General features: G+C 70.5%; 66 protein-coding genes, 1 pseudogene and 1 riboswitch (2 of these 68 running past the window's edge). Of the genes and pseudogenes, 28 read left to right on the top strand and 39 right to left on the bottom strand.

Going from position 1 to position 53,782, the window contains the following annotated elements:
* The 3 genes in view from recO to OWR29_RS27585 are tightly spaced (each overlapping or abutting the next) and all read left to right on the top strand, a layout consistent with a single transcriptional unit that may run on beyond the window.
* A protein-coding gene (gene recO, locus OWR29_RS27575; protein ID WP_267566176.1) for a DNA repair protein RecO crosses the window boundary here: on the top strand, positions 1-499 show its 3' portion. The gene continues 278 nt to the left of window position 1, outside the view; 499 of the gene's 777 nt are visible here — the last part of the coding sequence; the start codon falls outside the window, past its left edge; it ends in the stop codon at positions 497-499.
* Positions 496-1,278 carry an isoprenyl transferase gene (locus tag OWR29_RS27580; protein ID WP_267566177.1) on the top strand — a complete coding sequence of 261 codons (783 nt, stop codon included), beginning with the start codon at positions 496-498 and terminating at the stop codon, positions 1,276-1,278. Before recO ends, OWR29_RS27580 begins: the two co-directional genes overlap by 4 nt.
* Positions 1,275-1,793 carry a phosphoglycerate mutase family protein gene (locus OWR29_RS27585; protein WP_267566178.1) on the top strand — a complete coding sequence of 173 codons (519 nt, stop codon included), beginning with the start codon at positions 1,275-1,277 and terminating at the stop codon, positions 1,791-1,793. The genes OWR29_RS27580 and OWR29_RS27585 overlap by 4 nt, the downstream gene beginning before the upstream one ends.
* A 684-nt stretch (positions 1,794-2,477) precedes the next feature.
* Here OWR29_RS27585 and OWR29_RS27600 read toward each other — a convergent pair.
* Both OWR29_RS27600 and OWR29_RS27605 read right to left on the bottom strand, forming a co-directional pair.
* Positions 2,478-3,218 (bottom strand): HAD family hydrolase, encoded by a 741-nt coding sequence (locus tag OWR29_RS27600; RefSeq protein WP_267566179.1) that lies wholly within the window; start codon positions 3,216-3,218, stop codon positions 2,478-2,480.
* Positions 3,215-3,514: an MTH1187 family thiamine-binding protein gene (locus OWR29_RS27605; RefSeq protein ID WP_267566484.1), complete on the bottom strand. Its 300-nt coding sequence runs from the start codon at positions 3,512-3,514 to the stop codon at positions 3,215-3,217. The genes OWR29_RS27600 and OWR29_RS27605 overlap by 4 nt, the downstream gene beginning before the upstream one ends.
* A 265-nt stretch (positions 3,515-3,779) precedes the next feature.
* Here OWR29_RS27605 and OWR29_RS27610 point away from each other — a divergent pair, with 265 nt between their 5' ends.
* Entirely contained in the window at positions 3,780-4,001 is a 222-nt protein-coding gene (locus OWR29_RS27610) for a DUF2191 domain-containing protein (protein ID WP_267566180.1), read from the top strand.
* Complete coding sequence (locus OWR29_RS27615) at positions 3,998-4,423, top strand: PIN domain nuclease (protein WP_267566181.1); 426 nt, start codon at positions 3,998-4,000, stop codon at positions 4,421-4,423. The genes OWR29_RS27610 and OWR29_RS27615 overlap by 4 nt, the downstream gene beginning before the upstream one ends.
* 12 nt (positions 4,424-4,435) lie before the next feature.
* Here the strand turns inward: OWR29_RS27615 and OWR29_RS27620 are convergent, their stop codons facing one another.
* Positions 4,436-5,104 carry an NADPH-dependent F420 reductase gene (locus OWR29_RS27620; protein ID WP_267566182.1) on the bottom strand — a complete coding sequence of 223 codons (669 nt, stop codon included), beginning with the start codon at positions 5,102-5,104 and terminating at the stop codon, positions 4,436-4,438.
* Between the two features lie 124 nt (positions 5,105-5,228).
* Here OWR29_RS27620 and OWR29_RS27625 point away from each other — a divergent pair, with 124 nt between their 5' ends.
* Positions 5,229-6,116, top strand: coding sequence for an aldo/keto reductase (locus tag OWR29_RS27625; RefSeq protein WP_267566183.1), 888 nt, complete (start codon positions 5,229-5,231; stop codon positions 6,114-6,116).
* Here OWR29_RS27625 and OWR29_RS27630 read toward each other — a convergent pair.
* From OWR29_RS27630 to OWR29_RS27640, 3 genes are read right to left on the bottom strand one after another with little or no spacing between them, the layout of a single operon-like run.
* Positions 6,096-7,025 carry a methylenetetrahydrofolate reductase gene (locus OWR29_RS27630; protein ID WP_267566184.1) on the bottom strand — a complete coding sequence of 310 codons (930 nt, stop codon included), beginning with the start codon at positions 7,023-7,025 and terminating at the stop codon, positions 6,096-6,098. The genes OWR29_RS27625 and OWR29_RS27630 overlap by 21 nt on opposite strands.
* A gap of 21 nt (positions 7,026-7,046) precedes the next feature.
* On the bottom strand, positions 7,047-7,532 hold the full coding sequence (locus tag OWR29_RS27635; RefSeq protein ID WP_267566185.1) for a hypothetical protein: 486 nt from the start codon (positions 7,530-7,532) through the stop codon (positions 7,047-7,049).
* Positions 7,529-9,283, bottom strand: a complete 1,755-nt coding sequence (locus tag OWR29_RS27640; RefSeq protein ID WP_267566186.1) for a CehA/McbA family metallohydrolase domain-containing protein — start codon at positions 9,281-9,283, stop codon at positions 7,529-7,531. The genes OWR29_RS27635 and OWR29_RS27640 overlap by 4 nt, the downstream gene beginning before the upstream one ends.
* Before the next feature lie 115 nt (positions 9,284-9,398).
* On the opposite strand from OWR29_RS27640, the pseudogene OWR29_RS27645 reads away from it, so the two are divergent.
* Together OWR29_RS27645 and OWR29_RS27650 are read left to right on the top strand one after the other, a co-directional pair.
* Positions 9,399-10,046 (top strand): annotated as a pseudogene (locus tag OWR29_RS27645) (ABC transporter ATP-binding protein); the annotation flags it as partial.
* Between the two features lie 56 nt (positions 10,047-10,102).
* On the top strand, positions 10,103-10,810 hold the full coding sequence (locus tag OWR29_RS27650) for an ABC transporter permease (RefSeq protein WP_267566188.1): 708 nt from the start codon (positions 10,103-10,105) through the stop codon (positions 10,808-10,810).
* Here the strand turns inward: OWR29_RS27650 and OWR29_RS27655 are convergent.
* The 5 genes from OWR29_RS27655 to OWR29_RS27675 are packed head-to-tail and all read right to left on the bottom strand — an operon-like array spanning position 10,807 to position 15,728.
* Entirely contained in the window at positions 10,807-11,451 is a 645-nt protein-coding gene (locus tag OWR29_RS27655; RefSeq protein ID WP_267566189.1) for a response regulator transcription factor, read from the bottom strand. The genes OWR29_RS27650 and OWR29_RS27655 overlap by 4 nt on opposite strands.
* A complete protein-coding gene (locus tag OWR29_RS27660; RefSeq protein WP_267566190.1) occupies positions 11,448-12,857 on the bottom strand; it encodes a sensor histidine kinase in 1,410 nt (469 codons plus the stop codon). The genes OWR29_RS27655 and OWR29_RS27660 overlap by 4 nt, the downstream gene beginning before the upstream one ends.
* 46 nt (positions 12,858-12,903) lie before the next feature.
* Positions 12,904-13,704, bottom strand: coding sequence for an energy-coupling factor transporter transmembrane component T family protein (locus OWR29_RS27665; protein WP_267566191.1), 801 nt, complete (start codon positions 13,702-13,704; stop codon positions 12,904-12,906).
* The gene (locus tag OWR29_RS27670; RefSeq protein ID WP_267566192.1) at positions 13,701-15,137 is read right to left on the bottom strand and encodes an ABC transporter ATP-binding protein; all 1,437 of its coding nucleotides are present in this window, start codon (positions 15,135-15,137) and stop codon (positions 13,701-13,703) included. Before OWR29_RS27670 ends, OWR29_RS27665 begins: the two co-directional genes overlap by 4 nt.
* Before the next feature lie 18 nt (positions 15,138-15,155).
* The gene (locus OWR29_RS27675) at positions 15,156-15,728 is read right to left on the bottom strand and encodes an ECF transporter S component (RefSeq protein ID WP_267566193.1); all 573 of its coding nucleotides are present in this window, start codon (positions 15,726-15,728) and stop codon (positions 15,156-15,158) included.
* A 70-nt stretch (positions 15,729-15,798) separates the two neighbouring features.
* Positions 15,799-15,901: riboswitch (TPP riboswitch) on the bottom strand.
* A 67-nt stretch (positions 15,902-15,968) separates the two neighbouring features.
* Here OWR29_RS27675 and OWR29_RS27680 point away from each other — a divergent pair.
* The gene (locus OWR29_RS27680; RefSeq protein WP_267566194.1) at positions 15,969-16,790 is read left to right on the top strand and encodes an alpha/beta fold hydrolase; all 822 of its coding nucleotides are present in this window, start codon (positions 15,969-15,971) and stop codon (positions 16,788-16,790) included.
* A gap of 31 nt (positions 16,791-16,821) precedes the next feature.
* The gene (locus tag OWR29_RS27685; RefSeq protein WP_267566195.1) at positions 16,822-17,373 is read left to right on the top strand and encodes a DUF6328 family protein; all 552 of its coding nucleotides are present in this window, start codon (positions 16,822-16,824) and stop codon (positions 17,371-17,373) included.
* Here OWR29_RS27685 and OWR29_RS27690 read toward each other — a convergent pair.
* Genes OWR29_RS27690 through OWR29_RS27720 form a run of 7 tightly spaced genes read right to left on the bottom strand, consistent with a single transcriptional unit; the run spans position 17,339 to position 21,672 of the window.
* The gene (locus OWR29_RS27690) at positions 17,339-17,947 is read right to left on the bottom strand and encodes a hypothetical protein (RefSeq protein WP_267566196.1); all 609 of its coding nucleotides are present in this window, start codon (positions 17,945-17,947) and stop codon (positions 17,339-17,341) included. The two genes, OWR29_RS27685 and OWR29_RS27690, sit on opposite strands and share 35 nt — an antisense overlap.
* A 27-nt stretch (positions 17,948-17,974) precedes the next feature.
* On the bottom strand, positions 17,975-18,382 hold the full coding sequence (locus OWR29_RS27695; protein ID WP_438872662.1) for a Fur family transcriptional regulator: 408 nt from the start codon (positions 18,380-18,382) through the stop codon (positions 17,975-17,977).
* Positions 18,379-18,684 carry an ArsR/SmtB family transcription factor gene (locus tag OWR29_RS27700; protein ID WP_267566197.1) on the bottom strand — a complete coding sequence of 102 codons (306 nt, stop codon included), beginning with the start codon at positions 18,682-18,684 and terminating at the stop codon, positions 18,379-18,381. Before OWR29_RS27700 ends, OWR29_RS27695 begins: the two co-directional genes overlap by 4 nt.
* Positions 18,681-19,553: a metal ABC transporter permease gene (locus OWR29_RS27705; RefSeq protein ID WP_267566486.1), complete on the bottom strand. Its 873-nt coding sequence runs from the start codon at positions 19,551-19,553 to the stop codon at positions 18,681-18,683. Before OWR29_RS27705 ends, OWR29_RS27700 begins: the two co-directional genes overlap by 4 nt.
* Before the next feature lie 43 nt (positions 19,554-19,596).
* Positions 19,597-20,376, bottom strand: coding sequence for a metal ABC transporter ATP-binding protein (locus tag OWR29_RS27710; protein WP_267566198.1), 780 nt, complete (start codon positions 20,374-20,376; stop codon positions 19,597-19,599).
* Positions 20,376-21,281, bottom strand: coding sequence for a metal ABC transporter substrate-binding protein (locus tag OWR29_RS27715; RefSeq protein WP_267566199.1), 906 nt, complete (start codon positions 21,279-21,281; stop codon positions 20,376-20,378). Before OWR29_RS27715 ends, OWR29_RS27710 begins: the two co-directional genes overlap by 1 nt.
* A gap of 49 nt (positions 21,282-21,330) precedes the next feature.
* Positions 21,331-21,672, bottom strand: coding sequence for a DUF6703 family protein (locus tag OWR29_RS27720; RefSeq protein ID WP_324291276.1), 342 nt, complete (start codon positions 21,670-21,672; stop codon positions 21,331-21,333).
* Here OWR29_RS27720 and OWR29_RS27725 point away from each other — a divergent pair.
* Genes OWR29_RS27725 through OWR29_RS27735 form a run of 3 tightly spaced genes read left to right on the top strand, consistent with a single transcriptional unit; the run spans position 21,607 to position 23,900 of the window.
* A complete protein-coding gene (locus OWR29_RS27725; protein ID WP_267566201.1) occupies positions 21,607-21,948 on the top strand; it encodes an antibiotic biosynthesis monooxygenase family protein in 342 nt (113 codons plus the stop codon). The genes OWR29_RS27720 and OWR29_RS27725 overlap by 66 nt on opposite strands.
* A gap of 17 nt (positions 21,949-21,965) precedes the next feature.
* Positions 21,966-22,460, top strand: a complete 495-nt coding sequence (locus tag OWR29_RS27730) for a hypothetical protein (protein ID WP_267566202.1) — start codon at positions 21,966-21,968, stop codon at positions 22,458-22,460.
* Between the two features lie 60 nt (positions 22,461-22,520).
* Positions 22,521-23,900 carry a glycine--tRNA ligase gene (locus OWR29_RS27735; RefSeq protein ID WP_267566203.1) on the top strand — a complete coding sequence of 460 codons (1,380 nt, stop codon included), beginning with the start codon at positions 22,521-22,523 and terminating at the stop codon, positions 23,898-23,900.
* 6 nt (positions 23,901-23,906) lie between these two features.
* On the opposite strand, the gene OWR29_RS27740 is transcribed toward OWR29_RS27735, so the two are convergent.
* A complete protein-coding gene (locus OWR29_RS27740) occupies positions 23,907-24,389 on the bottom strand; it encodes an XdhC family protein (protein WP_267566204.1) in 483 nt (160 codons plus the stop codon).
* Positions 24,390-24,594: 205 nt separating this feature from the next.
* On the opposite strand from OWR29_RS27740, the gene OWR29_RS27745 reads away from it, so the two are divergent.
* Entirely contained in the window at positions 24,595-25,248 is a 654-nt protein-coding gene (locus tag OWR29_RS27745) for an Abi family protein (protein ID WP_267566205.1), read from the top strand.
* Here the strand turns inward: OWR29_RS27745 and OWR29_RS27750 are convergent.
* On the bottom strand, positions 25,245-25,718 hold the full coding sequence (locus tag OWR29_RS27750; protein WP_267566206.1) for a hypothetical protein: 474 nt from the start codon (positions 25,716-25,718) through the stop codon (positions 25,245-25,247). The two genes, OWR29_RS27745 and OWR29_RS27750, sit on opposite strands and share 4 nt — an antisense overlap.
* A gap of 55 nt (positions 25,719-25,773) precedes the next feature.
* Here OWR29_RS27750 and dusB point away from each other — a divergent pair, with 55 nt between their 5' ends.
* On the top strand, positions 25,774-26,892 hold the full coding sequence (dusB, locus tag OWR29_RS27755; protein WP_267566487.1) for a tRNA dihydrouridine synthase DusB: 1,119 nt from the start codon (positions 25,774-25,776) through the stop codon (positions 26,890-26,892).
* 139 nt (positions 26,893-27,031) lie between these two features.
* On the opposite strand, the gene OWR29_RS27760 is transcribed toward dusB, so the two are convergent.
* The 7 genes from OWR29_RS27760 to OWR29_RS27790 form a co-directional block, all read right to left on the bottom strand.
* Positions 27,032-28,249, bottom strand: coding sequence for an MFS transporter (locus OWR29_RS27760; protein ID WP_267566207.1), 1,218 nt, complete (start codon positions 28,247-28,249; stop codon positions 27,032-27,034).
* 57 nt (positions 28,250-28,306) lie between these two features.
* Positions 28,307-29,383, bottom strand: coding sequence for a DUF2786 domain-containing protein (locus OWR29_RS27765; protein ID WP_267566208.1), 1,077 nt, complete (start codon positions 29,381-29,383; stop codon positions 28,307-28,309).
* Positions 29,384-29,453: 70 nt separating this feature from the next.
* Positions 29,454-29,825: a hypothetical protein gene (locus OWR29_RS27770; protein WP_221376489.1), complete on the bottom strand. Its 372-nt coding sequence runs from the start codon at positions 29,823-29,825 to the stop codon at positions 29,454-29,456.
* Between the two features lie 73 nt (positions 29,826-29,898).
* Positions 29,899-30,369: a roadblock/LC7 domain-containing protein gene (locus OWR29_RS27775; RefSeq protein WP_267566209.1), complete on the bottom strand. Its 471-nt coding sequence runs from the start codon at positions 30,367-30,369 to the stop codon at positions 29,899-29,901.
* A gap of 36 nt (positions 30,370-30,405) precedes the next feature.
* Positions 30,406-31,437, bottom strand: coding sequence for a DUF4388 domain-containing protein (locus OWR29_RS27780; protein WP_267566210.1), 1,032 nt, complete (start codon positions 31,435-31,437; stop codon positions 30,406-30,408).
* Positions 31,438-31,448: 11 nt separating this feature from the next.
* Positions 31,449-31,829: a roadblock/LC7 domain-containing protein gene (locus OWR29_RS27785; RefSeq protein WP_267566211.1), complete on the bottom strand. Its 381-nt coding sequence runs from the start codon at positions 31,827-31,829 to the stop codon at positions 31,449-31,451.
* Positions 31,830-31,920: 91 nt separating this feature from the next.
* Positions 31,921-32,451 (bottom strand): DUF4388 domain-containing protein, encoded by a 531-nt coding sequence (locus OWR29_RS27790; protein ID WP_267566212.1) that lies wholly within the window; start codon positions 32,449-32,451, stop codon positions 31,921-31,923.
* Positions 32,452-32,734: 283 nt separating this feature from the next.
* Between OWR29_RS27790 and OWR29_RS27795 the strand changes: the two genes are divergently transcribed.
* The 13 genes from OWR29_RS27795 (at position 32,735) to OWR29_RS27855 (ending at position 46,991) form a co-directional block, all read left to right on the top strand.
* Positions 32,735-33,091: a VOC family protein gene (locus OWR29_RS27795; protein ID WP_267566213.1), complete on the top strand. Its 357-nt coding sequence runs from the start codon at positions 32,735-32,737 to the stop codon at positions 33,089-33,091.
* Between the two features lie 29 nt (positions 33,092-33,120).
* Positions 33,121-34,335 carry a deoxyguanosinetriphosphate triphosphohydrolase gene (locus OWR29_RS27800; RefSeq protein ID WP_267566214.1) on the top strand — a complete coding sequence of 405 codons (1,215 nt, stop codon included), beginning with the start codon at positions 33,121-33,123 and terminating at the stop codon, positions 34,333-34,335.
* An 11-nt stretch (positions 34,336-34,346) separates the two neighbouring features.
* Complete coding sequence (gene dnaG, locus OWR29_RS27805) at positions 34,347-36,209, top strand: DNA primase (RefSeq protein ID WP_267566215.1); 1,863 nt, start codon at positions 34,347-34,349, stop codon at positions 36,207-36,209.
* Entirely contained in the window at positions 36,206-36,736 is a 531-nt protein-coding gene (locus OWR29_RS27810; protein WP_267566216.1) for a hypothetical protein, read from the top strand. Before dnaG ends, OWR29_RS27810 begins: the two co-directional genes overlap by 4 nt.
* 43 nt (positions 36,737-36,779) lie before the next feature.
* Complete coding sequence (locus OWR29_RS27815) at positions 36,780-37,703, top strand: ABC transporter ATP-binding protein (RefSeq protein WP_267566217.1); 924 nt, start codon at positions 36,780-36,782, stop codon at positions 37,701-37,703.
* Entirely contained in the window at positions 37,703-38,461 is a 759-nt protein-coding gene (locus OWR29_RS27820) for an ABC transporter permease (RefSeq protein WP_267566218.1), read from the top strand. Before OWR29_RS27815 ends, OWR29_RS27820 begins: the two co-directional genes overlap by 1 nt.
* Before the next feature lie 2 nt (positions 38,462-38,463).
* Complete coding sequence (locus OWR29_RS27825) at positions 38,464-39,273, top strand: ABC transporter permease (protein WP_267566219.1); 810 nt, start codon at positions 38,464-38,466, stop codon at positions 39,271-39,273.
* A 203-nt stretch (positions 39,274-39,476) separates the two neighbouring features.
* Positions 39,477-40,580 carry a YihY/virulence factor BrkB family protein gene (locus tag OWR29_RS27830; protein ID WP_267566220.1) on the top strand — a complete coding sequence of 368 codons (1,104 nt, stop codon included), beginning with the start codon at positions 39,477-39,479 and terminating at the stop codon, positions 40,578-40,580.
* Positions 40,581-40,824: 244 nt separating this feature from the next.
* A complete protein-coding gene (locus OWR29_RS27835; protein WP_267566221.1) occupies positions 40,825-42,066 on the top strand; it encodes an ROK family transcriptional regulator in 1,242 nt (413 codons plus the stop codon).
* Complete coding sequence (locus OWR29_RS27840; RefSeq protein WP_438872663.1) at positions 42,063-43,670, top strand: sugar ABC transporter ATP-binding protein; 1,608 nt, start codon at positions 42,063-42,065, stop codon at positions 43,668-43,670. The genes OWR29_RS27835 and OWR29_RS27840 overlap by 4 nt, the downstream gene beginning before the upstream one ends.
* Positions 43,667-44,683, top strand: coding sequence for an ABC transporter permease (locus OWR29_RS27845; protein WP_267566222.1), 1,017 nt, complete (start codon positions 43,667-43,669; stop codon positions 44,681-44,683). Before OWR29_RS27840 ends, OWR29_RS27845 begins: the two co-directional genes overlap by 4 nt.
* 48 nt (positions 44,684-44,731) lie before the next feature.
* A complete protein-coding gene (locus OWR29_RS27850) occupies positions 44,732-45,778 on the top strand; it encodes a substrate-binding domain-containing protein (RefSeq protein ID WP_267566223.1) in 1,047 nt (348 codons plus the stop codon).
* Between the two features lie 25 nt (positions 45,779-45,803).
* On the top strand, positions 45,804-46,991 hold the full coding sequence (locus tag OWR29_RS27855; RefSeq protein ID WP_267566224.1) for a Gfo/Idh/MocA family protein: 1,188 nt from the start codon (positions 45,804-45,806) through the stop codon (positions 46,989-46,991).
* A 51-nt stretch (positions 46,992-47,042) separates the two neighbouring features.
* On the opposite strand, the gene OWR29_RS27860 is transcribed toward OWR29_RS27855, so the two are convergent.
* The 12 genes from OWR29_RS27860 to OWR29_RS27915 all read right to left on the bottom strand — a co-directional run.
* Positions 47,043-47,699, bottom strand: a complete 657-nt coding sequence (locus OWR29_RS27860; protein ID WP_267566225.1) for a 4Fe-4S single cluster domain-containing protein — start codon at positions 47,697-47,699, stop codon at positions 47,043-47,045.
* Positions 47,692-48,543, bottom strand: a complete 852-nt coding sequence (locus OWR29_RS27865) for a ComEA family DNA-binding protein (RefSeq protein ID WP_267566226.1) — start codon at positions 48,541-48,543, stop codon at positions 47,692-47,694. Before OWR29_RS27865 ends, OWR29_RS27860 begins: the two co-directional genes overlap by 8 nt.
* Positions 48,524-48,739 carry a DUF2997 domain-containing protein gene (locus OWR29_RS27870; RefSeq protein WP_267566227.1) on the bottom strand — a complete coding sequence of 72 codons (216 nt, stop codon included), beginning with the start codon at positions 48,737-48,739 and terminating at the stop codon, positions 48,524-48,526. Before OWR29_RS27870 ends, OWR29_RS27865 begins: the two co-directional genes overlap by 20 nt.
* Complete coding sequence (locus OWR29_RS27875; protein ID WP_267566228.1) at positions 48,736-49,185, bottom strand: hypothetical protein; 450 nt, start codon at positions 49,183-49,185, stop codon at positions 48,736-48,738. The genes OWR29_RS27870 and OWR29_RS27875 overlap by 4 nt, the downstream gene beginning before the upstream one ends.
* Entirely contained in the window at positions 49,179-50,765 is a 1,587-nt protein-coding gene (locus tag OWR29_RS27880) for a Ycf46 family AAA ATPase (RefSeq protein ID WP_267566229.1), read from the bottom strand. Before OWR29_RS27880 ends, OWR29_RS27875 begins: the two co-directional genes overlap by 7 nt.
* Before the next feature lie 22 nt (positions 50,766-50,787).
* Positions 50,788-51,099, bottom strand: coding sequence for a hypothetical protein (locus OWR29_RS27885; RefSeq protein WP_267566230.1), 312 nt, complete (start codon positions 51,097-51,099; stop codon positions 50,788-50,790).
* 66 nt (positions 51,100-51,165) lie between these two features.
* A complete protein-coding gene (locus OWR29_RS27890; RefSeq protein WP_267566231.1) occupies positions 51,166-51,858 on the bottom strand; it encodes a WXG100 family type VII secretion target in 693 nt (230 codons plus the stop codon).
* Entirely contained in the window at positions 51,858-52,169 is a 312-nt protein-coding gene (locus OWR29_RS27895) for a type VII secretion target (protein ID WP_267566232.1), read from the bottom strand. The genes OWR29_RS27890 and OWR29_RS27895 overlap by 1 nt, the downstream gene beginning before the upstream one ends.
* Positions 52,162-52,548: a YbaB/EbfC family nucleoid-associated protein gene (locus OWR29_RS27900; protein WP_267566233.1), complete on the bottom strand. Its 387-nt coding sequence runs from the start codon at positions 52,546-52,548 to the stop codon at positions 52,162-52,164. Before OWR29_RS27900 ends, OWR29_RS27895 begins: the two co-directional genes overlap by 8 nt.
* Positions 52,549-52,574: 26 nt before the next feature.
* A complete protein-coding gene (locus OWR29_RS27905) occupies positions 52,575-52,958 on the bottom strand; it encodes a hypothetical protein (RefSeq protein WP_267566234.1) in 384 nt (127 codons plus the stop codon).
* 4 nt (positions 52,959-52,962) lie between these two features.
* Positions 52,963-53,319, bottom strand: a complete 357-nt coding sequence (locus tag OWR29_RS27910) for a hypothetical protein (protein WP_267566235.1) — start codon at positions 53,317-53,319, stop codon at positions 52,963-52,965.
* Between the two features lie 4 nt (positions 53,320-53,323).
* On the bottom strand, positions 53,324-53,782 hold the 3' portion of the coding sequence (locus OWR29_RS27915) for a hypothetical protein (RefSeq protein WP_267566236.1). Its footprint extends 282 nt past the window's final position; only the last 459 of its 741 coding nucleotides appear in the window; its start codon lies beyond the right edge, outside the window; it ends in the stop codon at positions 53,324-53,326.

The following is a 53,782-nucleotide window of genomic DNA, read 5'->3' on the forward strand; positions in this document are numbered from 1 at the left end:
GGACTTCCTGGGCGACTACCCGCGCTACACGGCGGCCAGCGCGATCGCCGAGACGGCCGAGCGGCTGACCCCGGTCGAGCGGGAGCCCTCGCTGCGCCTGTTCCAGCTCACCCTGGGCGCGCTCAAGGCCCTGGCCAAGGGCGAGCACGCGGGCAGCCTGGTGCTCGACGCCTACCTGCTGCGCGGCATGGCCGTGGCCGGTTGGGCGCCCGCCATCACCGAGTGCGCGGTCTGCGGCACCCCCGGGCAGCACGGCGCCTTCTCGGTGCCGGCCGGCGGCGCGGTCTGCCCCGACTGCCGTCCGCCCGGCGCGGCCCACCCCAGCCCGGCCACGATCGGCCTGATGAGCGCGCTCACCGTGGGCGATTGGGCGGTGGCCGACGCCTCCGAGGCCCCGGTGCGCCGCGAGTGCAGCGGGCTGGTCGCCGCCCACCTGCAATGGCACATGGAGCGGGCGCTGCGCTCGCTGCCGCTGGTCGATCGACGGGAGAACCCATGACGCCGCGTCCACCCACCCCGCACATCAGCGGGGTGAAGCCGCCCGAGCTGCCCAAGGCCGCGCTGCCCAAGCATGTGGCGCTGGTCATGGACGGCAACGGCCGCTGGGCCAAGGAACGCGGCCTGTCCCGCACCAAGGGTCACGAACAGGGCGAGTACTCGCTGTTCGACACCATCGAAGGCGCCATCGAGCTCGGCATTCCCTATCTTTCGGCGTACGCGTTCTCGACCGAGAACTGGAAGCGGTCGCCCGAAGAGGTGCGCTTCCTCATGGGCTTCAACCGCGACGTCATCCGCCGCCGCCGCGACCAGCTGGTCGACCTGGGCGTCCGGGTGGTGTGGTCGGGCCGCCGGGGCCGGCTCTGGAAGAGCGTGATCAGCGAGCTCGAGACGGCCGAGCAGATGTCGCAGAAGAACAAGAAGCTCACCCTGCAGTTCTGCGTCAACTACGGCGGCCAGGCCGAGATCGCCGACGCCACGGCCGCCATCGCCCGCGACGTGGCGGCGGGCAAGCTCGACCCCGGCAAGGTCAACGAGAAGACGATCGCGAAGTACCTCTACCACCCCGAGGTGCCCGAGGTCGATCTCTTCCTGCGGCCCTCGGGCGAGCAGCGTACGTCGAACTTCCTGCTCTGGCAGTCGGCCTACGCCGAACTGGTCTTCCTCGACACCCTCTGGCCCGACTTCGACCGCCGCCACCTGTGGTACGCCTGCGAGCTCTACGCCAGCCGAGACCGCCGCTTCGGCGGCGCCGTCCCCAACCCGGTCAGCCCGACGTGAGCCGCCTCTGGCTGGCGCGGCACGCCGAGGCGCGGCCCGACGAGATGGGGCTGACGGAAGCCGGCCGGCGGCAGGCCGCGCTGCTCGGCGAGCGCCTGGCCGGCGCCGGCATCAAGCGCATCAGCCACAGCCCGCTCCCGCGCGCGGTCGAGACCGCCTCGATCGTGTCCGCCGCCCTGCCCGGGGTCCCGGTCGTGGCGGCCGGCGAACTGACCGACTCCGACCCCACCGACGACCCCGCTGCCGCCGAGGCGATGGTGGCGCGCTTCGCCGACCCACCGGCCGACGAGCTGTGCATCACCCACATGTTCCAGATCGGCTGGTTCGTGCGCGCCGTGCTCGACGCGCCGGCCGCCCGGTGGGCCGCGCTCAACTCGGCCAACACCGGCGTGACCGTGCTGCGCTGGAGCTCGAACCCGGGCGTCCCGGTGTCACCCCTGGTCTTCAACGACCTGACCCACCTGCCGGCCGAGTTGCGCTGGACGGGTTTCCCGCCCGAACTGCAAGTGCCCTGACGGCTTCGCTTCGCTGGCTCGGGGCGTCGGCACCACGGAAGCGTGCCGATGTGGGTGTGGAGCAGCGGACCGGCTACGAGTGGCGCCATCTCGAGGCGAGGACGTCGCGCCGGGCCTACGAGCGGGCCCGGCAACGCGAGCAAAGTGCGACTAGGTTCTGTCCCGCGGATCATGTCCGTCGGGGACGGCGCGTAGCCAGTCGAGCATTTCGACCAGGTCGACGGTGGCTTGGTAATTGACGCCAAGTCGGTCGAATCTGGTAGCCAGTCCGCGTCAGTGTTTGCGCCGGTTGAAGCCGCGTTCGACCTGGTTACGATGGCGGTAGGCGGCAGAGTCGAAGGCGGTTGGACGGCCGCCGAGAGCCGCGGCGTTTCCGGTTGGCAATCTGATCGTTGGGCTCCGGGATCGTCGCGCGGATCCGCTTACCACGTAGGGCTTGGCGGTTCGCCCGTGACGAGTACGCCTTGTCACCGGTGACTGATCCGCGGGACAGAACCTAGGCGGTGCGGCGTTCTCGGCCGGGGTTGCTCCGGGAATGCCGGTCTACTTCTGTGACCCCCCGCAGCCCGTGCCAACGCGGCAGCAATGGCCCAGCACACACCCGAAGACTGGCCACTGTCGCAGCCGAACTCAGCGGACGCCCGCGCATGACGCTCGGCCTGGGGCCTCCAGCCGAGCGTCTGGCTAAGCCACTGAACTCCGACGGTGTTGCAGCCCCTCTCGGGAACCGCCGGGCGGTGGGGTCTGAGCGTCGGAGAGCAGGATGTCGACGGTAGCGTCCACGTCGGATAGGTCGGGCAGCACGGCGTGGGCGCCGGCCAGGGCCAGGTCGGCCATTTTGACCTTGCCGGTGGCCACGGCCACGGCGAAGGCGCCGTTGGCCAGGGCGGCGGTCACGTCGTGGCCGGTGTCGCCGATGACGACCGGGCGGAAAGGTTCGCTGTATTTGGCCTCGGCCCGTTCCAGGCTGCGCCGCACCAGGGTGGCGCGCACGCTGTCGTCGGTGCCGTAGCCGCCGACCTCGGCGTCGAACGCGTCGGTCAGCTCGAATGCGGCCAGCTTGGCCGCCGCCACGTCGGGGTGGTTGCCGGTCACCAGTGTCTGCACGACCTCGGGGTCGTCGCCGAGGCGGGCCAGCACTTCGCGTACGCCGGGCATGAGGGCGCCCTGCTCGGCGAACAGATGCTTGACGCGGTGGATCTGGGCCACGTACAGGGGAAAGAACTTCTCAGGCGAACCGTCGGTGACCCCGTGCGTGGCGAAGACCTCGGCGCAGATGTCCATGTCGGTGCGGCCGCCGAAGTTCGGGGTCTCGCGCCAGGCGACGCCGGTCAGTTCGGTGAAGGCGGCTTTCCAGGCCATCGTCGTGACCCCGCCGCCTCGCAGCAGGGTGTAGTCGATGTCCCACATGATCAGGCGTCTCATTCGCTGAGGGCCCGTTCGATGTGCTCGACCTTGGCGTCGAGGGCACCGGTGACGCCGGGACGCACGTCGGCCTTGAGCGAGACGCTGACCCGGGGCGCGTGCGCGGCCACCGCGTCGACGGCCTGCTTCACGACGGCCATCACCTCGTCCCACTCACCCTCGATGGTGGTGAACATGGCGTCCGTGCGATTGGGCAGCCCGGAGGCACGCACCACGCGCACCGCCTCGGCCACGAGATCACCGACGGAGTCACCGACGCCCAGCGGCGTCACAGAGAAAGCAACCAGCACGATCACATAGTCGCAGTTCCGACCCGCTTCCCGGCAAGCCCCGGCGGCCAGTCTCATCGAGAACACGAGGAGGGATGAGAGCGCTCTCACGCGACCTTTGTGCAGCTCACGGTGCATCGGGACGCGGCCTGATGTGAGGCGAACAGGATCGCGCTCCCGCGAGGAATTCGAGATGTACCTATGTTGCATCCTCATGGTCGAGTGACTAGCCTTGTCCCATATCAACTAGGCGCATGAAGCACCCGGGCTACCGTGAAGGGAAGTGGAGCGGATGGAGACCTTGGTGGAAAAGATCCAAGTGGAGGTGGACGCCGCAGTGCTGGCCGAAGCCGCGAAGGAGTTGGGCACCGAGACCAACGAAGAGACCGTCAGCACGGCAATTCGCGAGGCTGTCGCAAGGGCTCGCCGCATGAAGGCCCTCGACGAACTGGTAGAGGAAGCCCAGAGCGGTGCGCTCGACGAGATGCTCGACAAGAGGAACTACCGCCGATGAACGACGTCAAGTATCTGGCCGACACCAGCGCGGTGGTTCGCATCCTCCGTAGCCAAGAACTGCTCGCCCACTACGTCGACTCTATCGGCGACGGCGCTGTTGCGGTCTGTGCTATTACCGAGCTTGAGCACTACTTCGGAGTGCGGTCCAAGGCTGACCACAAGCAGCAAGTGGCCAGGCTGCGCGAGACGTTCAGCTGGGTGGTGATGCCACAGCACGTCTTCGAGCAGGCGGCCGAGGTGCAGGTGGCGATGATCGAGAGAGGAACGCATCGGTCGGCGGGACCTATCGACTTGCTGACGGCGGCGACCGCTCAGCGGCACGGTCTCGGGCTGCTGCACTACGACGCTGACTTCGAACAGGTCGCCGCCGTCACCGGTCAGCCAACCCAGTGGGTGGCGAAGCCGGGATCGATCGATTAGGGCACTGCCAGGTCAGCGCTTGGCTTCGGACAGGGCCTGGCGAATCTGGTCGGCGCTGGCGGGAGTGCCGGCCTCAACTCCGTACTCGCCGTAGGGCGGGCCGTAGACCGGCGTGCCCGGCTCCTGGCGCCAGCTGTCGGCCAGGGTTCCGGCGTCGACCGCGTCGTAGCCGATCTTGTCGAGGAATTCCGTTGCGGTCTGCTTGGCGGCCGCGTCGTCGCCTGCGATGGGCAGGGCCGAGCGGTCGGCCGCACCGGCCGGGCGGGACAGGTTGGCCAGGTGCCCCGAGTAGAGGTTGTTGAAGACCTTGACCACCTTCGCCGAGCCCAGCGCCTCTTGCTCGAGCTGCGCGCTGGTCTTCTCGCCCTTGTCCAGTGCCTCGAAGTTGCCGTCGCGCTGCGGGTAGTAGTTGTTGGTGTCGAGCACCACCTTGCCCGCCAGTTCGGCCACCGGCAGCTGCGGGAAGGCCTTGAACGGCACGCTCACCACCACGATGTCGCCGGCCGCCGCTGCCTCGGCCGCGGTCGCCGCCTTCGCGTGCGCACCGAGGTCATCAACAAATTCCCTCAGGGTTTCGGGACCGCGGGAATTGCTCACCACCACGTCGTAGCCGGCCGCGACCGCGAGCCGCGCCACCGTGCCGCCGATGTTCCCGCTACCGATGAATCCGATCGTCGTCATGACGGCGACAACCTCGGTTGCCCGCGCATCATTCCGTGATTAACAAGCTAGCAAAGGTGTGTATAAACCGGTATCGAGCGGACGGCCGAGTGCCCGCCTTCCCAAAACGTCCTAGCGTTCCGGCGTGACTACCGCACACGCCGCCGGCACCTGGAAGCTCGGCGATCAGGTCATCAACCGCATGGGCTTCGGCTCGATGCGGCTCACCTCGAATCCCGATCGCGACGTCGCCATCCGCGTCCTGCGCCGCGCCGTCGAGCTCGGCGTCGACCACATCGACACCGCCGCCTTCTACGTGACCCCCGGCGGCATCATCGACAGCGGCAGCGGCCCGCGACGGTATGCCACCGAATTGATTCGAGAGGCCCTTTTCCCGTACGACAATGTGGTTGTCGCCACGAAGGTCGGCCCGGGCCTGACGCCGACCGGCGACTGGGAAACCGCCACCACACCGGCCGAGCTGCGCACTCAGGTGGAGGAGAATCTGCGCCGGCTGGGCATGGACCGCCTCGACCTGGTCAACCTGCGCCTGACCAGCCGCACCGCGCCAGTCGCCCCCCGCTTCGAGGCCCTGGCTGCCCTGCAGCAGGAGGGCCTGATCCGCCACCTGGGCATCTCGAACGCCACCCTGGCCCAGATCGACGAGGCCGCCGCGGTCGCCCCGCTCGTCTGCGTCCAGAACAGTTTCGCCGTCGACCTGCGCCGGGACGAGGCGATGCCCCGCATCCTGGAGGAGCGGGGCATCGCGTTCGTCCCATTCTTCGCCATCGCCGGCCCCGGACGTGAGGACGGCCCAACCGCCAACACCCATCACGCCGTACGCGAAATAGCCGCAACCCACCACGTCAGCGAGCACCAGGTCCGTCTGGCCTGGACGCTCCACCAGGGCAGCAACGTGCTAGCCATCCCCGGCACCGGCGACGAGCAGCATCTGCTGGACAACATCGCCGCCGGCGCCATTCGCCTGAGCGGTGAGGATCTGGCCTGGCTGTCAGGAACGGAGCAGGGCTGACACCTCGCGGGCCAGTTCGGTCGACGCCTCGATCTCGGCCTTGCGGATGGAGACGCTTTCGATGTTGAAGCCGTAGGGCATGCCGAGGCGTTCGCAGAAGGCTTTCAGGTCTTCGGCGATGCCCAGGGCCTCGCGGCGGGAGGTGGCCAGCGGATCGGGCGACTCGAGCAGCTCGGTGGCCAGCCACGGCGGGACCTGCACGCCCAGCCAGCCCAGGAACTCGAGCGTCTTGGCCGAGCCGCACAGCGACAGCGTGAAGATGAGCGGGCGCGGGGTGATGCCGGCCTCGCGGCACGCGTAGAAGTAGTCGGAGACCAGGTTCTTCGTCTCGTTGAGGTCGTACACGACCTGGGAGATGAAGAACGTACAGCCGCGCTCCTGCTTGGTCAGCATGCGCAGGTGCTCGTCGCCGTGGCGGGCGTGGCGCTCGCCGATCACCACGGCCCCGAGCGGCAGCAGCGGGCGCACGTCGGCGTGCAGTTGCTGAGCCCGGCGCAGCGAGGTCTGCACGGGTTTGCCGCCGGAGGACGCGCCGACGAAGACGCCCAGGGTGCGCGAGGTGTCGGCCGTGGCGAGCCAGCCGCGCAGGTCGTCCTCGGTGTATTTGCCGACGCAGCGGTAGATCACCGTGGGCCGGTCCCAGTCGCCGAGGTGGTCGGCGTGATACGCGGCCGGGTCGAGCGTCGGCAGGTACGGGAACGGGCGTTCCTCGGCGACGCGGTCGGACTCGTCGTCGATGTCGTAGAGGATCAGACCGTCGAGGTCCAGGCCGGACAGCCGGCGCACGGTGACCTCGGCGATCTCTTTGACCCGCTCGGGGGCGGTGGCGCGGCGCGGCGGGGTGATGCTGAACAGCATCACCCCGCCCTGCGACCCGGCGAGCTTGGACTGCAGCGAGTTACGAGACACGGGCCCAGCGTAGAGAAGGGGCTAGGCGTGGTCGGCGCAGCAGGGGGTCGGATCCCGCGTTTCGAACGGCACCAGGGTCCCGCCCACAGCGGGCATGGTCACCAGAACGAGTTCGCCGTCCCGGAACTGGGGCCGGACGAAGTCGCGCGTGTCGAGCTTCAACGCCGGGTCGGCCACGCCGGAGCCCAGCACCTCCACCCGGTCGATCGCGCTGCGGTCGAGCACTTCCTGCACCGTGAGCGTGCCCGTCAGTTCGGACGAGCCGCCGAAGACGACGGCCCGGCCGAACTTCCCGCTCGCCGCCTCGTCGGCGGCGGCCTGCAACTCGGCCGGCGTCTCGCCGAACCCGCCGACCAGGCTGATGGCCACGTGCGGGAACGGCGAGCCGACCAGGTGCGTGCAGGCCAGTGACGGCACCGGGTCGAGCGACAGGATCCAGTGATCCGCGGCGCTCACCTCCCGGTGCCCCAGCGAGACCCCGACGGGGGTCGAGCGGTACAGGGTCACTTGGGCAGAACCCAGATCGGGTTGGTGTAGAACCACAGGTCGCCCCACGGGTCGGCGTCGCCGACGACGTCCAGCTTGGGGCCGTACGGGTCGACGCCGGGGCCCATCAGGCCGGGCTGCGTGCGGTTGCCGTCGGTGCCGCGCACCCGCACGTAGAACGGCTTGTCGAGGCGGCCGAACGAGTAGCTGATCGACACCTTGCCGGTCTTCTTGCTGATCTCGAAGGACTTGACCACCTTGGTGTCGGGGGCCTTGAACGAGTCCTTGTCGGCGACCGGGCCGGTGACCGTGCCGACGATGACGTCGACCCGCTTGAGCACCGGGATGAACTGCGCCCAGTTGGGCACGTCCTGCAGGTCGATGTCGAGGGTGATCTCGGTGGTGGTGCCGCGCTTGACGTGCACGACGCCGCCGAGCGGGGTGCCCGAGAAGCCGCGACGGTCGCCGGCCACCCGGACGCGGGCGTCCAGGCTCTTGATCAGGCGGCCGTGGTCGACCCAGACGCGGCCGGCGCGCAGGCCGTCCATGACCTGCTTGTAGCCCCACGAGGAGGCGCCGACCGTGGTGCGGCCGTAGAAGCCGGGCCAGAAGTCGCCCGCCGTGGTCAGCGTCTTGCCCGTGTAGACCGGGTCGTTGTAGCGGCCGTTGACCTCGAAGTTGCTGTCCGGGCCCCGGTCCGACTGGTCCAGGTAGTTGACGTGCGAGTCCGAGTTGACCGTGATCCACCAGGCCTTGCCCTCGGACAGCAGGCTGTCCCAGAGACCGCCGACGGTGGCGGTCATCCAGTCGAAGCCGCCCCAGGTGCGGTAGCTCTCGAGCGGGTAGCCCTGGTACGAGGCGGCCGACGGGTTGTTGTCGTAGTAACCGCGGGCGCCGCCGCGGCCGTTCGGGGCGGGGATGCCCGCGGCCTGGTGGCCGGGCGCGCCCTCGAAGCCGACGGCGACGGTCGGGTCGGCGTCGCGCCAGTTGCGGATCTCGTGCGGCGAGTCGATGCCGCGACGGGCCGGGTGGTTGGCGAAGAACAGGGCGCCGTCCACCTTGCGCGCCTTCACCTGCGAGGCGAGGAACTTGATGCCGGCGATCGCGGCCGCCTCGTTCTGCTCGTTGGTGTTGGTGGCGGGCAGCAGCGAGCCGTCGTAGTTCTGCTCGAACTTCTTGAGGACCTCGACCTCGTTCTTGCTCGGGGTCACGAACACGGTCGCGTGCTCGGCGCCCGGGATGTTCCACTCCAGGCCCTGGAAGGTGAGCAGGTCGCGCAGCTCGTCGCGGGTCTTGCGGATGTCCGGGTTGACCAGGTCGACGCCGATCTTGGCGTGGGTGGCGCTGCCGTGGTCGGTGATGACGACCCAGTCGAGGCCGAACGCGCGGCCGTGCTTGGCCTGGTCGATCACCCGGTACTGGGCGTCCGAGCTGTACTGGGTGTGGATGTGGTGGTCACCGGAGAGCCACTTGAAGCCGCCCTTGTCGGTGCCACCGCCGGCCGGGCCGTGGCTGTGCGGCAGACCCGCGGCCTGGGCGGCCGACGGCGTGGCCAGCACGGAGGCGGCCGCGCCGGCGCCGAGCAGGCCGGCGCCGCGCAGGAAGCCGCGGCGGGAGACGTCGGACGGCGAGAGCTCGCTGTCCGGGATGCTCATGTCGAGGGCGGCGGGAACGTCAGCGCCGGCGGTCTCGTGCTCGTGGTCGTGGTGATGGTCGTGGCCGTGACCCATATCGGTGATCTCCTGCAGTTCGATGCATGCGGACTCCAGCACACATTCGCGGCGGTAGATCAACGGCCCGTGTATCGAACATGACTTTCGTCAGTACGCGCGACTGCCGTTAGGGTCGGGCGGCGTCGGCACCTGCGGTTCTACCGTCCGGCACATGCTGATAACCCTGGAGCAACTGACGAAGAGATTCGGCGCCACCGTGGCGGTCGACGGGCTCGATCTGCGGGTGCGGCCGGGCCGGGTCACCGGGTTCCTCGGGCCCAACGGCGCCGGCAAGTCGACCACGCTGCGCATGATCCTCGGGCTGGACCGGCCGACGTCGGGGCGGGCGCTTCTCGACGGACGCCCCTATTTCTCGTACGCGTGGCCGTTGCGCACGATCGGGGCGGTGCTCGAGGCGAAGGCCGCGCACCCCGGGCGTACGGGAAGGAACCACCTGCTCGCGATGGCCCGCAGCAACGCGATCCCGGCCGCCCGGGTCGACGAGGTGTTGCAGCTGACCGGCCTGACCGAGGCGGCGCGCAAGCGGACCGGCGCCTACTCGCTCGGCATGGGACAGCGGCTGGGGATCGCGGGCGCGTTGCTCGGCGACCCGGAGGTGCTGATCCTGGACGAGCCGGTGAACGGGCTCGACCCGGACGGGGTGCGCTGGATCCGGGGACTCCTGCGCGATCTGGCCGCCGAGGGCCGTACGGTGCTCGTCTCCAGCCACCTGCTGAGCGAGATGCAGATGACCGCCGACCACCTGATCGTCATCGGGAACGGGCGGCTGCTGGCCGACGCGCCGCTCGAGGAGATCCTGGCCGGGCACGCCTCGCTGGAGGACGCCTACTACACGCTGACCGAGGGGAGCGCGCTGCGATGACGATGCTGCGAGCCACGATCGGCGCCGAATGGATCAAGCTCTGGACCACCCGGACGGTGTGGTGGGCGCTCACCGCCGCGCTCCTGCTCATGGCCGCGGGCGCCGGGCAGTACGCGCTCTACGCCAGGAACGGCGACATCGACGCGACGTCGGCCGCCGAGGTCGCCGCGCTCGGCCTGAGCTTCGCCCAGCTGGCCTTCGTCGCCCTGGCCGCGACAGTGATGACCGGCGAGTACTCGGCCGGCACGATCCGGGCCACGTTCACCTGGACCCCGTCGCGGCCCCGGCTGCTGCTGGCCAAGAGCGTGGTGGTCGCGGCGGTCACGCTTGTGGCCGGCACGGTCGTCGGCTTCGTGGGCACGCTCGTCGCGGCCGCGATCCTGGACGACGGTTCGCTGGGCGCCACTGCTCCGAAGATGGGGTTGTATCTCGCGCTGCTCGGCGTGTTCGCGGTCGGTCTGGGCGCGGCGTTGCGCGGCCCGGTGGTCACTCTTGTCGTGCTGCTGATGCTGATCGTCGTGGTGCCGCCGCTGCTGCAGATTCCGGATGTGGGTGCCCTCAACGCGGTCGCGGACGCGATGCCCGGGGTGGCCGGCGAGCGGTTCCTGACCGGGAACTCGTACGCGGGACTGCTGATCGTGACGGCGTGGGCGGTCGCCGCGTTCGTCATCGGCGCGCGCGAGTTGAACCGCCGCGACGCCTAGAGCAGCCCGGCCTCGTAGGCGACGATCGCCGCCTGCACCCGGTTGCGGACGCCCAGCCGGCTCAGCAGGCTGCTCACGTACGCCTTCACGGTGCCCTCGACGAGGAACAGCCGCCGCCCGATCTCCGCATTGGACAGGCCCTCACCGATCAGCGACAGCACCTCGCGCTCGCGGTCGGTGAGGGCGTCCACCTTGGACCGTGCGGCGGCCCCGGCGCCCAGCCGCGCCCCGGCCAGTTCGGTGATGACCCGGTGGGCCACCCGCGGCGAGAGATAGGCCGCCCCCGCCGCCACGGCCCGGATGGCCGCGGTCAGCTCCCGCGGGTCGCTCGACTTGAGCAAAAAGCCGGCCGCCCCGGCCGCGATGGCCCGCACGATGTACTCGTCCTCGCCGAAGGTGGTCAGCACGAGCACCCCGGTCTCCGGCGTCAGCCGGCGGATCTCGGCTGCGGCCGACAATCCGTCGCGGCGCGGCATCCGGATGTCGAGCAGCACGACCGCGGGCCGGTGCCGCCGTACCATCTCGACCGCTTCGATCCCGTCCGCGGCCTCGCCGACCACCTCGATGCCGCCGTCGTTGTCGAGGATGGCCCGGATGCCGGCCCTGATCATGGCCTCGTCGTCGGCGATCAGCACCTTCACCGCAGCCGCTCCTTGCTGGTCAGGCGGCCGCCCGAGAAGCACAGCTGGTAGGTGGGGCCGGCCATCGGGAAGTTGCCGTCGGTGTAGAGCTCGCAGCCCTGGGGCTTGTCGCCGGGCGTCTGCCGGGCGGGCAGGACGTCGATCAGGTCGGCCCGTGACGCGTTGCCGGGGATGCTGTCGAACGTGGCCTCGTCCAGCACCGAGCCGGCCACGGCGAACGGGTAGTAGCCGACCGCGGTGACGACGGCCAGCACGAGTGGGGTGAGGATCGCGGCGGCCAGGCTGCGGCGGGTGCGGCGGCGCGCGTCGTGCAGTTCCGTCGTGACCGACGGTTCGGCCGGCGCGGCGTGGTCGATGGTGGCGGCCGTCCGGAAACTCCCGTCGGGCGTGCGCTCGGCGGTCAGGGTCCCGCCCGCCAGTCGTACGCGTTCCGTCAACCCGATCAAGCCGAGCCCCGTGGTCTCGCGCACCCGGGTTCGATTGCCCGGCGCACTCGTCACCTCGACCGCCCGGCCGCTGAGCGCGACTCGCACGCCGGCGCCCGGCGCATGCACGCTGGCGTTGGTCAGAGCCTCCCGCACGACGTGATAGGCCACGGCCGGCGGCTCGCCCTCCCGTTCCAGGGCGATCGTCATGCCGGCCTCGCGCGACCGGGCCACCAAAGCCTCGATCGATTCGCCGGCGGGCTCGACCGGCGCCGGCTCGTCCTCGTCGCGCAGCACCCCGATGATGTCGCGCAGCCGGTCGGTGGCGGCGGCGGCCGATTCCCGGATCCGCCCGGCGGCCGCGCCCTGCTTCTCGCCGAGTCCCGGCGTGGTCTCGAGCGCGCCCGCGTTCAGCGCGATCAGGCTCAGCTCGTGCCCGAGCGAGTCGTGCATCTCCTGCGCGATGCGGGCCCGCTCCCGCAGCCGCGCCTCCCGCTCCACCATGCGGCGCTCGTACTCGAGCCGGGCCGCCCGCTCCCACCCGGCCGAGATCAGCCGAGCCTGCTGGGCCCGGTACCGCCCGGCCAGCCACGGAAACACGCCGAGCACCACCAGCGCCATGACCAGGAAGAACCACTCGCCCAAGCTGGTGCCGAGCACAACGAAGTTGAGCGCGGTGCCCCCGACCGCGATCACGACGAAGGCCGCCGCAACCGCGCGAATGCGCTCGGTACGCAGCCCGACCAGATAGCTCATCACCGGCAACGCGAACACAAAGTTCCCGTCCGCGAGCGTCCCCAGCAGCACGACCAGCCAGCCCACCACCGGCCACCGCCGCATGGTCGCCACCAGAACTCCGGCCACCGCAAGAGCCCCCAGAACCCCCGCCGCGCGGCCGCTCATCAGGTGATTGGCCAGCACCGGAGCGATGAGCACCAGCCCGAGCAGCCCGTCGGTGACCCACTCCCGCCGTCCCCGCATCCGGCCAGGCTAACGACGGCTCGTTGCCCGCCACTACTGCCTAAAGTCAGATGATGGGGCGGAACAGGCCGAGGGCGATCGTCGTCGCCAGCGTCAGGGCGGACAGGAGCACCGCGCCGATCACCAGCATCGCGTCGGCCTGACGGAAGACCTGCTTGCGGGCGTACGTGCGAGGGGCGCCCGAGTCGAAGCCGCGCGCATCCATGGCTACGGCCAAGCGGCCGCCGCGGCGCAGGGCGCCGACCAGCAGGGCGAACGCGGTCGAGACGAACAGGCGGACGGCGGCGAACGGGTTGCGGCCGGCGTCTATGCCCCGGGCCCGGCGGGCCAGCGTCAGCATCTGCCATTCGGCGCCCAGCAGGGGCAGCAGGCGGAAGGCGGCCAGCGCGCCGATCGCGAAGCGGGCCGGGGCCTTGGCGTTCTGCACCAGGGCGTCGGCCAGGTCGGTGGGGTCGGTGGTGGCGAAGACCAGCACGCCGGGCACGGCCACGGCGAACAGGCGCAGGATCAGGCCGAGCGCGGCCGTCAGCACGCCGGTCGTCACGTCGAACGGGCCCAGCTCGAGCAGCAGCGTGCCGCCGCGGTCGGCGGCGAACAGCACCATCGTGACCAGCAGGCCGAACGCTCCGATCAGCAGCGGCCAGGCGCGGCGGGCCAAAGTGGAGTAACGCACGCCGAAGAGGGGGACGACGGCCAGTTCGATCAGCAGCGCGATGGCCGGCGTCAGCGGGTCGAGCGTGGCGATCAGGGGCAGCGAGAAGAGCAGCGCGGCCGCCAGCTTGGCGACCGGGTTGCGGCGGGCCAGCGGCGCCGACGGGTCGGCGATGGGTTGCAGGGCGAGGGTCATGGATGCCCGCCGGGGCGCCGGTGGGGGAGGGGGTCGCGCAGGCGGGCGGTGCCCAACGGGTGGGTGCGGTCGGCGACGGTCTGCACGAAGTCGTCGTCGTGGGTGACGGCGACGATGCCGTGGCCGTCGTCGCGCAGCGTGGCCAGCAGTGTCACCAGCTCGATCCAGGTGCGCCGGTCCTGCCCGAAGGTCGGTTCGTCCAGCACCAGCAGGCGGGGTGCGGTGGCCAGCGCGGTGGCCACGCTCAGCCGGCGGGCCTCGCCACCCGAGAGCGTGTACGGGTTGGCGGCCCCCAGTTTGCTCAGACGCAGCCGCTCGAGCAGGTCGTCGACGATCCGGGTCACCTCGGCCGGCGAGCGGCCCAGCCGGCGCGGGCCGACCGCCAGCTCGTCGGCGACCCGGGCCGTGACGAACTGGTGTTCCGGGTTCTGGAAGACCGAGCCGATCCGGCCGGTCAGGGTGGCCGCCCGCCACCGGTGCGGCGGTTTGTCGTCGCCGAAGCCGCACACCCGGCCGCCGGTCGGGGCGAGCAGGCCGCCCAGCACCAGGGCCAGTGTGGACTTGCCGGCGCCGTTGGGCCCGGTCACGGCCAGCACCTCGCCCGCGCCCACCGACAACGACACCGGAGCGAGGCGCTGCTTAACTTCCACTTCCGAGGCCCGTACGAGTTCGGGACCGGCCGTCGCGGCCGACTTCAGTGGCGGGATCGTGAAGCCGGGCACCCAGACGCCCTCGTCGGCCAGCTTGTCCCCGTACGCCGCGAACACCATCTCGGGTGTGCCGTCGGCCCGCACCCCGCCGCCCGGCTCGAGCACCACCACCCGGTCGACCAGCGGCAGCGCCTCGGCCACCCGGTGCTCGACCAGGATCATCGTCTGGTCCCGCAGCGCGCCCACCGACTCGCGCACCAGGTCGGCGCCGGCCGGGTCGAGGTTGGCGGTCGGCTCGTCGAGCAGCAGCAGACCGGGCCGCAACGCCAGCACCCCGGCCAGGGCCAGCCGCTGCGCCTCGCCGCCGGAGAGCGCGGCCGTCGAGCGGGTGATCGGGTACGGGAAGCCGACCCGGTCGAGGGCGTCGCTGACCCAGGGCCAGATCTGGGCCGGCGGCACCCCGCGGTTCTCCAGGCCGAACGCCACGTCGTCGCCGCTGCGGGCCATCACCAGCTGGGTCTGCGGATCCTGGAAGACGATGCCGGCGTTCTCGCGGGCCTTACGCGGATCCAGGCCGTCGATCTCGATCGTGCCGGCCGCCTCGCCCGAGTCCTCGGCGAGCAGACCGGCCAGCGCCGCGAGCAGGGTGCTCTTGCCGGCCCCGGAGGGACCGAGCAACAGCACCCGCTCGCCGTGCGCGATGTGCAGGTCGACGTCGCGGACGGCCCAGGCCCGCCGGCCGGCGTGGCGCCAGCCGAATCCGCGAAGAACGACCTCACTCATAACTGGAATGGAACCAAATCAGACGAGCGCTCGCGACCGGCCGGCCGGGAATCGGTCGAGAACGCCGGTCTGAGCCAGCGCGCGGGTCAGCAGCACGCTGCCGAGCCCGGCGATGACCAGGGCCGAGACCCCGGTGATGAGGATGTAGGGGATCCGCATGGTGGCCCAGGACGTGCCGCCGTACCAGACGAAAGCGTCGTAGACCGCGGCCACCACACCCGCCGTGGCCCCCGCGAGCAGCGCCACCGGCAGGCGGTAGACCTTGTACGCGAACGCCGCGAAGATCAGCTCGGCGCCCAGCGCCTCCAGCGGGCCCTGCACGACGATCGTCCAGCCCCAGCTCACGCCGATCGCCACCGAGACGAGCGAGGCGAGCGAGAGGGTGTAGAAGGCGGCGCCGGGCTTGCGGATGATGAGCGCGCCGAGGACGGCCGGCACCAGCCAGACGCCGTAGAGCACGGCCCGGCCGGGCAGGGGGATGGCGTCGGCGGGGCCGTTCCAGAGCAGGCCCCAGGCCCAGAAGATCACGCCGAAGGCCACGGCGATGATCGAGGCGATCACGATGTCGATCGTGCGCCAGCGGTTGTTCATGATGAAACCTCCCAGTTTGTACCGGGAGGAGACGCACGCCGATGCCGGGCGTGGCCCGGACACGGCGCGGCTGGAGAAAAGACCGAACTTCCTGCGCTGGCATTACCCAGATCAGGTGCGAGGGTCTGCGGTCGCCCGCACTCTCAGCGCTGTGCGCTCCCCTGTCGGAACTGCTGACTTGCTTGTGTTTCGATGAACGTAACACCGGATCGAGTCGCCGAACAGCGAGGGAGTGATCACATGGAGATCAAGGCGCGCGGGCTGACCTTCGATGTGTACGAGGGCGGGCCGGCCGACGGCGACCCGGTGCTGCTGCTGCACGGCTTCCCCCAGGATCACCGCGAGTTCGATCTGCTCGCGCCCAAGCTGCACGCGGCGGGCCTGCGGACGTACGCGTTGGACCAGCGCGGCACCTCGCCCGGCGCCCGCCCGGCCGAGGTCGGCGCCTACCACCTGAGCGAGCCGACCGCCGACGCCGTGGCCGTGCTGGACGCGCTCGGCGTCGAATCGGCCCACGTGATCGGCCACGACTGGGGCGCGATCGTCGGCTGGTGGCTCGCCTCGACCCATCCGGGGCGGGTGCGCAGCCTGACCGCCGTCTCGGTGCCGCACCCCAAGGCGCTGGGCCTGGCCCTGCGCACCCGAGCGGCTCAGCGCGCCCGGATGGCGTACTTCAAGGTCTTCCAGTCGCCGCGGGCCGAGCGCCTGCTGCTGGCCCGGGACGGCGCCGTGCTGCGCGGCATGTTCAAGCCGATCGGCGCTCGCGGCGAAAAGTACGTCGAGGCGATGCGCGACGACCCGGGCCGGCTCACCGGCGGCCTGAACTGGTACCGGGCGACGACCGGCGGCTCGCCCGGCAGCCCCGGCGTCATCAACGTGCCCACCACGTACGTCTGGAGCGACAAGGACGGCGTGGTGACCCTGACGGCCGCATTGCGCACCGCCGACTGGGTCGAGGCCGACTATCAGCTGGTCGCCATGCGCGGGATCAGCCACTGGGTGCCCGAGCAGGCGGCGACCGCGCTGGCCGAGGCGGCAATCCGGCGTATTCGCGGAGTTTGATTTTCGTTCACCTTGGGGAATCGGGAGCGTCATGGCGGACGAGCACAAGCGCGGCAGACGCGAGACCGAGAAGGAACGTTGGGACCGTAACTTCGCCGATCTTCTGCAAGAGCTACGCGTCGCGCAGACCGGCATCCAGATTCTCTTCGCGTTCCTGTTGACTCTGCCCTTCAGCAACCGGTTCCCCGAGGTCACGCAGTTCCAGAAGGACGTGTACGTCGTCGCGTTGCTCGCCGCGGCCGGGGCCACCGCCATGATCATCGCCCCCGTCGCTTTCCATCGGGCGCTGTTCCGTCAGGGCCGCAAGCCGGAACTGGTCCGCTACGCCCACGCGATGGCCACCGGCGGCCTGTTCTTCCTGCTGGTCTCCATGGTCAGCAGCGTCCTGCTGGTCACCGACTTCATCCTCGACCGGCCCATCGCCTTCGTCTTCAGCGGGCTCACCGCCGTCTTCTTCCTGACCTTCTGGGCCGGCATCCCGTTCCTGCGGCGCAACTGGATCACCGACGACGCCGAGGAGGAGGACGAGGAGGTCAGCCAGACCGACGTCAGGGCCGGCGAGACCGCAGACCGAGTCTCCTGAGTTCGAGCTCGGCCAGCGCGTCGACCGCCGCGGCGTCGCCGTTGCGCCAGCTCTGGGCGATGTCGGGGCCGAGCTTGGCCAGCCGGTTGAGCGGCTGGCCGGCCAAAGCGCGCAGAGCCAGCAGGTCGCGGCCGGCCGGCTGGTCCCGTACGGCCGAAGCGACAGCGGCCCGGCGCATCCAGCGCAGCCGCAGTGGCAGCCAGCCGAACAGCACCAGGGCCAGCGGAAGGGCCACCGCGATGAGTGCGACCACCCAGGCCATCGTGTCGACGGCGGCCTGGGTCTGCCGGCCCGCCTCGGCCAGCGACCGGGCGGCCGACGCGGCCCCCTCGAACGGCTTGACCAGCTGGTCACCGACGAGCGGAACCCCGCCCACCTTGCCGCCGGCGTCGGTCAGGTTGTCGGCGATGCCGCCGCCCGCGCTCTCGAGCCGGGCCCCCGGCACGGCCAGTTTCTCGACCATGTCGTTGACCCACAGGCCGGCCCGCACCCACGCGTAGACCCAGAGGATCACGAGGATGTCGGTGATGAGCTGGCGTACGGCGGTGGGGATCCGGTCGGCATAGAGCTTCACGGGGGAAAGCGTCCCATGAGGACGGGCTCAGCGGTTACCGGCACAATCGGGGCACGTTCCGAAGATCTCCAACGTGTGCGAGACGTCGACGTACCCGTGCCGGCTCGCCACCTTGTCGGCCCACGTCTCGACGGCCGGGCCCTCGACCTCGACCGTGCTGCCGCAGTCCCGGCAAACCAGGTGATGGTGGTGGCCCTGGCTGCACCGGCGGTACAGGTGCTCGCCGCCGGGCGGGCGCATCACGTCGATCTCGCCCGCGTCGGCCAGGCCCTGCAACGTGCGGTAGACCGTGGTCAGGCCCACCCGCTCGCCGCGTTCGCGCAGCCGGGCGTGCAGTTCCTGGGCACTGTAGAAACCCTCGGCCTCGGCCAGCACGGCACTCACCGCGGTGCGCTGCTTGGTGGTGCGCTGCGCGACATTCTGCTCGGCGCTCACGATCGGACCTCCCTCGCGTGGCTGACAGCGTCGGCGACGATGTGCGCGACGTGATCGTCCACCAGCGAGTATGCGATCTCGCGGCCACGTCGTGCACCCCGCACCACTCCGGCGCCCCGCAGCACCCGCAGATGCTGCGAGACGAGCGGCTGCGGCGCGCCCAGTTTCTCGACCAGTTCGTGGACGCAGCGTTCGCCCGCGCCCAGTTCGGCCACGATGGCGACCCGGATCGGCGCGGACAGGGCGCGCAGCAGCTCACCGGCCGACTCGTACGCCTCGTACCCGCTCGGCGTGTTCGTCATCGGACCTCCTGCAGGACGACGTCGGGCGGTTCCACCTCGTGCGGCGGGTGGGCGCGGCGCCGCACGATCCGCCAGCCGGCCGCGCCGACCGTGATGGCGACGAAGACGGCCAGGGCCAGGATCACCGTGGTCGCGCCGGGCGGGGTGTCGGCCTCGGCCGATACGACGACGCCGACGCCCGCGGCCACCAGACCGATCGCCATCGCGGCGGCCATCGTGGTGCGGAAACCGCGGGTGACCTGCTGCGCCGCGGCGACCGGGATGACCATCAGGGCCGAGACGAGCAACAATCCCACCGTACGCATGGCGATCGTCACGGTCACGGCAGTGGTCACGGCCATGAGGATGTTGAGCGCCCGCACCGGCAGGCCGCTCACCCGCGCGTACTCCTCGTCGTTGCACACCGCGAACAGGGCCGGCCGGAAGGCGACCATGGCGACGATCACCGCCGCCCCCAGCACCGCGATCACGGCGATGTCCTCGGGCGACGTCGTGATCAGCGAGCCGAAGAGGTACTGCACCAGGCTGTTGCTGCTGGCGTCGTCGGAGAGCGCGACCAGCACCACGCCGCCCGCGATGCCGCCGTAAAAGAGCAGGGCCAGCGCCAGGTCGCCCGAGGTGCGGCCGCGCTCGCGGATCAGCTCGACGCCGACCGCGCCGATCGCCGCCACGATGACCGCGCTGATCACGGGGGACTGATTGAGCAGCAGGCCCACGCCGACGCCGGTGAGCGCGACGTGGCCGATGCCGTCGCCGATGAGCGACAGCCGGCGCTGCACCAGATAGATGCCGAGCGCGGGCGCGGCCAGGCCGATGATCAGCGCGCCCATGAGGGCCCGCATCATGAAGTCGTACTGAAAAAGATAGATCGGTTTACTCCTTTCTTGGGCGGCGGCGGGGTGGTTGGACGGGTCAGTTGGCCGGGATCCGGTCGGTGGGCGCCACGCAGATGCCGTTCGCTTGCTGTACGGCGTGCGGGTGCACGTGGTCGTGGTCGGGCTCCGCGTGGTGGCCGGCCGGCTCGGGCGGCGGGCCCACGTGCGCGATGCGGCCCTCGTGCACCACGACCGCCCGGTCGATCAGCGGGCGCAGCGGGCCGAGCTCGTGCGCGACCAGCAGGATCGAGCCGCCGGTGGACTGGAACCGGCCCAGCGCGGCCGCGAACGCCTCCTGGCTGGCCGCGTCGACGCCGGCCGTGGGCTCGTCGAGCACCAGCAGATCGGGCTTCCCGGCCAGGGCGCGGGCGATGAGCGTACGTTGCTGCTGCCCGCCCGAAAGCGTGGTGACCGGATCGTTGATGCGGTCCAGCAGGCCCACGTCGGTCAGCGCATCGCGTACGGCGGTCTTGTCGGCCACCCGCGGCATGCGGAAGATGCCCCGGCGGGCCAGCCGTCCGGACGCCACCACCTCGCCGACCGTGGCGGGCACGCCGCTGCCGGCGCCGAGCCGCTGCGGCACGTACCCGATGCGGGCCCAGTCGCGGAACTTGCGCTGCGGCGTGCCGAACAGGTCGATCTCGCCCCGGGTCAGCGGGGTGAGGCCCAGGATCGTACGGATCAAGGTGGACTTGCCCGAGCCGTTGGCGCCGAGAATCGCGACCACCTCGCCCGGCCCGACCTCGAACGAGACGTCGTGCAGGATCTCGCGGCCGTCGTAGCCGACCGCGGCGTGACGCACGTTGACGACGCTCATCACGAACACCCCAATCCGGCGGTCAGCGCGGCCAGGTTCTGCCGCATGACGCTCAAGTAGTCGCCTTTCTGGTCCACGAGTCCCTCGAGGGGGTCGAGGACGGCCGTCTTCGCGCCGACCTCGCGCGCGATGGTCTCGGCCACGGCCGGACTGACCAGCGTCTCGAAGAAGATCGTGGTGGTGCCGGTCTCCCGCGCCTCCTTCGCCACGGCGGCCAGCCGCTGCGGCGAGGGCTCGGCCTCGGGGTCGATGCCCGAGATACCCACCTGGTGCAGGTCGTAGCGGCTCGCGAGGTAGGCGAAAGCCGTGTGGCTGGTCACCAGCTCGCGGCGCTCGCAGGTCTTGAGGCCGTCGGCGAACTCGGTGTTCAGCGTGCCCAGCTCGGCGACCAGGGCCTTCGCCCGCTCCCGGTAGCCGGCGGCGTGCTCGGGGTCGGCCTCGGCCAGGCGCTCGCCCAGCTTCTCGGCGATCGTCGAGAACCGCACCGGGTCGAGCCAGACATGCGGGTCCTCGCCGCTCTCGGCTTCCTCGTGCTCGTGGCCGTGCTCCTCCTCGCCGCTCGCCTTGAGCAGCGGCACCACCGAGGCGGCGTCGAAGGACTTGTCCTTGGCCTCCTGGTCGATCGCCTGGTCGACGGCCGGCTGGAAGCCCTTGATGTAGACGGCGAGCCCGGCCTCGGCGACGTCACCGACCTGGCGCGGGGTGAGCTCGATGTCGTGCGGCTCGGCGCCCGGCTTGGTGAGGTTGGTGACGCTGACCACGTCGCCTCCGATCCGCTCGCTGAGGAACTGCAGCGGATAGAACGCCGTGACGATCTCGAACTTCCCGTCCGCCGTCCCGGTCTGTCCGCCGCAGCCCGCCAGAGCAGCGGTCACGAGCAGAGCAGGAAGCAGACGGTGGCGCATAGCAACCACTGTCTCCGAGAATGATAATGATTGTCAAAACCGCATATGTCTAGAGCGCCTTGGCCACGATCACCGCCACGAGCAGGGCGAGGATGAGCAGGCGGAGCACCCGGGTCGACGTGTTCTGCACCGGCCACGTGGTGAACGTGAGCGCGCCCAGGCCCACCGCCAGCACGGCCAGCAGCGCGGCGCCGACGATCCCGGGCAGGAACAGGCCGGCCAGCATCACCACCAGGGCGACGATGAACGCCTTGGTCGGGCTCACCTTGGACAGGCGTTGTATGGGTGTCACTGGCCGCTCCTCGTCGCTGCGTACCCTCGTCGCATGCTCGTGCTCAACCGCTTCGCCGTGCCGCCGGAAGATCAGGACGGCTTCCTCCCGCAGGCCCACGCCGCGCTGGCCGCGCTGGCCACGTGCTCCGGCTATCTTTCCGGCCGCCTGACCCGCGCGCTCGAGGACCCGGCCACGTGGATCCTGGCCACCGAGTGGGAGTCCGTCGGAGCGTACCGGCGGGCCCTGGGCGCCTTCGACGTCAAGGTGAACGCCACCCCGCTGCTCGCCCGGTCGGTCGACGAGCCGTCCGCCTTCGAGACCCTGGCCGCCGCCGCGCCCGGCGGGCCGGTCGAGGTCGCGGAAAGTGACCGGGCCGCCGATCCCTGGCGCTGACGACTACTGTTGGCAGCATGACGACGGCGCCGCACGTTCCCGCCCCGCCGCCGGGGCCGGGTGTCCAGCCGCCGTTCCCCGCGCCGCCGGTCGAGGGCAAGGGCAAGCGCCTCGGCTGGGGCCTGGGCATCGGCGCCGGCGTCGTCCTGCTCATCTGCGGCGGGGGCGTGGCCGCGCTGATCGGGCTCGGCTCGTCCGTGCAGGGCGCGCTGGACGAGCAGGCGCACGCGGCGGTGGACGACTATCTCGACTCCCTCAAGGCCCGGATGTACGACGACGCGTACTCGCAATTGTGCGGACGCGCCAAGCGTGACGAGACCGCCGCCGAATTCCGCACCCGCATCGAAGGCGAGCAACGGATCACCGAGTGGCAGCTGGGCACATTCGACACGATCAACATGAGCGTGCCGTTCCAGGCCACCTACGAGGACGGCCAGACGGCACAGCTCGAGGCCTCGCTCGACCAGAACGCCTCCACGGGTGCGTTCGAGGTGTGCGAGGTCGGGGAGTAATCTCGCTGTTTGTCCTGATCCTTAGCGTCCCCGCCGACACCCAGCCGGCGTAGGAGGAACATGCCCGCCGACCGTATCGACTCCGTCGTCAGCCTGGCCAAGCGCCGCGGCTTCGTCTTCCCCTCCAGCGAGATCTACGGAGGAACCCGCTCGGCCTGGGACTACGGTCCCCTGGGCGTGGAGCTGAAGGAGAACGTCCGCCGCCAGTGGTGGCGCACGATGGTCCAGCAGCGTGACGACATCGTCGGTCTCGACTCCGCCGTCATCCTCTCGCGTGACGTGTGGGTCGCCTCCGGCCACGTCGAGGCGTTCACCGACCCGCTCACCGAGTGCCAGTCGTGCCACAAGCGTTTCCGGGCCGACCACCTCGAAGAAGCGTGGGAAGAGAAGCACGGCTCGCCGCCCGCCTCGCTGCAGGAGCTGAACTGCCCCAACTGCGGCAACAAGGGCACCTTCACCGAGCCGAAGAACTTCAACGGCCTGATGAAGACCTACCTGGGCCCCACCGAGAGCGCCGAGGGCCTGCACTACCTGCGGCCCGAGACCGCCCAGGGCATCTTCGTCAACTACAACAACGTGGCCACGGCCGCCCGCAAGAAGCCGCCGTTCGGCATCGCCCAGATCGGCAAGAGCTTCCGCAACGAGATCACGCCGGGCAACTTCATTTTCCGTACGCGTGAGTTCGAGCAGATGGAGATGGAGTTCTTCGTCGAGCCCGGCACCGACGAGAAATGGCACGAGTACTGGCTCGAGCAGCGCTGGAACTGGTACCGCGACCTCGGCCTGTCCGAGAACAACCTGCGCTTCTACGAGCACCCGGCGGAGAAGCGCTCGTTCTACTCCACGCGCACGGTCGACATCGAGTACCGCTTCCAGTTCGGCGGCACCGAGTTCGCCGAGCTCGAGGGCATCGCCAACCGCACCGACTACGACCTGTCGACGCACTCCAAGCACTCCGGGGTCGACCTCTCCTTCTTCGATCAAGAGAAGCAGGAGCGCTGGACGCCGTACGTGATCGAGCCGGCCGCCGGGCTCACCCGGGCCGTGCTGGCGTTCCTGCTCGAGGCGTATGACGAGGACGAGGCCCCCAACACCAAGGGCGGCGTCGACAAGCGCACGGTCATGCGGTTCGACCCCCGCCTGGCGCCGATCAAGGTGGCGGTGCTGCCGCTGTCGCGCAACCCCGACCTGTCGCCCAAGGCCCGCGGCCTGGCCGAGACGCTGCGCAAGCGTTGGATCGTCGAGTTCGACGACAGCCAGGCCATCGGCCGCCGCTACCGCCGCCAGGACGAGATCGGCACCCCGTTCTGCGTCACGGTCGACTTCGACACCCTCACGGATGACGCCGTGACGGTCCGCGACCGCGACACCATGAAGCAGGAGCGGGTCGCCCTGTCCCAGATCGAGGACTACCTGATCAAGCGCCTGCCCGGCTGCTGAGGCTGGTCAGAACTCGAATCCGCCCGGCCGATCGTTCCGGTCGGCGATGAGCCCGGCCAGGGTCGCCACGGCGATCTCGGCCGGCGTCCGGGCCCGGATGTTGAGCCCGATCGGCCGGTGCACCCGGGCGATCTGCTCGTCCGGAACACCAAGAGAGCGAAGGGCCGCCACGTGCGGCCCTTCTTTCTTGGGGTTCCCCATGATCCCGACGTACCTGGTCCGGGCGGCCAAGGCTTCCTTGAGTACGTCCCCCACCTCCGCCCGGTCATGGTCGGTGAGCACGACGTCCGTGTTCTCATCAAGGTTGGCCGCCGCCAGGTCATGCACGACCCGATCCCCCCGAGCCCGTGGAGTCCCCGCCAGCCGGCTCGCGTCCGGCTCCACCAGCACGGTCTGAAACCCCAGCTCAGGCGTCAGCCGAAGGATCGCCGCCGCCACAGCCGACTCAAACACCACAACCAACCGCCGAGGCGCCTCACCATCACCCATGCCCCGACTGTGCCAGATGCGCGACGTCGGTGAAGGCGCACTCGCGTCCTTGCCGAGTGACGGCTAGTCGTGCGACTATTATGTACCTACATCGGAACGACTCGATGGCCTATCTGGGCAGAAAAGTGCCCCGGCCGCATGCGAGCAGAGGCTGCCGGGGTTCCTGACGACAAGTGTAGAGCAAGACTTGGCAAGGGACTAGGGTATGGACGGCGATCTCACCGAAACAGGAGTCATGACTGATCGACTCTCGCCCGAAAGGCTCGCTCCATACGTCGAAGCCGGTGGCGGAGACCTGAACTCCGCTTTCGAGCTCTACGTCCGGAATACATCCGTGTCGGTGGCGCTTGCCGCGACAATCGGCCACGTCGAGGTGATCCTGCGGAATGCGATTCACCAGAACCTGACGTCGTGGTCGACCCAGCGGTTTGCTGAACCGCGCTGGTACCTGGACTCGGGCGGGCTCTTGGAGCCACGACAAACGGCCGTCATCCGCCGAGCACGGCAGCGCGCTGTGCAATATGGCCGTTATACGGAGACGCCGGGCCGGGTTGTGGCTGAGCTTCCGTTCGGCTTTTGGCGTTTCCTGCTGACCGGACAGTACGACACGACGCTGTGGCGACAGAGTCTTTTCCACGTCTTCCCTGGCCAGAGGCAACGCCGGGCCATCCAGGACGCGGTCGAGGTGCTCCACCTGTCTCGCAACCGAATTGCGCATCACGAGCCGATGTTCAATCGCCCGATCGCTGACATCCAGGTCACCGCGTTAACCCTGACCGAGTGGATTTGCCCGGTCAGCCGGAAATGGGTCGAGCGGCGTTGCTCGGTGAACCAGGTGCTCGGCCGGAGGCCGGGTTAGCCACCGCCGCCGCTCGAGGCGCTGGCTGCGGCGGCGGACTCGGCTTCCCACTTGCTGATGACCACGCCGAGGACGAAGAGCTGCAGGGCGGGGGTGAGGGTGGGCAGGTCGACCTCGACCGTGCCGCCCCAGAAGCTGGCCTTGCGGACCGAGCCGACCCGGGTGTCGCCCAGCACCAGTTCCTCTTCGCTGGCCCAGAAGGACCTGCGGCGGAACTGGTAAGTCTGGCCGTCGGCGGTCACCGTCCAGCGCTTGCGGCCCACGCGGTCGGCCGAGGCGACGATGGCGCCGGCGTCGTCCTTCATCGCGTAGCGGCTGCCCCAGCTCTTGGCCCGGACCTCGTAGCGCCGGCCGTCCAGCGTCAGGTCGCCGCCGCTCTTCCAGACCTTGCTGTCCCACGTGGCGATCTCGCGGCCACGGTCGGTCACCAGGTACTTGCTCTTCCAGACGCTCAGCTTCCGGGCCTCCATGCGTTCAGCGTACGGAGAAGAGGCAACTATCCTCGAGGGCGTGACTGCACCGCTCATGCTCGGCGACCACGCCGTGAACCCGCCCGTTGTGCTCGCCCCGATGGCCGGGATCACCAACGTGGCCTTCCGGCAGCTCTGCCGTGAGCAGGGCGGCGGCGTCTACGTGTGCGAGATGATCACCACGCGGGCGCTGGTCGAGCGGATCCCCAAGACGCTCAAGATGATCGCCTTCGCCGAGGACGAGAAGTTCCGCAGCCTGCAGCTCTACGGCGTCGACCCGGATGTGACGGCGGCCGCCGTGCGCATGGTCGGCGAGGACGGGCTGGCCGACCACATCGACCTGAACTTCGGCTGCCCGGTGCCCAAGGTGACCCGGCGCGGCGGCGGCTCGGCCCTGCCGTGGCGGCGCAAGCTCTTCGGCCGTCTCGTCCGGCAGGCCGTCGAGGCAGCGAAGCCGTACGGCATCCCGCTCACCATCAAGATGCGCAAGGGCATCGACGACGACCATCTGACGTACGTCGAAGCCGGCCTGGCCGCCCAAGAGGCGGGGGTCGCCGCGGTGGCGCTGCACGCACGTACCGCCGAGCAGCGCTACTCCGGCCTCGCCGACTGGGACGCCATCGCCACCCTCAAGCAGGCGCTCGACGTGCCCGTGCTGGGCAACGGCGACATCTGGGAGGGCTCGGACGCGCTGCGCATGGTCGAGCACACCGGCGTCGACGGCGTGGTCGTCGGCCGCGGCTGCCTGGGCCGGCCGTGGCTGTTCGCCGACCTCGAGGCCGCCTTCACGCAGGGCCCCGACTACAAGCCGGTGCTGCCCGTGCTGGGCGAGGTCGCGAAGATCATGTCCCGGCACGCCGAGCTGCTGGTCGACGCGCTCGGCGACGAGAAGCACGGCTGCGCCGACTTCCGCAAGCACGTCGCCTGGTATCTGAAGGGCTTCCCGATCGGCGGCGAACTGCGGCGCCGCCTCGCCATGATCTCGTCGCTGGCCGAACTGGACGACCTGCTGGGCAAGCTCGACCCGGGCGAACCCTTCCCGGTCGACGAGCTGGGCAAGCCGCGCGGCCGCGTCAACGCCCCCGGCAAGGTCTCCCTGCCCTACGGCTGGCTAGACAGCCGCGACGACGACACCGTCCCCGAGGGCGCCGAAATGGAAAACAGCGGCGGCTGACGCCCCTGTGGACAACAACTCCACGGGGCCGTAGCGCCCTGTGGAAAACCGCCCCCACTCCGCTTGACATGCCATAACCTCCCCACCAGTCCCCGAGGCGGGTGGGGGTTCGGGATGGGCGACCGGGCCTCAAGCAAGATCAACGGCGGGCGATCAGGGCTGTGAGCAGCAGGGGTGCGGCGCACAGGGTGAACAGCAGCGGTAGCTGCAGGGGTAGGGCGAAGGCGGCGTAGAGCACTACGGCGAAGAGCTCGCCTCCGAATCCGGCCACTGACAGGACTGTGCTTCGGGCGGGGCCGCTGATCGTGTCTTGCAGGCGGGTCTCGGCTCGGATGATCGAGTACTCGAGCACCCCGAAGGCGGCCGAGACGGCGATCATCCCGGCCAGGGGTGGTGCCAGCGCGCCACCGGCCAGCAGCGCGGCGGCCATAGGCAGGGCGGCGATCAGCGGGAACGGGCGGGCGGCTAGGGCGCTGCCGGCGGCCATGGCTAGGGCTGTGACTGCGTACAGCAAAGGGATTGCGGCGGTCGACGCGCCCTTGTCGCGGGAGAGCAGCGGCAGGTATTCGTCGAGCGCCGTGAAGCCGGGGATCAGGGCCGCGACAAGTAGGGCCATGCCGACCCGGCGGGAGCCGACGGCCTCACGTACACCGCCGCGAAGAAGCGACCAATAGGAGCCCTCATCCTCGGCGGAGGCGGAGGAGCCGGGGGAGTCAGGACCGGCGGAGGCGGAGGAGGCGGAGGAGTCAGGACCGGCGGAGGCGAGGAAGCCGGGGGAGTCAGGACCGGCGGACTCGGAGGAGTCAGGTTCGGCGGCGGGGGAGGAGGCCGGGGAGGGGCGGTTCTCGGGCAGGCGTAGGGCCAGCGCCGCCCCGGCAACCTTGGCCGCGACGCTCAGGGCGCCGACCAAGACGTAGCCGCCCCACTGCCAGGCGGGTGTGGCGACCAGCGTGGCGGCCAGCATGGCGAGGATCGAGAGGGTGTTGCCGCGGCCGGCCAAGCGGGCGTAGTCGTCCGCGCGGCCCTCGGCGGCCAGCTCGTCGTACAGCAGGGCCTCGAGCGACCCCGACGACAGCGACCCACCCAGGCCCCACAGCACAAAGCCCACAGCGAAGCCCGCATACGACGGCCAGAGGACCCACAGCAGATAGCCGACCGCCGTCAGCAGCTCGCCCAGCGCGTACAGCCGCTTGCGGGACCAGGCGTCGGCGAGCGCTCCGGACGGCACCTCGGCGGCGAACGCCACCACCGACCAGAGGGCGAACAGCGACGACACCTGGGCCGTCGTGAGGCCGGTGTCGGCGAACAGCAGCGCGTACACCGGGTAGAGCGGCACGGCCTCGGAACAGGCCCGCACCGCGTAGAAGGTTCAGCGTCAACGTGGAGGCGACATGCCCTCAGTCTGCCGCACCTGTCAACGCAATTGTGCCTCGTCGGCCGCGGCCCGGCCGGACTCCCAGCCTTCCAGGCTGTCGACCCGGCTGCCGCGCGACCGGACCGTACGCGGGAAGGCCTTTTGCATTGCCTCGCGCACTTGAAGGTCGCGGTTGCGCAGCACGGGGAGCAGGTCGGGGGACTGCTGGGTGATCTCGTGGCGCGTGGCCGAGGCCAGGCGCTCGCCGATGCGCTGCGCGTACGCCACCAGGAAGCTCCGCCGGAACGCCTTGATCCGGGCCTTGCCCTTGGCCGGCTCGTCGCGGGCCATCGCCCGGTTGGCCTGCACCAGCAGCGACGTGTAGAGCAGGTCGACGCCGTCGATGTCCGCGTCGAAGCCGAACAGCGTCGAGAAGCCCAGCTCGGGCGACCACACCGTGTGGCAGTGGTTGGCCCGGGCCACCGCGTCGAGCAGGCTTGCCTTCTCACTCTCGTACGGGTGGTCGACGCCGATCCGCCGCGCGAACGGCACCACTTCGGCCCGGTCGGCGCTGGTCAGGGCCTCTTCGATGCTGTGCCGGGCGATCAGTTCCTGAGCTTTCGCCGAGTACGCCTCGGCCTCGGCCGGGAAGTCGGTCGACTCGGCTTTGGCCAGCAAGGCTCGCACGCGGTCGAGGATGCGATCGTCCGACCGATTTGTCCGCGTGGAAGGCGCCGCACCCGGCGGCGGGATCAGCACCTCGATGACCGGCAGCCGCCGAAGTTCCCGCAGTAGGCCGAGCGAAGAGTCGAGAAGTGTGATCCGGTCCGGCTTTTTGAGCGGGGGAGAAGCCAGCTGCGCGGCCCAACGGGGATCGACCGAAGCGAACCGGGACGCGTACGCCGCCGCGCCCGAAGCCACGAGCCCGGCCTTCACCGGATCCCCGAGCCGGGCCACCACGCGGTGCAGCTCGGCCGGCTGCCAGCCACCCTTGAACAGTCTCTCCAGCGCGTCCCGCAGCGCCCCGCCGAGCGCCGCGTCGACCTCGGCCGCCGGGGCCACGGTCAGGGCGTCCAGCCCGGCCTCGTACCCGATGGCGCCGCTCACGACGTCGCGCAGGATCTCGGGCACCGACACGCTCAAACCCTAGATAACGCGGGTGGGCAGGACCAACGTGGCCCTGCCCACCCGGTGCGCGCGGTACGGATCAGACGTCCATGTCGTTCTCGATGCGCTTGAGCTGGTGCCGGGCCATGGCCAGGTTCGACCGGTCGCGGCGCAGCGCCACATAGAGGAACAACCCCTTGCCGGCCCGGCTCGTCAGCGGCCGGATCAGGTGGTACTGGCTGTCCAGGGTGATGAGGATGTCCTCGATCTTCTCGGTGATGTTGAGCATCTCCATCGCCCGCAGCTTGGCCCGCACCACATCGGTGTTGCCGGCCGCCGCGACCGTCAGGTCGAGTTCCTTGCCGCCGCCGACCGTGCCGAGGGCCATGCCGCTCGTGTGGTCGACCAGCGCGACGCCGACGGCGCCGTCGATCTCCATGATCTCTTTGAGTGCGGTGTCCATGTCAGCCATGGAATTTGTCCTCCTGTGGGGTGGGATGGTGGTCCGCTTCTCGCGGGAGCGGACCGTTCGAACGAACGGGCTCTCAGCGCGCGGCCTGCCGAAGGGTCGCCATCGGGGTGCGCCGCGCCAGCGGTCCGGCCGGTCCCGTCTGGTGCGGGATCTCCGGCCGTACGGGCGGCTTGTTCTCCAACCTGAGGATCCGGACGAGGCGGCGCACGCACCGGCGCGCCTCGAGGTGCACCATGGCCAGGTTGGCGTCGCCGGTGGTGACCAGGGTGAGCAGGGCGTTCGGGCCCGCGGTGTACGAGGTGATGTAGCCCCCGTCGCACTCGACCACCGATTCGCGCAGCTCACCGTGGCTCACGGCGTACGCGAAGCGGCGGGCCAGCGCGAGATGCGCGGCGGCCAGCGCGGCGATGCTGTCGGGCTCGATGCCGTGCGCGTCGTGCGCCACCACCAGCCCGTCGGTGGTGGCCAGCACGCTGCCCGAGAGTTCATGCAGCCGTCCTCGCAGGCGGTCGAGCTCCTCGAGCACAGCCGGATCCACCGTCATCGCTGCCTCACTCCTTCTCGTGCGGGGGTGCGCGTGTCACCGCAAGGCCCGCAATGCGGTGCGGATGCGCTTGAGCAGGACTTCGTCGGTGCCCTGGTGCACCGGCGGGGGCTCGCCGGCCATCTCCTTGGGCAACTTGGCCCCGGGTTTGCGGCGGGCCAGCCGGGGCGGCCGGTAGGTCACCTGGTTGGCCCCGCTGTCCTCGGTGAGCGAGTGGCGTGGCGGATCAGGTGGCGGCTGGGGGGCCGGGGCCGGCACCGAGGCGCGCGCCTCGACCACGGGGGTGGCCGGTGCTTCGTCCGGCCGTACGACGGGCCGCCGCACGTCGACGGCGGTGCCCCGGGCCTGGGGCAGCCGGACGAACTCGGGAGACTCCACGCGTACCTCGGGAACTTCGATCAGGCCCAGGGCGGCCATCCGGCGCAGCTCCTGCACGGTGGCGTAGCCGGCCCGGCCCAGCAGCAGCGCCAGGTCGGCCGGTGTGCGCTGGCCGTCCGCGTTCACCAGCAGCTCCCACTGCGCCGAGGTGAGCGTCACCCGTTCCCGCGGCGGACGGGTGACCGGCGCGACCGCGTGGGTGTCGACCCTCGCGTCCGGGAAGATCTCGTCGAGCAGGCCCACCCGGCGGCCCACCTCGCGGTTGACCGCGGCCGGATCGACGTGCACCACCGGACCCAGCCAGTGCGTCGCCCCGGTCAGGAAGTCGACCGGCGCCGCGGCCGGGGAGAGCGCGAAGTAGGCCGCGTCGTAGATCGCGCCCAGCACGCACAGCTCCAGCTCGCCCTGGGTGAGGTGACCCTGTTCGACCAGCAGCCGGCCGACCCGGGCGGTCGAGGTGCCCAGGTCGAGCGCGTTCTGCCAGGTGCGGGCGGCCAGCCGGCCCGACGCGACGAGCAGCTCGCCCACCCCGGGCGCGGCCGGCGACTCGGCGTAGACGACCCGGCCCTCGAGGACGTAGACCGCGCCGCCCGGGTGGCCGCCGACCACCAGCACGCCGGTCTGCCGCTCGCCGGCCACCTGCGTGAGCAGGCGCCCCGGCGAGACGGTCTTCGAGGCTGTCACGGTCATTCCCATCCCCGTTACGAAGCGACGAGTTCGTCGGCGAGCTTCTGCATGCGGCGCCGGGCCACCGCGAGGTTTCCTTGCACCCGGTCCAGCCAGACGTAGAGCACGAGCCGGCTGTCGAAGTCGGTCCGCAGCATCCGCAGCAGGTGGTAGCCGCCCGCGGTGGTGATGATCAGGTCCTCGAGCAGGTCGTGCGGCAGGGCCGAGACGTACAGCGAGCGGCTGTTCGCGGCCTGCACCACGTCGGCCGTGCCGGCCGCCGCGGCCTCGTGGTCGGAGTTCGGTGCGGCTCCCGTCGTGGCGACCGGGAAACCGGTGGTGTAGTCGACGATGCTGGCCCCGACGGCGCCGGGGATCGCCATGGCCTCCTGCAGACAGTGGTCGACGCCGGGCACATCTCTCCTCAGCGCTGTGGTGCATCCCTTCGATCGGTTCCGGCGTGTACGAGCCGTCACCGTGGGCCATCCTCCGGCCGGGGGAAGAGGGTCAGTCGCACCCGCTGTGCGTCATGGTCGACGGGCGCCTGGCGTGGCCCGGCGGGGCCGCGTTGTGGCCCCGGCCGATACGCAGGCGGTGGGCGGTGAGGTGACCGAGCCCACCCAGATCGGCGCCGTCGATCGGCCCCAGCCAATGCCTTTCCCCGGGTACGAATCGGACCGGCGCCTCGGCCGACTGCAGGAGCTCATGGGTCGCGTCAGCGATGGCCGCGACCACGCGCAGGGCGAGCTCGTTCTGCCCGATCGCGCCGTCGCGCAGCAGCAGCCGGCCGACCCGGTGGGCGCCGCGGCCCTCGGCCAGCGCGGCCTGCCACGTCGCGGCGGCGACCCGCCCGGACGCGACGAGGCGGTCGCCCAGGCCGGGGCTGGCCGGGGTTTCCGCGTACGCGATACGGCCCGCCACCAGATACAGGACGCCGCCCGGCCGTCCTCCGACGTGCAACGCGCCGGTGCGCGCGGTCTCCCCCAACTCGGTCAGCTGGCGCCGCAGGCCCGCGGTGGCCGGTGAACCTGGAATCACGGAGACATCCTCGGCGGCCCATCGAGGACCGTCGCCGCACGGACAGTGCGCCGTTTCCGGAAGAGCACAATCCAAGTGTCGTGTCCCGCCGTTCACGTGGGGCTGCGGCGTGGCCCAGGCGGCGCCTGACGGCGTCCGCAGAACGGCCGCATACAACCCCGGTATGCGACCGTCCTGCGGCCGACGCCAGCCACCACCTGGACCTCGCCTCGCACCCACGTGAACGGCGGGACACGACACGGGCGCGTAACATGATCGCCACTTCTCGATGAAGGGAACGTGTATGCCGAGCCAATGGGAGCAGATCGTCGTCGACGCGGAGGACCCCGCGCGGCTGGCCCGCTGGTGGGCCGAGGCGCTCGGCTACGTGATCGTGCACGAGCAGCCCGACGAGGTGGAGATCCGCCGCAGTCGTGAGGAGCTGCCCGGCCTGCTCTTCGGCGTGGCCGCCGAGGCCAAGACGGTCAAGAACCGCCTGCACATCGATCTGCGCCCGGACGACCAGGAGGCCGAGGTCGAGCGCCTGCTGGACATGGGCGCCCGGCACACCGACATCGGCCAGGGCGACGACGTGCCCTGGGTCGTGCTGGCCGACCCCGAGGGCAACGAGTTCTGCGTCCTGTCGTCGAAGCGCGAATAGGCCGGGCCGCGCCGCCTAGGGTTGAGTCCATGCAGGCGTTCGAGGCCCAGCGCTGGATCCCCGAGCCGGCGAAGGACAGCGGTTACGGACGTACGCCGTACCAGCGCGACCGGGCCCGGGTGCTGCACTCCGCCGGGTTCCGCCGGCTCGCCGCCAAGACCCAGGTGCACACGGCCGGGTCGGACGACTTCCTGCGCACGAGGCTGACCCACTCCCTCGAGGTGGCGCAGATCTCCCGCGAGATGGGCGAACGCCTGGGCTGCGACCCCGATGTCGTCGACGTGGCCGGCCTCGCCCACGACCTGGGCCACCCGCCGTTCGGGCACAACGGCGAGCACGCGCTGCACCAGGTGGCCGAGCCGTGCGGCGGCTTCGAGGGCAACGCCCAGACCCTGCGGGTGCTGACCCGGCTCGAGGCCAAGGTGCCCGGGGCCGGGCTCAACCTGACCCGGGCCTCGCTCGACGCCAGCTGCAAATATCCCTGGGGCTTCGAGCCGGGCCGGCGCAAGTTCGGGGTGTACGCCGATGACCGGCCCGTCTTCGACTGGATGCGCCCGGCCGAGCTGGGGGAGCGGCGCTGCCTGGAGGCTCAGGTCATGGACTGGGCCGACGACGTGGCGTACTCGGTGCACGACGTCGAGGACGGGGTGCACGGCGAGTACATCAAGCTGCTGCCGCTGCTCAACGACCCCGACGAGCGGGCCGCCCTGTGCGCCGACGTGTCCGGCACGTACTCCGACGAGCCGCCCGGGGAGCTGGCCGCCGCCCTCGACCAGCTGCTGGCCGACCCGGTGGTGACCGAGGTCGCCCGGTACGACGGCAGCTACGCCGCCCAGGTCGGTCTCAAACGGATGACCAGCGTGCTGACCGGCCGGTTCGTCGCCTCGGCGGTCGGCGCGACGCAGAGCCGGTACGGCACTGCTCCGGTGCGCCGGTACGACGCCGACCTCATCGTGCCGCGCACTGTGCGTAATCAGTGTGCGCTGCTCAAGGGGATGGCGTTGCGCTACGTGATGCGGACGAGAGCGGCCGAGGGCTGGTACGAGGAACAGCGGGTGATCTTGATTGAGCTGGTGGGGGCTTTGATGCGTACGCCGGAGGCTCTTGACCCGGTCTTTTCCCCGCTCTTTCAGGCTGCGCAGAGTGACGCCGAGGCCCTGCGAGTGGTGATCGACCAGGTGGCGTCGCTCACCGACACGGCCGCCGTGAACTGGCACCGGACCCTGGTGGCAGCCCGGGCCTGAGGCGAGGCAGGATGTATGCCGTGGCGGGCCGGGTCAAGGACGAAGACATCGCGCTCGTCCGCGACCGCACGTCGATCGCCGACATCATCAGCGAGTCGGTGACGCTGCGTCCCGCGGGCGGCGGCAACCTGAAGGGACTGTGTCCCTTCCACGACGAGAAGACGCCGTCGTTCACGGTGGCTCCTGCCCGAAATGTGTATTACTGCCACGGTTGCGGGGCCGGTGGCGACGCCATCAAGTTCCTCATGGACGCCGAGCACCTGTCGTTCATCGAGTCGATCGAGCGCCTGGCCGGCCGGGCCGGCATCCAGCTGCGGTACGACGAGACCGGCGCGCCCAGCGGCCCGCGTCCGCAGGTCGGGCAGAAGCAGCGGCTGCTGGCGGCGCACGTGGCGGCGGCCGACTTCTACCGCGACCAGCTCGGCACGCCCGGCGCCCGCAAAGCTCGCCAGTTCCTCGCCGAGCGGGGCTTCGGGCGCGACTCGGCCGAGCGGTACGGCTGCGGTTTCGCCCCCGACTCGTGGGACGCGCTGGCCAAGCACCTGCGGCAGAAGGGCTTCACGGCCGAGGAGCTGAACACGGCCGGCCTGACGAAGCCGGCCCGCTCCGGTTCGCTCATCGACCGGTTCCGGCGCCGGCTGCTGTGGCCCATCCGCGACCTCTCGGGCGACGTGATCGGCTTCGGCGCCCGCAAGCTGTTCGACGACGACGACGGCCCGAAATACCTGAACACCCCCGAGACGCCGCTGTACAAGAAGTCGCACGTGCTCTACGGCATCGACCACGCCAAGCGCGAGATCGCCAAGCGGGGCCGGGCCGTGATCGTCGAGGGCTACACCGACGTGATGGCCTGCCACGAGGCGGGCGAGCCGACGGCCGTGGCCACCTGCGGCACGGCGTTCGGCGTCGACCACATCGGGGTGCTGCGGCGCCTGCTGATGGACAGCGACAGCTTCACCGGCGAGATCATCTACACGTTCGACGGCGACGCGGCCGGCCAGAAGGCGGCGTTGCGCGCCTTCGAAGAGGACCAGCGTTTCGTCGGCCGCACGTTCATCGCCGTCAGCCCGGACAACATGGACCCGTGCGAGCTGCGGCTGGCCCGGGGCGACCTGGCCGTCCGCGACATGATCGCCGGTCGCGAGCCGCTGGTCGACTTCGCGTTGCGGCACACCATCTCGCGCTTCGACCTGGACACGGTCGAGGGTCGCGTCGAGGCCATGCGCAAGGCCGCGCCGCTGGTCGCCAAGATCAAAGACAGGGAGAAGCGTCCCGAGTACGCGCGGAAGCTCGCCGGTGACCTCGGGATGGACCTGGAGCCGGTGCAGCGGGCGGTCGCCTCTGCTCAGCGCGGCGCTGAGGCCGAGCAGCCGGCTCGCCCGGCCGCCCCGGCCACCGAGGCTCCGCAGCGGCTGGTCGAGCGCGAGGCCCTGAAGCTGGCCCTGCAAGAGCCGGTTCTGGCCGGCCCGATGTTCGACGTGGTCGGCGCCGAGAACTACGCCGACCCGGTCTACCAGGCGATCCGGGTGGCCGTCGACGGCGCCGGCGGGGCGTCCTCGGTGACCTCGGGCGGCGTCGTGTGGATCGAGAAGGTGCGCGACACCTGCACCGACCTGGCCGGGCAGGGCCTCATCTCGGAACTGGCGGTCGAGCCGCTGCGCGTCGACGGCGCGGCCGACCCGGTCTACGTCCGTAAGACGCTGGCCCGGCTGCAGTGGGGCGCGGTGACGACCCGGATCCGTGACCTCAAGTCCAAGGTGCAGCGGATGAACCCGGTGGCCAACAAGGACGCCTATCTCGCCCTCGCCGGCGAGCTCTTCTCGCTCGAACAGCAGGCGCGTGCCCTGCGTAACCAGGCAGCAGGTGGAGAGTGAACTTCCTTCGGCGGAAGCCGTCCCTCCCGGCGGCGCTCAAGCCGCGCCTCTCGCCCGACGAGCGGGTGGTGGCGTGGGCGCTGGTCTCCGACGAGCAGGCGGTCGTCGCGACCAACCACGGGCTGTGGCTGCCCGGCTCGCCCCAGTTCCTGGGCTGGCACGACATCCACAAGGCGGCCTGGTCGGGGCGCGAGCTGCGGATCACGCCGGCCGAGATCGCCGAGGAGAGGGAGGGCTACACGGTCTTCGTGGACGGCCCGATCCTGACGTTCCTGCTGCTGTCGCCGGGGGAGCTGCCCGACCAGGTACGCACCCGGGTCACCAAGTCGGTGGCGTACACGGTGCACCACCCGCTGCCCAACGGCGCGGGCGGCGTGCGGGTGGTGGGGCGCCGGGTGGCCGGGCGCAACGGGCTCACCTGGGCCGTCCGGTACGACTCGGGCACGCCGGTCGAGCTGCCCGCCGTCGTCGAGCTGACCGACCAGCTGGTGACCACGGCGCGCGGGACGATGGCCGCGCCGGACTGAATTCCGGTCGTTTCTGTCGTACCCCCTCTCTAAGGTCCTGAGCGTGGAATCCCTCATTCATGCGCGTGGGCTGATCAAGCGGTTCGGCGACTTCACGGCGGTCGACGGCATCGACGTCGACGTGCGCCGCGGCGAGGCGTTCGGCTTCCTCGGGCCCAACGGCGCGGGCAAGAGCTCGACCATGCGCATGATCGGTTGTGTCTCCCCGCCGACCGACGGGGTGCTCAAGATCCTCGGCATGGACCCGCGCCGCGACGGTCCCAAGATCCGCGGCCGGCTCGGCGTCTGCCCCCAGCTCGACAACCTCGACATCGAGCTGACCACGCGCGAGAACCTCACCACCTACGCGCGCTTCTTCGGCATCCCGCGCAAAGAGGCCCGCCGCCGGGCCGACGAGCTGCTCGAGTTCGTGCAGCTGACTGAGCGGGCCGACAGCAAGGTCGAGCCGCTGTCGGGCGGCATGAAGCGGCGCCTCACGATCGCCCGCGCCATGGTCAACCAGCCCGAGATGGTGCTGCTCGACGAGCCCACCACCGGCCTCGACCCGCAGGCCCGCCACCTGGTGTGGGAGCGCCTGTTCCGGCTCAAGCAGCAGGGCGTCACGCTGGTGCTCACCACCCACTACATGGACGAGGCCGAGCAGCTGTGCGACCGGCTCGTCGTCATGGACGGCGGCCGCATCGTGGCCGAGGGCTCACCGCGGTCGCTGATCGAGCAGTACTCGACGCGCGAGGTGGTCGAGCTGCGCTTCAACACGGAAGACCAGGCGGCCTACGCCGACAAGCTGGCCGGCATCGGCGACCGGCTCGAGGTGCTGCCCGACCGCATCCTGCTCTACGTCGGCGACGGCGACGGCGCGGCCGACGAGGTCAACCGCCGCTCGCTCAGCCCGGCCAGCGTGCTGGTGCGCCGCAGCAGCCTGGAAGACGTCTTCCTGCACCTCACCGGCCGGACGCTGGTGGACTGATGACCGCCACGCTCTCCGTCCTCGAGTACCACCTGGTCAACTATCGCCGCACCTGGCGGTCGAGCGCCCTCTCGACGCTGGTCATGCCGCTGCTCACGCTGCTGGGCTTCGGCGTCGGGGTCGGCGCCTACGTGCGCGGCGGCATCGACGGCGTGCCCTACATCGACTGGATCGTGCCCGGCCTGATCGCGTCGACGGCCATGCAGGCCGCGTTCGGCGAGGCCACCTGGCCGGTGCTGAGCTACTTCGAATGGCTCAAGGTCTATTTCGCGCAGGCCGCGGCGCCGCTGCGGGTGGCCGACATCATCGGCGGCCACCTCGCCTTCATGCTGTTCCGGGTGCTGCTGACCGCGGCCGCCTTCCTGGCCGTGGCGGCCGCCTTCGGCACGCTGCACTCGTGGTGGGCGCCGATGACCCTGCTGGTGTCGCTGCTCGTGGGCATGGCCTCGGCCGCGCCCACGATGGCCTACGCGGCCAGCATCACCAGCGACAGCTACCTGATCATCCTGATGCGGTTCGCCGTGCTGCCCATGTCGCTGTTCTCCGGGGTGTTCTTCCCGGTCGAGTCGCTGCCCGTGCTGCTGCGCTGGGTGGCCTACGTGTTCCCGCTGTGGCACGGCGTCGAGCTGAGCCGCGACGCGATGCTCGGGCTGGCCCCGGGCCTGATCGGGCTGGTGCACGTGGCCGTGCTGCTGGCCTGGTGCGCCGCGGGCTGGCTGCTGGCCAACGCCCGCTTCCGCCGAAGGCTGGTGGTCTGATCATGGTGAGTCTGGTGATGCCGCGGCTGCTGTCCTTCGAGGGCACGGGCCGGCGGGCGGCCTCGGTGACCGAGCGCAACATCTCGACGCTGCGCTCGGCCTACTGGGTGGTCATGGTGTCCGGCTTCCTCGAGCCGGTGCTCTACCTGTTCTCGATCGGGGTCGGCGTGGGCGCGCTGATCGGCGACATCACGCTGCCCGGGGGCGAGGTGGTGGGCTACGCCGAGTTCGTGGCGCCGGCCATGCTCGCGGCGTCGGCGATGACCGGCGCGCTGGCCGAGACCACGTTCAACTTCTTCGGCAAGATGAAGTTCGTCCGGCTCTACGAGGGCATCCTGGCCACGCCGGTGCGCCCGATCGAGATCGCGCTGGGCGAGCTGGCCTGGGCCATGGTCCGCGGCGTGATCTACTCGGCCGCCTTCGTGGTGATCATGACGCTCATGGGTCTCACCACCTGGAGCCGGGCGCTGGTCATGCTGCCGGCCACCCTGCTGGTGGGCCTGGCCTTCGGCGCCCTGGGCATGGCGGTGTCGACGATCATCCGCAGCTGGCAGGACTTCGATCTGATCGCGGCCGGCCAGTTCGCCCTGTTCCTGTTCTCCGGCACGTTCGTCCCGCCCACCGCCTATCCCGAGGTCGTGCGCTGGCTGATCGAGGCGACGCCGCTGTACCGCTCGGTCGACCTGATCCGGGCGCTGAGCACGGGCACGACGGGATGGCTGCAGCTGGCCGACGTGGCCTATCTGCTGGCACTGATGGTTCTGGGCCTGACGGTCGCCGGACGCCGGATGGCCAAGCAGCTCTGCAAGTAGACCGGCCGGGGGACGTTCGCGCAGGCGCCGCCCTTCTTTTCGCGCCCTCGGCCAGAACGCCGGCGTTCCCGAACGGGGAGAAGGTGGTTAAGGGAGCCTGGTGGCGGGCATCACGTCCATGGGTCGTCGGAGCACGTCACCGCGATAGTGCGGCACGTGCCGAGCGACCCGGCCGAGGACGGTGTGCGCCTGGAGGAACCACGATGAAACTGCGTCACAAGCACGACGACGAGAAGGCGAACTCCTCGCCCGACGCCGAGCGCGCCCGGACGAAGGGCGCCAAGGACTACGACGTCGCCACCACCAAGACCGGTGAGGACAAGCCGGCCGACCTGTCCGCGCCGTCGCCCGACGCCGGTCCGGACAGCCCGACCGAGCTCAAGGGCAAGGGCCTGATGGCCGCCGTGAAGCGGACGTTCAAGCAGTTCTCGGAGGACAACGTCTCCGACTGGGCCGCCGCCCTCACCTACTACGGCGTGCTGTCGATCTTCCCCGGCGCGCTGGTGCTCGTCTCGATCCTGGGCATGCTGAGCGACAACGGCCAGCAGACCGTGCAGGACACGGTGGGCGAGATCGCCAACAACCAGCAGATCGAGGACCTGGTCAACACGGTGCTCAGCCAGGTGCAGGACACGGGCGCGGCCGGCTTCGCGGCGATCGTCGGTCTGCTGCTGGCCTTCTGGTCGGCGTCGGGCTACGTGGCCGCCTTCATGCGCGCCTCGAACGCCGTCTACGACGTGCCCGAGGGCCGGCCGATCTGGAAGACCCTGCCGATCCGGGTCGGCGTCACCGCCGTCATCGGCATCATGCTCATCCTCTCGGCCGTGATCGTCGTCTTCACCGGCGACCTGGCCCAGGTGGTCGGCGAGAAGATCGGCCTCGGCGGGGTGGCCGTGACGGTGTGGAGCATCGCCAAGTGGCCGGTGCTGATCCTGCTGGTCAGCCTGATGTTCGCCATCCTCTACTGGGCCTCGCCGAACGCCAAGACCGGCGGCTTCCGCTGGGTCAGCCCGGGCGGCATCTTCGCCGTCGTGCTGTGGCTGGTCGCGTCGGGCGCCTTCGCGATCTACCTGGCCAACTTCGCCAACTACAGCAAGACGTACGGCACCCTGGGCGGTGTCATCGCCTTCCTGGTCTGGCTGTGGATCTCGAACATCGCGATCCTGCTGGGCGCCGAGCTCGACGCCGAACTCGAGCGGGGCCGCGCCATCGCCGCCGGCCACGACCCGTCGGACGAGCCGTTCCTCGAGCTGCGCGACGACCGCAAGCTCAAGAAGGGCAGCGAACAGGGCCTGAGTACGAACTGACCGAGAACGAAAGACCCCCGGCCGCCACCTCGGGCCGGGGGTCTTGTCATGCCCGGCCCCATCCGCCGGCCGGAGAGAAGCAGACCTAGGTCAACGGGCGATAACGAACCCAACTTTTGCTCCAATAGACAAAAGTTAGGAATGATCTTCGAGAAGGTATGGACTCCGGAGGCACAGCGCGCCTACTGTGACCGTCACAACACCGAGGGGTTACCCCGGTGTTAAGCGTCTCCGGAGGTTCTTCGTGCACGTCGCCGATGCTCCCCACCTGCGGGTTCTGCGCCTGCTGCGGGACGAGGGACCGGTGTCCCGGGCCGAGCTGGGGGATCGCCTCGAGCTGACCCGGCCGCGGCTGCTGGCCGAGGTCGAACGCCTCGTCGCGGCCGGCCTCATCGCCGAGGCCGGCATGGCCGCCTCCCGCGGCGGCCGGCGCTCGACGCTGGTCGAGCTGCACCCGCGCCTGCGCTTCGCCGCCGTCGACCTCGGGGCCAGCTCGATCGACATAGAGGTCACCAACGGCCGGCTCGAGCCGGTGGCGACCTACCGCGAGTCGGCCGACATCCGCTCGGGGCCGCGGCAGATACTGCAACGGGTCAACGAGCTGCTGCACAAGGCTCGCACCGACGGCGCCTACGACCGGCTCGACGCGGTCGGCATCGGCGTCCCCGGCCCGGTCAGCTTTCGCGACGGCGTCCCGGTGTCGCCCCCGATCATGCCGGGGTGGGACCGCTATCCCGTACGGGAACTGCTCGCCCGCGAGCACGGGTGCCCGGCCGTCGTCGACAACGACGTGAACATCATGGCCATCGGCGAGCGGCACGGCGGCGTCGCCCACTCGGTCGACGACTTCCTGTTCGTCAAGATCGGCACGGGCATCGGCTGCGGCATCCACCTGGGCGGCACGGTCTACCGCGGGGTCGACGGCTGCGCGGGCGACATCGGCCACATCCAGGTCGACCCCAACGGCCCGGTCTGCTCGTGCGGCAACACCGGCTGCCTCGAGGCCCTGTTCAGCGGCTTCGCCCTGGCCCGGGACGCGCTGGCCGCGGCCCGCTCCGGCGAGTCCCCGGCCCTGGCCGAGCGCCTCGCCGCCTACCAGGCCGCGCTGCAGGCGGCCGGCGAGGCCGCGGGCGAGGGCGACGACGGCCCCGAGCCGGCGGTCCACATCTCGGCCCGCGACGTGGCCGACGGCGCCGCCGAGGGCGACGTCACCTGCATCCGCCTGATCCGCGAGGGTGGCCGCCGCGTCGGCGGCGTCCTGGCCACCCTGGTGTCCTTCTCCAACCCTTCGATGATTGTCATCGGCGGCGGCCTGGCCCTGCTGGGTCACGTGCTGCTCGCCGAGATCCGCAGTGTGGTCTACCGCCGGTCGCTGCCCCTGGCCACCGGCAACCTTCCCGTTGTCCTTTCGGAGCTGGGCAGCCGGGCCGGCGTCACCGGCGCCGCCGTGCTGGCCAGCGACACGGCTTTCGAGCAGGCATCATGACCATTCCCGCCCCGCGTGAAGACCTCAAATCCGACAACGACGTGCCGGTCCCGCCGGACAGCACCGACGGCGAGGGCCCCGGCGACGTGGTCCTGCGCCTGACCGACGTGGTCAAGACCTTCCCGGGCGTCCGCGCCCTCGACGGCGTGCAGCTCGAGGTGCGCGCCGGCGAGGTGCACTGCCTGCTCGGGCAGAACGGCGCCGGCAAGTCCACGCTGATCAAGACGCTGGCCGGCGTGCACCACGCCGACGGCGGCGAGATCACCTGGCTGGGCGAGCCCTTCGCGCCGGCCACGCCGCAGGCCGCCATGCGGGCCGGCATCGCCACCATCTATCAGGAGCTCGACCTCGTCGACGACCTTTCCGTCGCCGAGAACGCCTTCCTGGGCCACGAGGACAGCCGGCTCGGCTTCACCCGCCGGCGCTCCACGGCCGCCAAGACCCGGGAGATCCTGTCCCGGCTCGGCCACGGCGAGATTCCGCCGCGGCAGGCAGTGCGCTCGCTGCCGGCCGCCGGCAAACAGGTCGTCAGCATGGCCCGTGCGCTCTCGCACGACGCCCGGCTGATCGTCATGGACGAGCCCAGCGCTGTGCTCGCTCATGATGAGGTGGAAAACCTGTTCCGGATCATCCGGGAGCTCACCGCCCAGGGCATCGCGGTCATCTACATCTCGCACCGGCTCGAAGAGATCCGCGAGATCGGCGACCGGGTGACCGTGCTCAAGGACGGCCGCACCACCGCGGCCAACCTGCCGGCCCGGTCCACCCCGACTCGCGACCTGGTCAGCCGGATGACCGGCCGCACCATCGAGTACGTCTTCCCGCCCCGCCGCCCGGCCGAGCAGCGCGACCCGCTGCTGGTCGTCGACGGTCTGAGCCGCACCGGCGAATTCGCCGACGCGAGCCTGACCGTCGCCCCCGGCGAGATCGTCGGCATCGCCGGCCTGGTCGGGTCGGGCCGCTCCGAGCTGCTCGAGACGATCTTCGGCGCGCGCCGGGCCGACTCCGGCACCGTCACCCTCGACGGCAAGCGGATCACCAGCGTCGGCAGCGCGGTCCGCAAGGGCATGGGCATGGCGCCCGAGGAGCGCAAGAGCCAGGCCCTGCTGCTCGACGAGCCGGTCTACAAGAACATGACGCTCGCGTCGTTCAGCACCTTCGCCAAGGCCGGGTTCACCGACGCCGGCGGTGAGCGCAAGGCCGCCGAACGGACGGCCGAAGCGCTCGAACTGCGGCCGCGCGACGTGAGCCGTCCGATCCGGACGCTCTCCGGCGGCAACCAGCAGAAGGTCGTCGTCGGCCGGTGGCTGCTCGAGGACACGAAGCTGCTGCTGCTCGACGAGCCCACCCGCGGTGTCGACGTCGGCGCCCGGGCCGAGCTCTACCAGGTCATCCACGACCTGGCCGAGCGGGGCGTGGGGGTGCTGCTGGTCTCCAGCGAGGTGCCCGAGGTGCTCGGTCTGGCCGACCGGGTGCTGGTGATGCGCGAGGGCCGGATCATCCACGAGGCCCCGGCCGGGGCGATCGACGAGGACGCCGTCCTCGACATGATCATGGCCGGTTCGCTCACGACTGAGTCCATTCTGGAAGGGGAGCCAGCATGACTACCCAGACGGCGCCCCCTGAGGCGCCCGCCAAGCAGGAACGCCGCAAGCTCGACGAGAACACCCTGCGCAATCTGGGGCTCGTCGGCGTGCTGGTCCTCCTGATCGTGGTCGGCATCATCACGAAGCCCGACCTCTACAGCGACCCGACCTGGGTCAAGAACAACTTCCTGACGATCCTGCAGCAGGCGTCGGCGATCGGCGTGGTCACGGTCGGCATGACCTTCGTGATCATCGGGGGCGGCATCGACCTGTCGGTCGGCGCGATCATCGCCCTGGCCGGGGTCTGGGCCACCACGCTGGCGACCCAGAGCTACGGCGCGGGCGGCATGATCTTCACGGCGCTGGTCGTGGGAATCGCGGTCGGCCTCGTCAACGGGGTCCTCATCTCGTACGGGAAATTGGTGCCCTTCATCGCGACACTGGCGATGCTGGTGGCCGCCCGGGGCCTGGCCGCGCAGATCTCGGCCAAGCAGACCCAGGTCTCGGCCAACGACTTCATCAACAGCCTGGCCAGCGAGCGCCTGCTCGGCATCCCGCTGCTGGTCTGGATCCTCTTCCTGGTCGTCGCCGCGGGCTGGGTGCTGCTCAACCGCACAACCTTCGGCCGGCGCACGGTCGCGGTCGGCGGCAACCCGGAGGCGGCCCGCCTGGCCGGCATCAACGTCAAGCGGCACACGCTGCTGCTCTACGCGCTGTCCGGCCTCTGCTGCGGCATCGCCGCGATCATGCTGACCTCGCAGGCGACCAGCGCCCAGGCGGCCATGGCCAACCTGTACGAACTGGACGCGATCGCCGCCGCGATCATCGGTGGCACGCTGCTCAGCGGCGGCCGCGGCACCATCGTCGGCGCCCTCTTCGGGGTGCTGGTCTTCTCCACCATCACCAACCTGTTCGCCATCAACAACCTCTCCACCGAGGTCCAGAACATGGTGAAGGGCGCGATCATCGTGCTCGCCGTCCTGATCCAGCAGTTCCGCTACAAGTCACTGACGCAACTGTTCAAGCGCTGATCTTTCTTCGCCCGGATCCGCCCGGCCGGGCACCCCCTTGGAGGAATCATGTCCGCTTTGTCCCGTAGGCGCATTCTGTTCGGCGGCGCGGCCGTCGGCGCCGGCGCCCTCCTCACCGCCTGCACGAGCAACGAGCCCGAGAACAACGCGCAGGTGAACACCAACACCGACGCGAGCGCCAACCCGAACGCGGCCGCCGGCGAGAAGGTCGTCATCGGCTTCTCGGCCCCGGCCGCCGACCACGGCTGGCTCGCGGCCATCACCAACAACGCCAAGGCGCAGGCCGCTGCCTACCCCGACGTGGAGTTCAAGCCGGTCGAGTCGGGGGCCGACGCGGCCGCCCAGCGCGCCGCCATCTCGACGCTGGTGGCCCAGAAGCCCACCGTGATCGTGATGCTCCCGGCCGACGGCAAGGAGCTCGACGCGGCCGGCCTCGAGGCCATGCGGGCCGGCATCCCGGTCATCAACCTCGACCGCGCCTTCCCGTCCCGGGCCGCCTTCCGCCTGCAGATCAAGGGCGACAACTTCGGCATGGGCACGGCCGCCGGTCACTACATCGGCAACCAGCTCAAGGCCAAGGGCGTGACCAACCCGATCATCGGCGAGATCCCGGGCATCGACTCGCTCGAGCTCACCCAGGAGCGCAGCGAGGGCTTCAAGGTCGCGCTGGCCGAGTTCGGCTTCAAGGTGGCCAACCGGCGCCCGGCCGAGTTCACCGCCGACTCCGGCCAGGCCGCCGCGACCGCCCTGCTGCAGGCGCTGCCCAAGATGGACGCCCTCTGGAACCACGACGACGACCAGGGCATCGGTGTGCTGGCGGCGATCAAGCAGACCAACCGCAGCGAGTTCTTCATGGTCGGCGGGGCCGGCTCGAAGGCGGCCATCGACGCCATCAAGGCCGACAACTCGGTGCTCAAGGCGACAGTGACCTACAGCCCGTCGATGGCGTCCTCGGCGATCTCGCTGGCCCGCCTCATCGGCCAGGGCAAGGGCATGAGCGACCTGGTCGAGCTGCAGGTGCCCCAGGAGATCACCCTCGCCTCCGAGACGATCACCAAGGACAACGCCGATCAGTACGCCAAGCTCGGCTTCTGATCCGCGCTCAACCATAGGAGGTTCGATGTCGGAGCAGCTGCGGGTCGGCATGGTCGGCTACGCGTTCATGGGCGCCACCCATTCGGTGGCCTGGCGCACCGTCAACCATGCCTTCGACCTGCCGCTGTCGGCACAGATGACCGCGGTGAGCGGCCGTTCCCCGGAAGGGGTGGCGGCCGCCGCCGAGAAGCTCGGATGGGCCGGGCACACCACCGACTGGCGCACGCTGATCGATCGGGACGACATCGACCTGATCGACATCTGCACCCCGGGCGACACCCACGCCGAGATCGCGCTGGCCGCGCTGGCCGCCGGCAAGCACGTGCTCTGCGAGAAGCCGCTGGCCAACTCGGTGGCCGAGGCCCGTGAAATGGCCGCGGCGGCAGCGAAGGCCGCCAATTCCGGCGTACGGGCCATGTGTGCCTTCAATTACCGCCGGGTGCCCGCCGTGGCCCTGATGCGCAAGCTCGTCCAGGACGGGCGCATCGGCGCCATCCGGCACGTCCGGGCCAGCTATCTGCAGGACTGGATCGTCGACCCGCAGTTCCCGCTGGTCTGGCGCCTGCAGAAAGAGCTGGCGGGCTCGGGCGCGCTGGGCGACATCGGCGCCCACATCATCGACCTGACCCAGTTCGTGACCGGCCAGTCGATCAGCTCGGTGTCGGCGCTGACCGAGACGTTCGTCAAGCAGCGCCCGCTCACCTCCGGCTCGTCCGGGCTGTCGGCGTCGTCCGACGGCAGCAATCTGGGCGACGTGACGGTCGACGACGCGGCCCTGTTCCTGGCCCGGCTCGACGGGGGAGCCGTGGCCACGTACGAGGCGACGCGCTTCGCGACCGGTCACAAGAACGCGCTGCGGGTCGAGCTGAACGGCTCGCTGGGTTCGCTGGCGTTCGACTTCGAGCGGCTCAACGAGCTCGAGTTCTACGACGCCACGCTGCCCACGGCCGAGCAGGGCTTCAGCCTGATCCAGGTGACCGAGCCCGACCACCCGTACATGTCGGCGTGGTGGCCGCCCGGTCACGGCATCGGCTACGAGCACACCTTCACCCACGAGGTGCGCGACCTGATCGAGGCGATCGCCACCGGTCAGCAACCGACCCCGTCGTTCGCCGACGCGCTGCAGGTGCAGCTGGTGCTGGACGCGGTCAGCCGCTCGGCCGAGTCGGCTCAATGGACCACTGTGGAACCGGCCCTGGAGCCGGCCGCTTAGTGCTTTCCCGTGACCGGAGCCGCAGTCCGGCCCCCGGTCACGAGAAACGCCTCAGAGAACGTCCGTCGCGGGCCGGCGAGGGACGGCGCGGTTGCGCCCCGCGCCGGCCGGCCCGTGACGGAGCATTCCGCCGGCCAGGAGAGCGTCCAGCGTCTCCGCGTCGGCCCAGCCGTTGACCGCGACCTCGCCGGACGCGGTCACCGTCACCTCGAGCCGATCGGGCAAGGCCGCGGCCTCGCGCATCCGGTCGGTCAGGTGCAGGAACTGCTGGTTGGTGGAGCCGACCCAGGGCCGGTTGTGGTCGATCAGATCCCGCCGGAACGGGCCGGCCACCAGCAGGTCGGTGGCCGCCAGCAGGGGCGCCGCGTCGTCCCGGCGCCGCAGATCCTCGTACTCGTAGCCGGTGAACGTCATGACCGTGCGCCCGGCCTCGCGGACGCCGACGGCCACCGCGGCCAGGGCGGTCGCCTGCTCGAACGGCTCGCCGCCGAGCAGAGTGAGCCCTTCGGTGTTCGCCGCCAGCACCCGACCAATCAATTCGGACGGTGGCACGAGCACGCCGCCGCGCGCCCCGAACAGATGCGGGTTGAAGCAGCCCGGGCAGCGGATCGTGCAGCCCTGCACCCAGATGGCGGTGCGTTCCCCCGGACCCTCGGCCGTGGTGCGGTCGAGGAACCGGGCCAGTCGAACGGGTGGCGGCTCAGACATCGACAATGCGGCCGAACGGTCCGGGCTGATCGGGTTCCGGTGGGGGCGGGGTGACGACGATCCGGTCGCGGACGGCCACCAACTCGTGCGGGGCGAGCCCGGCCGCGGCGGCGAAGTCGTTGAGGGTGACAAAACCACCCCGCGATTGCCGTACGGCGAGCACGTGGGCGACGCGTTCGGGGTTGAAGTGGGGGAGGGTGGCCAGCCGCGCCGCGTCGGCCGTGTTCACCTCGACCGGGCCGGGGTTGTACGGCTGCGGGCCCGCATGGAATGACGGCGCGGTGTTGTACGGCTGCGGGCCTGTGGTTCCCGGCTCTTGCGGGCCGGCGTAGTACGCCTGCGGGCCTGTGGTTTTCGGCTCGGGCGGGCCGGCGTAGTACTGCTGCGGGCCGGGGACCAGGCCGTGCATCTGCGGGGGCAGCGGCGGTGCGGGCGGCGCCGGGTTCCAGCCCATCGGCGGCGGCTGGGCCTGGGAGTACCAGGGGCGGTAGCCGGCCCGCCAGCGGAGCCAGGCCGGGTTGATGATCAACGCGTGGACGACGCTGGCGGCCCACATCGCGAAGAAGATCGCGTACGAGACGTCTTCTTGAGTCGAGCCGTCGGCCGACTCCCCGCCGAGGATGAAGAAGACCCAGGCCACCACGCTGTACGCGACACCGGGGATCCACCACTGCGGCTTGCGGGCGCGGATGCCCACGTACAGGAAGCCGGCCGCGCCCAGGCAGCCGAAGCTGAGGATCGGCGCCAGCACCCAGACGCTGTGCCCGAGCCGCCACGACAACTTGGCCGCCGGACCGTTCGGCGGCGGTGGCTGAGAGCCCGGTTCAGGCGGGGTCCACGTCACGGTTCACCTGCTGTTCCTGCGCTTGCTCATGCGTACGGTGGAAGTCGGCGGTAAAGGCGCTGGAGGTCACCTGGCCGCCGATCAGATCCTCGAGAACGGCGATGTAGTCGAGGCAGCGGTCGCCGAGGATGTCCACGGTCTCGGCGGTGACCTGGCCGTCGCCGGTCACCGTCACGACGATACGAGGGTTTGTCACCTGCGCTCCTGCCCGACCTCGAAGACCAGCCGCACGCTGGCGTCCTCGTTCACCGACTCCGATTCGAGCCGCAGCCCGGCCGCCGGCGCCTGCTCCCGCAGCCGGGTCAGCACCGCCTGCTGCACCTGACGCCCGTACGCGGCGTCGACGGCCAGCACCAGATCGACCGCCCGCGGCTGATCCAGGCCCTCGACGTGCGCGGCCCAGATGCCGTCGGCGCCCCGCGTGAAGGTGGCGGTGGCCTGGCTCAAGGTGGCGGTGAGCGCGTCACCGTTCGTGCTGACCGACGCGCCCATGTCACGCAGGGCAGCCGCGAGCAGCGTGACGTCCCGCATCCGGGTCTGCACCTGCACCGTCCGCCCGTCGGCCGAGCGCCCGGCCGCGGCCTGCACGGCGGCCACCCCGGCCATCGCCAGCGGCACCAACAACAAAGACACACTCACCATGAGCTCCCGGAGTTGTTGCTGAGATCCCAGTCGTCGTTGGCGGTCGCCGAAACCGCCCGGTTGCTCGCCCACCCGCGCAGGGCCTCGATCCGCTCGGCCTGGGTGACGCTGAGCGGGACGATGCTCATCACCGCGCGGACCAGGTCGTCGCGGCCCAGCGGCCGGCGTTCCGAGAACGCGTCGAACAGGGCCGCCGTGACCGCCTGCTCGATCTCGGCGCCCGAGTAGCCGCCGGTCAACCCGGCCAGCTCGGTCAGCAGCTCGTCGGTGACGGCCAGCTCCCCGGCGGCCCGGCGGTGGCTCAGAGCCCGCCCCAGGTGCACCCGCCACACCGCGACCCGCTCCGAGCGGCTGGGCAGGTCGACGAAGAAGGTCTCGTCGAACCGTCCCTTGCGGAGCAGTTCGGGCGGCAGCCCCTCGAAGTCGTTGGCCGTGGCGATCACGAAGACCGGCGCGTTCTTCTCCTGCATCCAGGTCAGGAACGTGCCGAAGACCCGGGCCCCGGTGCCGGAATCGCCGCCGGCGCCGCCCGCGAAGCCCTTCTCGATCTCGTCGACCCACAGGACGCAGGGCGCCACCGCCTCGGCCGTGCGCAACGCCGTACGCATGTTGTGCTCGCTCGAACCGACCAGACCCGAGAACACCCGTCCGATGTCGAACCGCAGCAGCGGCAGCCCCCACGCGGTGGCCATGGCCTTGGCCGTGAGCGACTTGCCGCAGCCGGGCACACCCGTGATCAGCACGCCGCGCGGGGCGGGCAGACCGTACTCGGCCGCCTCGGCCAGCCACGAGCCGTTCCGTTTGACCAGCCAGCTCTTGAGCTTCTGAAGGCCGCCGACGTCGTCCAGCACGATGTCGGTGCTCACGAACTCGAGCACACCCGACTTGCGCACGGTCTGGCGTTTCTCGTCGTGCACGATCTCGAGGTCGGCCAGATCGAGCACGGCGTCGTTGACCATGGCCCGGGCGTACGCGTTCTCGGCCTCCTGCATGGTCAGCCCCAGTGCCGCCGCCACGAAGCGTTCCCGCTGCTCCTCGTCCAGCGCGATCCGCAGCCGGCCCGACCCGAGGTTCGACCGGATCATCGCCTCCAGCAGGCTGCGCAGCTCGGCCTGGCCCGGCAGCGGGAAGTCGACGATCGTCACGTCCTTGCTGAGCTCGGCCGGGATGTGCAGCACCGGCGAGACCAGCACGAGACAGCGCGGGCTGCGGCCGGCCCGGAACGCCTGAGCGACGTCGCGCAGCCGCCGCACGAGCTCCATGTTCTGCGGGTACTGCCCGTCCTGGTGCAGCGGGTGCAGGTCGCGGAAGACGAACACGGCCGGCTCGTCGACACGCTGGATCGCCTGCAGGGCGTCGGTGGCCCGCTCGGCGCCGGCCCGGGCCTTGCCGTCGGGCTGGATCAGGCCGCCGGTCACCGACCAGCTCCACACGGCCCGCGGGACGCGCACGAGCGCGCCGTCGCCGGCGAGGGCGGCGATCTGGTGAAGGGCGCGCTGTTCCTCGTACGTCTCGAGGTAGAGGATGGGGAAGCGGGCCTTCAGCAGCTGCGCCAACGTCTCACCGAACGACCTGCTCACGCCCCGACATTACGGCACCGACCTAAGGCCGCTGATAACCGCAGACCTCGTAGAGCCAGTGGTCGTAGTAGTGCCGGACGGCGTCGCGGTCGTGGTGGTCGAGGGTCAGCCACTCGCGGGCGGCGTCGGCGGCCCGGTCGTGTTCCCACTCGTTCTCGCCGAGGCACCCCCAGACCAGATAGAGGCTGGTGGCGAACTCCTCGGTCTCGAGGTGGTCGTGCAGGGCGGCCAGGATCGCGGCGGCCGGAACCGAAGGATCGTCGGCCACGGCCACCCGGCTCATCAGCGGGCGCAGCTCGTCGAGGTAGGCGGGCGCCCGGCGCTGATCACTCACATGCGAACCATGACACGACTACGTAGCGAAGTGATTGCCGGTCTCACACCTCGGGGTGATGCGATGTCACCCGTTCACGAGGCGGGTCAGGTTGGTCAGGCTCGTGACCAGTGCGGTCGTGTAGCCGAGAATCCGCCCGGCCCACTTGACCACGGCCGAGGCGATCTGGGCGGCGACGATGGGGATGGTCACCACCAGCAAGGCCTCGGCGGCCCAGACGATCACCCGCGCCACCAGGTCGGCGATCAGGTCCCGGACGAGATCGCGGGTGAACATGACCAGGTTGCCGGCCGCCTGCGTGGACGCCGACATGGTGGCCGCCAGCGACGACAGCCCGCCCAGCGCGTCGACGTTGTTGGCCATCAGACTCTGGTACGTCATCGCCGCCGGCCCGGTCCAGTCGGGCACGTCGGCGGCCAGGGCACCCTGCAGGTCGGCCGACATGGCGGCCAGCTCGCCGGCCATGTTCTGCCAGGTGGCGGCATGCGCGGCGACCCGGTCGGGCATGCCGGCCAGCTTGTCCAGCACCTCCCGCAGCGGCTCGAAGTACTCCATGGCCCAGCCCAGCCCGTTGGCCAGCAGCGTGCTGAACGGGTCGAGCACGGCCGAGGCGGCCTCGAGCGCGAACGCCCCGCCGGCCAGCGCCTGGTCGACCCAGCTGCCGCCCGCGATCGACTGCTGCAGCCCCTGGAAGCTGTCCACCAGCGAGGCGCCGGACGTGCCCGGCCCGGTCGACGCGACAGCGATCAGGTTCGTCATCACAGACCACCGGCCTTACGCAGGCGGTTCGCCGCGTCGTCGTCGGCGCGCTCGTAGTCCTGGCTGGTGCGGATGAGAGCGTCCGAGGCCAGGCGGAGGTTCTCTTCGACGTACGCGTAGAGCTCGTCCTGTTTGGCGTGCCGGGACTCGAGAATGCCGGCCATCCAGCCGCAGAGCAGCCCGTACGCGGCGTCGTCCTGCACAATGGCCGAGCTCGCCGACTTCACCGCGGCGAACCGCTGCTGAATAGCGTCGATCTTCGTGGCGTGGGCCCGGATCTGCTGCGCGTCGACCTGGAAGCCGTCACTCATCGCGCGCCCCGCCCAACTGCTGCTCGATCCGCTGCCCGATCACGCGGCCGGCCGTCGAATCGGGCCCCATCGTCTCGTCGATGATCTGCCGGCTGAGCTCGGCCGCCTTGCGCCGCGCGCGGCCGAGGGCGGTGAGAACGGCCCGCGAGACAACGTCGGGGGCGACCCGCTGGATGCGCTCGGTGAACGTCACGTCGATCAGCATGCCGCTGGAATCGATGGTCACCTCGACCAGCCCGTTGCCGTCGACGGCGCTGATCCGCAGGTCACCCAGCCGGTCGGCCATGGCCTGGGTGGCCGCGGCGGCCCGGTCGACGCGCCCCTTCCAGTCGCGCAGATATTCGCGCGAACTGTCCGGGTCCAGCAGAGGCTCGGTCATTTCTTCTTTCTACCGCGCCCCGTCAATCATCGATGTCCCGCCTCGTCCAGCACCTCACGCAGGATCCGGGCGACCTCCCACAGAAACACCGCCGCCCCGGAGTCAGTCGGGTCGTGGTCCAAGCCCTTGTTCGCGTCGCCCTCGACGAGGTCGAGCAGTGTGTACTTGGGTTGTTCCGTGGTGAGAACCCACTCGAGCGCCTCCAGCTCCTGCCGGAGGTACCGGGTCGAGTGGGTGGCCACGCTTGCCATGTCCGCGCGCACCTCGTCAAGATCGACGGCGTCCTCGACGTAGGTCTGCAGCAGGTCGCGCACCTTCCGCAGCGGATCCCGGGCGTCCTGCTCGGCCATCCGAGCTCGAAACTGCTCCTCGATCTGCGCTCTTGTCCGGTCGTGCGGCGGCTCGGTCACCGTCCTATCCCGCCTCGGCGAGGACCCCGCGGAGGATGTCGGCCACCTGCCGGAGGAACACTGCGGCGCCGGCGTCGGTAGGGTCGTCGTCCAAGCCGATGTTGGCATCACTCTCGACCAGGTGGAGCAGTGTGCCCGGCGGGAGGTCGGCCTCGAGGGCCCACTCGAGGGCTTCGAGTTGCTGCCGCAAGTAGCGGGTGGTGTAGCCGGCCGCATCCACCATCTCGGCGCGTGTCTGGTCGAGCCCGTCGGTGTCCAGCACGAAGCCCCGCAGCAGGTCTTGCACCTTCTGCAACGGGGTGCGGGCGTCCCGCTCGGCCCTGCGGGCGCGCATCGGCTCAGGGAGCTGGCTCTGATCCACGGCCCTACAGTAATCCGGACGGGAAAGCGGTAACGATGAACGGCTGCGGTGGATCCGAGCCCGGCACGACGTTGATGCGGACGGTGATCAAGCTGGTCGCTCGGTACTCGGCCTGGCGCGGACCGGCGCCGAACATGCCCTTGTTGTAATAGCCCTCGCCGACTCGATGGTGGGCGTCGAATCCGCCCTCGTGGCGACCACCCTCCGCCAGGTCGCTGCGAATGGTTTCCCAGTTCTCCCGCACGTAGCGGTTGACCTCACGGTTCATGGTCGTGTGGTCGGTCCACTTGAACGCCTGGTTCTCCGGGCGCGGCCACGGCGGATCACCATAGACGCGCCCTTCGACGGTTCGCGTGGTCGGATCACGCCGCAGAGGCACGTCGGGCCCGTGCCGTTCAACTGTGTGCGCGCCGTTGGTGTCGAAGGCGTCGTCGTTGCGGGCGAGGTTGAACGTCGGCGGTGT

It is taken from the genome of Paractinoplanes pyxinae, from assembly GCF_026626335.1.
Taxonomy (GTDB): domain Bacteria; phylum Actinomycetota; class Actinomycetes; order Mycobacteriales; family Micromonosporaceae; genus Actinoplanes; species Actinoplanes pyxinae.

Coding starts and splice junctions, on each gene's coding strand:
- OWR29_RS27830 (WP_267566220.1), top strand. CDS start 39,477: ATGAAACTGCGTCACAAGCACGACGACGAGAAGGCGAACTCCTCGCCC.
- OWR29_RS27770 (WP_221376489.1), bottom strand. CDS start 29,825: ATGGCTGACATGGACACCGCACTCAAAGAGATCATGGAGATCGACGGC.
- OWR29_RS27745 (WP_267566205.1), top strand. CDS start 24,595: ATGGACGGCGATCTCACCGAAACAGGAGTCATGACTGATCGACTCTCG.
- OWR29_RS27800 (WP_267566214.1), top strand. CDS start 33,121: ATGCAGGCGTTCGAGGCCCAGCGCTGGATCCCCGAGCCGGCGAAGGAC.
- OWR29_RS27825 (WP_267566219.1), top strand. CDS start 38,464: ATGGTGAGTCTGGTGATGCCGCGGCTGCTGTCCTTCGAGGGCACGGGC.
- dusB (WP_267566487.1), top strand. CDS start 25,774: ATGCTCGGCGACCACGCCGTGAACCCGCCCGTTGTGCTCGCCCCGATG.
- OWR29_RS27650 (WP_267566188.1), top strand. CDS start 10,103: ATGACGATGCTGCGAGCCACGATCGGCGCCGAATGGATCAAGCTCTGG.
- OWR29_RS27715 (WP_267566199.1), bottom strand. CDS start 21,281: ATGCGCCACCGTCTGCTTCCTGCTCTGCTCGTGACCGCTGCTCTGGCG.
- OWR29_RS27675 (WP_267566193.1), bottom strand. CDS start 15,728: ATGAACAACCGCTGGCGCACGATCGACATCGTGATCGCCTCGATCATC.
- OWR29_RS27685 (WP_267566195.1), top strand. CDS start 16,822: ATGGCGGACGAGCACAAGCGCGGCAGACGCGAGACCGAGAAGGAACGT.
- OWR29_RS27855 (WP_267566224.1), top strand. CDS start 45,804: ATGTCGGAGCAGCTGCGGGTCGGCATGGTCGGCTACGCGTTCATGGGC.
- OWR29_RS27795 (WP_267566213.1), top strand. CDS start 32,735: ATGCCGAGCCAATGGGAGCAGATCGTCGTCGACGCGGAGGACCCCGCG.
- OWR29_RS27735 (WP_267566203.1), top strand. CDS start 22,521: ATGCCCGCCGACCGTATCGACTCCGTCGTCAGCCTGGCCAAGCGCCGC.
- OWR29_RS27725 (WP_267566201.1), top strand. CDS start 21,607: ATGCTCGTGCTCAACCGCTTCGCCGTGCCGCCGGAAGATCAGGACGGC.
- OWR29_RS27670 (WP_267566192.1), bottom strand. CDS start 15,137: ATGAGTGAGGTCGTTCTTCGCGGATTCGGCTGGCGCCACGCCGGCCGG.
- OWR29_RS27890 (WP_267566231.1), bottom strand. CDS start 51,858: ATGACGAACCTGATCGCTGTCGCGTCGACCGGGCCGGGCACGTCCGGC.
- OWR29_RS27840 (WP_438872663.1), top strand. CDS start 42,063: ATGACCATTCCCGCCCCGCGTGAAGACCTCAAATCCGACAACGACGTG.
- OWR29_RS27875 (WP_267566228.1), bottom strand. CDS start 49,185: ATGGTGAGTGTGTCTTTGTTGTTGGTGCCGCTGGCGATGGCCGGGGTG.
- OWR29_RS27615 (WP_267566181.1), top strand. CDS start 3,998: ATGAACGACGTCAAGTATCTGGCCGACACCAGCGCGGTGGTTCGCATC.
- OWR29_RS27900 (WP_267566233.1), bottom strand. CDS start 52,548: ATGACCGAGCCTCTGCTGGACCCGGACAGTTCGCGCGAATATCTGCGC.
- OWR29_RS27600 (WP_267566179.1), bottom strand. CDS start 3,218: ATGAGACGCCTGATCATGTGGGACATCGACTACACCCTGCTGCGAGGC.
- OWR29_RS27710 (WP_267566198.1), bottom strand. CDS start 20,376: ATGAGCGTCGTCAACGTGCGTCACGCCGCGGTCGGCTACGACGGCCGC.
- OWR29_RS27850 (WP_267566223.1), top strand. CDS start 44,732: ATGTCCGCTTTGTCCCGTAGGCGCATTCTGTTCGGCGGCGCGGCCGTC.
- OWR29_RS27610 (WP_267566180.1), top strand. CDS start 3,780: ATGGAGACCTTGGTGGAAAAGATCCAAGTGGAGGTGGACGCCGCAGTG.
- OWR29_RS27820 (WP_267566218.1), top strand. CDS start 37,703: ATGACCGCCACGCTCTCCGTCCTCGAGTACCACCTGGTCAACTATCGC.
- OWR29_RS27740 (WP_267566204.1), bottom strand. CDS start 24,389: ATGGGTGATGGTGAGGCGCCTCGGCGGTTGGTTGTGGTGTTTGAGTCG.
- OWR29_RS27845 (WP_267566222.1), top strand. CDS start 43,667: ATGACTACCCAGACGGCGCCCCCTGAGGCGCCCGCCAAGCAGGAACGC.
- OWR29_RS27750 (WP_267566206.1), bottom strand. CDS start 25,718: ATGGAGGCCCGGAAGCTGAGCGTCTGGAAGAGCAAGTACCTGGTGACC.
- OWR29_RS27665 (WP_267566191.1), bottom strand. CDS start 13,704: ATGACCCTCGCCCTGCAACCCATCGCCGACCCGTCGGCGCCGCTGGCC.
- OWR29_RS27780 (WP_267566210.1), bottom strand. CDS start 31,437: ATGACCGTGACAGCCTCGAAGACCGTCTCGCCGGGGCGCCTGCTCACG.
- OWR29_RS27730 (WP_267566202.1), top strand. CDS start 21,966: ATGACGACGGCGCCGCACGTTCCCGCCCCGCCGCCGGGGCCGGGTGTC.
- OWR29_RS27860 (WP_267566225.1), bottom strand. CDS start 47,699: ATGTCTGAGCCGCCACCCGTTCGACTGGCCCGGTTCCTCGACCGCACC.
- OWR29_RS27580 (WP_267566177.1), top strand. CDS start 496: ATGACGCCGCGTCCACCCACCCCGCACATCAGCGGGGTGAAGCCGCCC.
- dnaG (WP_267566215.1), top strand. CDS start 34,347: ATGTATGCCGTGGCGGGCCGGGTCAAGGACGAAGACATCGCGCTCGTC.
- OWR29_RS27700 (WP_267566197.1), bottom strand. CDS start 18,684: ATGACGAACACGCCGAGCGGGTACGAGGCGTACGAGTCGGCCGGTGAG.
- OWR29_RS27660 (WP_267566190.1), bottom strand. CDS start 12,857: ATGCGGGGACGGCGGGAGTGGGTCACCGACGGGCTGCTCGGGCTGGTG.
- OWR29_RS27895 (WP_267566232.1), bottom strand. CDS start 52,169: ATGAGTGACGGCTTCCAGGTCGACGCGCAGCAGATCCGGGCCCACGCC.
- OWR29_RS27775 (WP_267566209.1), bottom strand. CDS start 30,369: ATGACGGTGGATCCGGCTGTGCTCGAGGAGCTCGACCGCCTGCGAGGA.
- OWR29_RS27620 (WP_267566182.1), bottom strand. CDS start 5,104: ATGACGACGATCGGATTCATCGGTAGCGGGAACATCGGCGGCACGGTG.
- OWR29_RS27680 (WP_267566194.1), top strand. CDS start 15,969: ATGGAGATCAAGGCGCGCGGGCTGACCTTCGATGTGTACGAGGGCGGG.